Origin of the sequence: Alicyclobacillus sp. ALC3, assembly GCF_028751195.1 — a bacterium.
In the GTDB taxonomy this organism is placed as follows: Bacteria; Bacillota; Bacilli; order Alicyclobacillales; family Alicyclobacillaceae; genus Alicyclobacillus_L.
Window position 1 is genome coordinate 2,763,980 of the sequence record NZ_CP066784.1, and the last position, 57,671, is coordinate 2,821,650.

At 55.8% G+C, this 57,671-nt stretch carries 46 protein-coding genes and 2 riboswitches (1 of these 48 cut by a window edge); of the genes, 34 read left to right on the forward strand and 12 right to left on the reverse strand.

The window, feature by feature from the left end; translation table 11 throughout:
• From JC200_RS12855 to tnpC, 5 genes are all read left to right on the forward strand, one after another.
• Window positions 1-1,135, forward strand: the final stretch of a protein-coding gene (locus tag JC200_RS12855; RefSeq protein WP_274432096.1) for a beta strand repeat-containing protein. 2,612 nt of this gene lie to the left of the window's left edge; the window shows 1,135 of its 3,747 coding nt (coding positions 2,613-3,747); the start codon falls outside the window, past its left edge; the stop codon is at window positions 1,133-1,135.
• A gap of 240 nt (window positions 1,136-1,375) precedes the next feature.
• On the forward strand, window positions 1,376-1,942 hold the full coding sequence (locus JC200_RS12860; RefSeq protein WP_274432097.1) for a hypothetical protein: 567 nt from the start codon (window positions 1,376-1,378) through the stop codon (window positions 1,940-1,942).
• A gap of 108 nt (window positions 1,943-2,050) precedes the next feature.
• The gene (locus JC200_RS12865; RefSeq protein WP_274432098.1) at window positions 2,051-2,176 is read left to right on the forward strand and encodes a hypothetical protein; all 126 of its coding nucleotides are present in this window, start codon (window positions 2,051-2,053) and stop codon (window positions 2,174-2,176) included.
• A gap of 680 nt (window positions 2,177-2,856) precedes the next feature.
• A complete protein-coding gene (locus tag JC200_RS12870) occupies window positions 2,857-3,720 on the forward strand; it encodes a Druantia anti-phage system protein DruA (protein ID WP_274432013.1) in 864 nt (287 codons plus the stop codon).
• Window positions 3,710-5,188, forward strand: coding sequence for an IS66 family transposase (tnpC, locus tag JC200_RS12875; RefSeq protein ID WP_274432014.1), 1,479 nt, complete (start codon window positions 3,710-3,712; stop codon window positions 5,186-5,188). Before JC200_RS12870 ends, tnpC begins: the two co-directional genes overlap by 11 nt.
• Window positions 5,189-5,452: 264 nt before the next feature.
• Here the strand turns inward: tnpC and JC200_RS12880 are convergent, their stop codons facing one another.
• Both JC200_RS12880 and JC200_RS12885 read right to left on the reverse strand, forming a co-directional pair.
• Window positions 5,453-6,907, reverse strand: coding sequence for a TPR domain-containing glycosyltransferase (locus JC200_RS12880; protein ID WP_274432099.1), 1,455 nt, complete (start codon window positions 6,905-6,907; stop codon window positions 5,453-5,455).
• Between the two features lie 239 nt (window positions 6,908-7,146).
• The gene (locus tag JC200_RS12885; RefSeq protein WP_274432100.1) at window positions 7,147-7,917 is read right to left on the reverse strand and encodes an alpha/beta hydrolase; all 771 of its coding nucleotides are present in this window, start codon (window positions 7,915-7,917) and stop codon (window positions 7,147-7,149) included.
• 1,677 nt (window positions 7,918-9,594) lie between these two features.
• Between JC200_RS12885 and JC200_RS12890 the strand changes: the two genes are divergently transcribed.
• On the forward strand, window positions 9,595-10,788 hold the full coding sequence (locus JC200_RS12890; protein WP_274432102.1) for a D-alanyl-D-alanine carboxypeptidase family protein: 1,194 nt from the start codon (window positions 9,595-9,597) through the stop codon (window positions 10,786-10,788).
• A gap of 425 nt (window positions 10,789-11,213) precedes the next feature.
• Here JC200_RS12890 and JC200_RS12895 read toward each other — a convergent pair whose 3' ends face one another.
• Together JC200_RS12895 and JC200_RS12900 are read right to left on the reverse strand one after the other, a co-directional pair.
• Window positions 11,214-11,591 (reverse strand): response regulator, encoded by a 378-nt coding sequence (locus tag JC200_RS12895; protein WP_274432103.1) that lies wholly within the window; start codon window positions 11,589-11,591, stop codon window positions 11,214-11,216.
• 72 nt (window positions 11,592-11,663) lie between these two features.
• Window positions 11,664-11,751: riboswitch (cyclic di-GMP riboswitch) on the reverse strand.
• Window positions 11,752-11,891: 140 nt separating this feature from the next.
• Window positions 11,892-13,529, reverse strand: a complete 1,638-nt coding sequence (locus tag JC200_RS12900; protein ID WP_274432104.1) for a pilus assembly protein TadG-related protein — start codon at window positions 13,527-13,529, stop codon at window positions 11,892-11,894.
• A 225-nt stretch (window positions 13,530-13,754) separates the two neighbouring features.
• Here JC200_RS12900 and JC200_RS12905 point away from each other — a divergent pair, with 225 nt between their 5' ends.
• The 10 genes from JC200_RS12905 to JC200_RS12950 all read left to right on the forward strand — a co-directional run bounded on the left by JC200_RS12905 (window position 13,755) and on the right by JC200_RS12950 (window position 23,661).
• The gene (locus tag JC200_RS12905) at window positions 13,755-14,333 is read left to right on the forward strand and encodes a TadE/TadG family type IV pilus assembly protein (RefSeq protein WP_274432105.1); all 579 of its coding nucleotides are present in this window, start codon (window positions 13,755-13,757) and stop codon (window positions 14,331-14,333) included.
• Between the two features lie 308 nt (window positions 14,334-14,641).
• Window positions 14,642-14,836, forward strand: coding sequence for a Flp family type IVb pilin (locus JC200_RS12910; RefSeq protein WP_274432106.1), 195 nt, complete (start codon window positions 14,642-14,644; stop codon window positions 14,834-14,836).
• 236 nt (window positions 14,837-15,072) lie between these two features.
• Window positions 15,073-15,762, forward strand: a complete 690-nt coding sequence (cpaB, locus tag JC200_RS12915) for a Flp pilus assembly protein CpaB (RefSeq protein ID WP_274432107.1) — start codon at window positions 15,073-15,075, stop codon at window positions 15,760-15,762.
• Between the two features lie 56 nt (window positions 15,763-15,818).
• Window positions 15,819-17,030, forward strand: a complete 1,212-nt coding sequence (locus JC200_RS12920; RefSeq protein WP_274432108.1) for a CpaE/TadZ family protein — start codon at window positions 15,819-15,821, stop codon at window positions 17,028-17,030.
• Between the two features lie 18 nt (window positions 17,031-17,048).
• The gene (locus JC200_RS12925; RefSeq protein ID WP_274432109.1) at window positions 17,049-18,446 is read left to right on the forward strand and encodes a TadA family conjugal transfer-associated ATPase; all 1,398 of its coding nucleotides are present in this window, start codon (window positions 17,049-17,051) and stop codon (window positions 18,444-18,446) included.
• The gene (locus JC200_RS12930) at window positions 18,437-19,372 is read left to right on the forward strand and encodes a type II secretion system F family protein (RefSeq protein WP_274432110.1); all 936 of its coding nucleotides are present in this window, start codon (window positions 18,437-18,439) and stop codon (window positions 19,370-19,372) included. Before JC200_RS12925 ends, JC200_RS12930 begins: the two co-directional genes overlap by 10 nt.
• Before the next feature lie 30 nt (window positions 19,373-19,402).
• A complete protein-coding gene (locus JC200_RS12935) occupies window positions 19,403-20,311 on the forward strand; it encodes a type II secretion system F family protein (RefSeq protein WP_274432111.1) in 909 nt (302 codons plus the stop codon).
• Between the two features lie 49 nt (window positions 20,312-20,360).
• Window positions 20,361-21,563, forward strand: coding sequence for a CpaE/TadZ family protein (locus JC200_RS12940; protein ID WP_274432112.1), 1,203 nt, complete (start codon window positions 20,361-20,363; stop codon window positions 21,561-21,563).
• Window positions 21,560-21,775, forward strand: coding sequence for a hypothetical protein (locus JC200_RS12945; RefSeq protein WP_274432113.1), 216 nt, complete (start codon window positions 21,560-21,562; stop codon window positions 21,773-21,775). The genes JC200_RS12940 and JC200_RS12945 overlap by 4 nt, the downstream gene beginning before the upstream one ends.
• The gene (locus JC200_RS12950) at window positions 21,772-23,661 is read left to right on the forward strand and encodes a hypothetical protein (RefSeq protein ID WP_274432114.1); all 1,890 of its coding nucleotides are present in this window, start codon (window positions 21,772-21,774) and stop codon (window positions 23,659-23,661) included. The genes JC200_RS12945 and JC200_RS12950 overlap by 4 nt, the downstream gene beginning before the upstream one ends.
• 317 nt (window positions 23,662-23,978) lie before the next feature.
• On the opposite strand, the gene JC200_RS12955 is transcribed toward JC200_RS12950, so the two are convergent.
• The gene (locus tag JC200_RS12955; protein WP_274432115.1) at window positions 23,979-24,329 is read right to left on the reverse strand and encodes a hypothetical protein; all 351 of its coding nucleotides are present in this window, start codon (window positions 24,327-24,329) and stop codon (window positions 23,979-23,981) included.
• 854 nt (window positions 24,330-25,183) lie between these two features.
• Between JC200_RS12955 and JC200_RS12960 the strand changes: the two genes are divergently transcribed.
• The 6 genes from JC200_RS12960 to JC200_RS12985 all read left to right on the forward strand — a co-directional run bounded on the left by JC200_RS12960 (window position 25,184) and on the right by JC200_RS12985 (window position 30,919).
• On the forward strand, window positions 25,184-26,356 hold the full coding sequence (locus JC200_RS12960) for an acyltransferase family protein (RefSeq protein WP_274432116.1): 1,173 nt from the start codon (window positions 25,184-25,186) through the stop codon (window positions 26,354-26,356).
• 147 nt (window positions 26,357-26,503) lie between these two features.
• Window positions 26,504-27,637, forward strand: a complete 1,134-nt coding sequence (locus tag JC200_RS12965; RefSeq protein ID WP_274432117.1) for an aminotransferase class V-fold PLP-dependent enzyme — start codon at window positions 26,504-26,506, stop codon at window positions 27,635-27,637.
• 73 nt (window positions 27,638-27,710) lie between these two features.
• Window positions 27,711-29,582: an SWIM zinc finger family protein gene (locus tag JC200_RS12970; protein WP_274432118.1), complete on the forward strand. Its 1,872-nt coding sequence runs from the start codon at window positions 27,711-27,713 to the stop codon at window positions 29,580-29,582.
• A 41-nt stretch (window positions 29,583-29,623) separates the two neighbouring features.
• Complete coding sequence (locus JC200_RS12975; protein ID WP_274432119.1) at window positions 29,624-30,040, forward strand: hypothetical protein; 417 nt, start codon at window positions 29,624-29,626, stop codon at window positions 30,038-30,040.
• A 149-nt stretch (window positions 30,041-30,189) separates the two neighbouring features.
• Window positions 30,190-30,555, forward strand: coding sequence for a nucleotidyltransferase domain-containing protein (locus JC200_RS12980; protein WP_274432120.1), 366 nt, complete (start codon window positions 30,190-30,192; stop codon window positions 30,553-30,555).
• Entirely contained in the window at window positions 30,527-30,919 is a 393-nt protein-coding gene (locus tag JC200_RS12985; protein ID WP_274432121.1) for an HI0074 family nucleotidyltransferase substrate-binding subunit, read from the forward strand. The genes JC200_RS12980 and JC200_RS12985 overlap by 29 nt, the downstream gene beginning before the upstream one ends.
• A 133-nt stretch (window positions 30,920-31,052) precedes the next feature.
• Here the strand turns inward: JC200_RS12985 and JC200_RS12990 are convergent, their stop codons facing one another.
• The 5 genes from JC200_RS12990 to JC200_RS13010 form a co-directional block, all read right to left on the reverse strand.
• The gene (locus JC200_RS12990) at window positions 31,053-32,498 is read right to left on the reverse strand and encodes a purine-cytosine permease family protein (protein WP_274432122.1); all 1,446 of its coding nucleotides are present in this window, start codon (window positions 32,496-32,498) and stop codon (window positions 31,053-31,055) included.
• A 107-nt stretch (window positions 32,499-32,605) separates the two neighbouring features.
• A riboswitch (cyclic di-AMP (ydaO/yuaA leader) is annotated at window positions 32,606-32,741 on the reverse strand.
• A 377-nt stretch (window positions 32,742-33,118) separates the two neighbouring features.
• Window positions 33,119-34,744 carry an MFS transporter gene (locus JC200_RS12995; protein ID WP_274432123.1) on the reverse strand — a complete coding sequence of 542 codons (1,626 nt, stop codon included), beginning with the start codon at window positions 34,742-34,744 and terminating at the stop codon, window positions 33,119-33,121.
• A 14-nt stretch (window positions 34,745-34,758) separates the two neighbouring features.
• Entirely contained in the window at window positions 34,759-35,292 is a 534-nt protein-coding gene (locus tag JC200_RS13000; RefSeq protein ID WP_274432124.1) for a PadR family transcriptional regulator, read from the reverse strand.
• Between the two features lie 634 nt (window positions 35,293-35,926).
• A complete protein-coding gene (locus JC200_RS13005) occupies window positions 35,927-36,412 on the reverse strand; it encodes a hypothetical protein (RefSeq protein WP_274432125.1) in 486 nt (161 codons plus the stop codon).
• Between the two features lie 322 nt (window positions 36,413-36,734).
• Window positions 36,735-38,516, reverse strand: coding sequence for a hypothetical protein (locus JC200_RS13010; protein ID WP_274432126.1), 1,782 nt, complete (start codon window positions 38,514-38,516; stop codon window positions 36,735-36,737).
• Window positions 38,517-38,897: 381 nt separating this feature from the next.
• Here JC200_RS13010 and JC200_RS13015 point away from each other — a divergent pair, with 381 nt between their 5' ends.
• From JC200_RS13015 to JC200_RS13025, 3 genes are all read left to right on the forward strand, one after another.
• Entirely contained in the window at window positions 38,898-39,674 is a 777-nt protein-coding gene (locus tag JC200_RS13015; protein WP_274432127.1) for a hypothetical protein, read from the forward strand.
• Between the two features lie 62 nt (window positions 39,675-39,736).
• The gene (locus JC200_RS13020; protein WP_274432128.1) at window positions 39,737-40,117 is read left to right on the forward strand and encodes a SatD family protein; all 381 of its coding nucleotides are present in this window, start codon (window positions 39,737-39,739) and stop codon (window positions 40,115-40,117) included.
• Window positions 40,118-40,132: 15 nt separating this feature from the next.
• Window positions 40,133-41,071, forward strand: coding sequence for a DUF3307 domain-containing protein (locus JC200_RS13025; RefSeq protein ID WP_274432129.1), 939 nt, complete (start codon window positions 40,133-40,135; stop codon window positions 41,069-41,071).
• 94 nt (window positions 41,072-41,165) lie between these two features.
• Here the strand turns inward: JC200_RS13025 and JC200_RS13030 are convergent, their stop codons facing one another.
• Window positions 41,166-42,188: an aromatic ring-hydroxylating dioxygenase subunit alpha gene (locus JC200_RS13030; protein ID WP_443111911.1), complete on the reverse strand. Its 1,023-nt coding sequence runs from the start codon at window positions 42,186-42,188 to the stop codon at window positions 41,166-41,168.
• A gap of 393 nt (window positions 42,189-42,581) precedes the next feature.
• Here JC200_RS13030 and JC200_RS13035 point away from each other — a divergent pair, with 393 nt between their 5' ends.
• The 9 genes from JC200_RS13035 (at window position 42,582) to JC200_RS13075 (ending at window position 51,878) form a co-directional block, all read left to right on the forward strand.
• Entirely contained in the window at window positions 42,582-44,168 is a 1,587-nt protein-coding gene (locus JC200_RS13035; RefSeq protein ID WP_274432131.1) for an APC family permease, read from the forward strand.
• A gap of 45 nt (window positions 44,169-44,213) precedes the next feature.
• Window positions 44,214-44,960: a hypothetical protein gene (locus JC200_RS13040; RefSeq protein ID WP_274432132.1), complete on the forward strand. Its 747-nt coding sequence runs from the start codon at window positions 44,214-44,216 to the stop codon at window positions 44,958-44,960.
• Window positions 44,961-44,964: 4 nt separating this feature from the next.
• Window positions 44,965-45,918 (forward strand): metallophosphoesterase family protein, encoded by a 954-nt coding sequence (locus JC200_RS13045; protein WP_274432133.1) that lies wholly within the window; start codon window positions 44,965-44,967, stop codon window positions 45,916-45,918.
• A gap of 26 nt (window positions 45,919-45,944) precedes the next feature.
• Complete coding sequence (locus tag JC200_RS13050; protein WP_274432134.1) at window positions 45,945-46,724, forward strand: SDR family NAD(P)-dependent oxidoreductase; 780 nt, start codon at window positions 45,945-45,947, stop codon at window positions 46,722-46,724.
• 15 nt (window positions 46,725-46,739) lie between these two features.
• Window positions 46,740-47,480 (forward strand): HAD family hydrolase, encoded by a 741-nt coding sequence (locus JC200_RS13055; protein ID WP_274432135.1) that lies wholly within the window; start codon window positions 46,740-46,742, stop codon window positions 47,478-47,480.
• 36 nt (window positions 47,481-47,516) lie between these two features.
• The gene (locus tag JC200_RS13060; protein ID WP_274432136.1) at window positions 47,517-48,284 is read left to right on the forward strand and encodes a DeoR/GlpR family DNA-binding transcription regulator; all 768 of its coding nucleotides are present in this window, start codon (window positions 47,517-47,519) and stop codon (window positions 48,282-48,284) included.
• A gap of 7 nt (window positions 48,285-48,291) precedes the next feature.
• Entirely contained in the window at window positions 48,292-49,923 is a 1,632-nt protein-coding gene (locus JC200_RS13065; protein WP_274432137.1) for an FGGY-family carbohydrate kinase, read from the forward strand.
• A 6-nt stretch (window positions 49,924-49,929) separates the two neighbouring features.
• Complete coding sequence (locus tag JC200_RS13070) at window positions 49,930-50,739, forward strand: BtpA/SgcQ family protein (RefSeq protein WP_274432138.1); 810 nt, start codon at window positions 49,930-49,932, stop codon at window positions 50,737-50,739.
• A gap of 503 nt (window positions 50,740-51,242) precedes the next feature.
• Window positions 51,243-51,878, forward strand: a complete 636-nt coding sequence (locus JC200_RS13075) for an RQC-minor-1 family DNA-binding protein (protein WP_274432139.1) — start codon at window positions 51,243-51,245, stop codon at window positions 51,876-51,878.
• A gap of 1,595 nt (window positions 51,879-53,473) precedes the next feature.
• On the opposite strand, the gene JC200_RS13080 is transcribed toward JC200_RS13075, so the two are convergent.
• Complete coding sequence (locus JC200_RS13080; protein WP_274432140.1) at window positions 53,474-56,899, reverse strand: DEAD/DEAH box helicase; 3,426 nt, start codon at window positions 56,897-56,899, stop codon at window positions 53,474-53,476.
• Window positions 56,900-57,671 lie beyond the last annotated feature (772 nt).

Here is a 57,671-nt window from a genome sequence, read left to right on the forward strand (position 1 = left end):
CTATACGCTCACATCGGGCGGTGTCCTCTCGGGCCAGTCGAATCGGGTGGGGACGTATGCGTTTACTGTGCGGGTGACTGACTCGCTTGGTGCGACGCGGCTGGAGTCTGCGACGTGGGTGATTGAGCAGGCGGTATCGCCGCTGACCGTGCAGAGCATCACGCTCGGTGCCGCGACGGAGGGCTCGCTGTACGAACAGACGCTGATTGCCAACGGTGGCAAGCCGGCCTACACGTGGTCGCTTGTCGGCGGATCGCTGCCTGCGGGGGTGGTGCTGAACTCGGACGGCGTCGTGCAAGGTACGCCGACGGCAAGCGGGACATACACGTTTACGGTGGAAGTGAGAGATACTGCGGGCCACACGGCCACAGCGACCGACACGCTGACGGTCGAGGCCGGCGTGACGCCGGTAACGCCACCCGTGACACCGCCTACGCCTGTTCAGAACCCGCCGCTGGTGATCGGCGCTGGCTCGCTGCCCGGCGCCACGGCAGGCACGGCCTACTCTGGAAGCTTGGCGGCTTCGGGCGGCGATGGCACGTACCAGTGGTCGCTGGCGTCGGGCACGCTACCGCGGGGTCTTATGATTGCGGTGAACGGTACGCTCTTTGGCACACCGCAGACGATGGGGATGTCCACATTCACACTGCGGGTGACGGATAAGAGCGGCGACGTGGCGACGAAGACTTTCCACTTGTTCGTGATGCCGCAGCTGCTGCCTGCGTACGACCGGGTGATTGAAGTGAATGGTCAAGTGTTCAGCCTTTCTCCGTCGATGGCCTACAACCAGACGACGTATATGCCGATTTGGTACGTGGAGAACGTGCTGAAGTCGGCAGGCGTGAACGCGGTGTGGAATGGGAACTTGAACCGCTGGGACTTGACGGTGAACACGAGCAGCGGAGCGTTCGCTGGGGTGAAGCCGCACCTGCTATTCAACAACCACGGCACACCGGTGTATGTGAACGGAGTGCTGGTGCTGCATGCGCCGACGGTGGCGCATCGTGATCCGACGGATGGTGTGATGACGACGTACATGGGGATTTGGTATGTGCAGCAGGTGCTGAAGGAGCTCGGAATTGTGACGACGTGGAACGGGCACGTCTGGAACTTCTTGCTGCCGGGCGTGCAGTGAGGGGCGGGACGGATGCGCCGCGGGCGAGTGAGGGATGTGCGGCCCGGGCGCGAACGAAGGACAGAACTCGTGTTGTCCGAAGACCACATGAGGGCGACTGAAGACGGGATCTCGAGTCATTTTAGGATAACTAAAGACAGGACTAGATGGGTGGGGCCACTACGGTGGCCCCATTTCGAGCGGTGAGGCTGTTTTGCCGCGAGAGTTGCGGGAGTAGCGGGGGCGCTGCGGCTCGGCTATGTGATCGAAATCGACACATGGCGGGCGCTGCGGCTCGGCTATGTGATCGAAATCGACACATGGCGGGCGCTGCGGTTCGGCTATGTGATCGAAACCGACACATGGCGGGCGCTGCGGCTCAGCTATGTGATCGAAATCGACACATGGGGGGCGCTGTGGCTCGGCTATGTGATCGAAATCGACACATGGCGGGCCGCGGGACTCGGCTATGTGATCGAAATCGACACATGGCTGGCGCTGCGGCTCGGCTATGTGATCGAAACCGACACATGGCGGGCCGCGGGACTCGGCTATGTGATCGAAATCGACACATGGCTGGCGCTGCGGCTCGGCTATGTGAGCGGAACCGACACATGGGGGGCGCTGTGGCTCGGCTATGTGATCGAAACCAACACATGGCGGGCCGCGGGACTCGGCTATGTGATCGAAACCGACATATGGCGGGCGCTACGGCCCGGCTATGTGATCGAAACCGACACATGGCTGGCGCTGCGGCTCGGCTATGTGATCGAAACCGACACATGGCTGGCGCTGCGGCTCGGCTATGTGATCGAAACCGACACATAGCTGGCGGCAGGGCTCGGCTATGTGATATCGCCGTCTGCGATTTCCATCATACGACCGTGATCCCGGTGCGGCCCGACCGAGTCCCGGCGAGTCGAGGCCTCAACCGAGGTGCAAAGCCTCACCCAGTTTGATTTGGAGGGGATTTGGTACGTGCAACGAGTACTACAATCGTTTGGAATTGTGACGACGTGGAACGGGCACGTTTGGAACTTCCTGCTGCCGGGCGCGGAGTGAGGGCGGCAATGATACGACTAGGGCGACACGGCTCGTGGCCCCAGGATATAAAGTGAGGGCGACTCGGGGCAACCGGGCCGCGCGGAGATGAACTAACGACAGGACTAGAAGGGTGGGGCCACTGCAGTGGCCCCATTTTGACTGTTTGGGCCGGTTGCGGCGAGGGCTGCCAGGCTAGCGGAGCTGGTGTGAGGGCTGCCTCGGACTAACGACACTGGCGTCGCTATCGGGGCTGTCGAGAGGGGCCCCATGCCGCCCGCGAATGGAAAAAATGTCGCTGCACGGCGCTCGGACGGCGAATAGCGACAAAACCGACACTACCGCCGGTGCTGCAGACCGTCTGGAGAGCGATTAACGACACTGGCGTCGCTATCGGGGCTGTCGAGAGGGGCCCCATGCCGCCCGCGAATGGAAAAAATGTCGCTAGACGGCGCTCGGACGGCGAATAGCGACAAAAACGACACTACCGCCGGTGCTGCAGACCGTCTGGAGAGCGATTAACGACACAGGCGTCGCTATCGGGGTTGGCGAGGGGCCACATGCCGCCCGCGAATGGAAAAAATGTCGCTAGGCGGCGCTCGGACGGCGAATAGCGACAAAAACGGTTACTACTCAGGTACCCGCTGAGTCCAGGCTAGAAATAGCTGGACTCAGCGGTCTTTTGTTTGTAGAATGGTGGTATGCAGATACAAGGACGCCACCTTACCGAACAAGATATTGCATGGATACGTGAACTCATCCATTGTCACCCTGACTGGAATCGCACTCGGTTATCGCGCGAACTGTGTGCGACTTGGAACTGGACAAACGGCAATGGCCAGCTAAAAGACATGGCCTGTCGTACCATGTTGCTCAAACTTGAGCGACTGAAATACATTCGACTTCCAGCCCCTCGCGCCGTCGGCGTTGGAAACGCGACAAGAATCGTTCGTTCCGTTGCCCATGACACTACCCCCGTTTCGGGTCCCTTGCGAGATCTGTTGCCGCTGCGAATCGAGATTGTAAAGACATCCGCATCATCAGTTTTGTTCCGACATTTGCTCGCCGCATATCATTACCTGGGATTCTGCGGCGCGGTCGGTGAAAACATGAAGTATCTTGTCTACGACCGGTACGGACGCCCATTAGCGTGCCTGCTCTTTGGGTCTGCTGCTTGGAAAGTTGCGCCACGCGACGCGTGGATTCGCTGGACACCGGGTGTTCGTCGGAATTCCTTATCCCTTGTGACAAACAACATGCGCTTTCTCATCCTCCCTTGGGTCACCGTTCCCAATCTGGCTAGTCATCTCCTCAGCCGCATCGCCAGTCGCATCTGCCGAGACTGGATGGACAAGTATGGTCATCCGGTGCACCTGCTGGAGACGTTTGTCGAACAGCAACGATTCCGTGGCACGTGCTACCGGGCTGCTAACTGGATTCAAGTCGGCCAGACGCAAGGGAGAAGCCGCAATGACACGCACCATACCTTGAGCGTTACACGCAAGGATGTTTATGTGTATGCCCTGGTGCCCAATGCAAGGGAGGTACTTTCGAATGGAATTTGAACTGGAATTTAAAGCAATGGAACGTGAATGCATTTTGCAAGTATATGAACAGGGACCTGATGCGGTTGTTGATTTGGTACGAGGACTCGTAGCTATCGTTGAGCAACAGGCGGCTGAAATCCGCGAGTTAAAAGAGCGTGTAAGGGTCCTCGAGAGCCAAGTGAACCAGAACAGCCGCAATTCCAGTAAGCCTCCATCTAGTGATGGATTTCGTAAACCAACGAATTCACGCCAGCCGGGTGGTAAGAGAGGCGGCCCCAAAGGGCATAGCGGGCACACTCTGCTCATGAGCAAGACCCCCGATGAGGTCATCGTCCACAAGCTTAACGCCTGTCCCAACTGTGCCGCATCGTTGGAAACGGTAGCCACGAAGGGCCTCGTGAAACGTCAGGTATTCGACTTGCCCGCACCTCGTCTCGTTGTGACAGAGCACCAAGCCGAGGAAAAGCGCTGTCCCTGCTGCAATACATTGCAACGTGCCAGCTTCCCGGATGGCGTCAAAGCTCCAGTGCAGTATGGGGATGGATTTGCAGCATGGACCACATATTTAAATGCCTATCATATGCTCCCTTTAGACCGAATCGGACAGTTCTATGCCGACCTAACTGGACAACGGCCCAGTGAAGCGACCCTGTTGAGCCAATTAGAGAGCATGGCGGGTGCCGTGGAGTTAAGCGCCATCCCCGTCATTCGGGAGAACTTGTGCAATGCGCCGCTGCTCCATACCGACGAAACGGGTGTACGTATCGTCAACAAACAACATTGGTTGCATGTCGTGTCCAATCCAGAATGGACGCTCATGGACACTTATCCACAGCGTGGTACCGGCGCGATTGAAGGCATGGGGATACTGGACACCTTTAAGGGCGTCGTCGTTCATGACTGCCTCTCGGCCTACTTCCGACCCATCTACTCATTTGAGCATGCGCTATGCAATGCTCACCTCCTGCGCGAATGTCAAGGTATCCTGGACAATGATGGACATCAGTGGGCTAAGCAGATGAAGGAATTGCTCCGAGGCGCTTGGAAGCTCACTAGGGACGCCCGGGAGAAGGGTCTCCCGCTCGCTGATGAAACCATTGCCGAGATTGAGACGGCTTACGATGCCATTCTTGAGCTAGGCAAAACTGAATGGGCGCTGGATCCTGTGCCGACGAAAACAGGACCACGTGGACGAAAGTGCAAAAGCAAAGCCGCTAATTTAGGACAGCGATTTGAGTCGCACAAGGAGTCCATCCTTCGCTTCCTTTGGGATGCGAACGTGCCCTTTGACAACAACCAGGCGGAACGGGACATTCGGATGACCAAGGTGAAACAGAAGGTCTCCGGGCTCTTTCGTACACAGGAGGGCGGTAAGACCTTCTCCGTACTCCGCAGCCTTATCTCTAGCCTGTTAAAACAGAACCTTCCTCTACTTCCTTCCCTGGTTTCGGTCCTTCGTGGCCAGCCGGTCTTCGCAGGGACCTGACAAAAGTAGCCCAAAAAGTCTGTCGCAAGGGGTGTCCTCAACACCCCCTTTTGGGGTGCCTTGCGACGGGGTACCTGAGTAGTAACCAAAAACGACACTAACGCCGGCGCTGCAGACCGTCTGGAGAGCGATTAACGACACTGGCGTCGCTACCGGGGCTGACGAGGAGTCCGCCGCCACGCCGCCTGCACGCCGCCGCCCGCATTCCGCCGCCCGGTCTCCGCCCGCCGTGCCCGGCCCTATGCCCGCCGCCCTGCTCCGGCCTTAGCTTCCCGCCAGTAGCCGCGCCTGCTCGTCGATGAACTGCAGCTGCTGCTCGAGCGCCGGGTTGCCGGGGGAGGCGACTAGCGCCTGGCGGTAGAGTTGCCGGGCCTCGACGAGGTTGCCTTTCGTCTTCGCGATGTCGCCGAGGGTCGCCAATGCGCGCCACGTCGTGATGCTGCTGTCGTACGAGACAATCCCGCGGTACGCCGGTGCACGCGTCAACGCCTCGCGTACCGCCTCCTGAGCTTGGCTCAGATTGTTCAGCGCGAACTGCGTTTGGGCACGCCCTTTCGCATACCACGTCGCGGGAAAGTCCGGGCGGGACTCAACCGCGCGTTTGGCGACCGTGATCGCCTCATCGAATCGGCCCTGCGCAGCGAGGGCATCGATCAGAAACATCCAGACTTCCGGCATGCGGCCAAACTGTGGGATGTCAGGAGCGAGTCGGTCGGCTTCGTACAGCGCGCGCACGCCTTCCTCGACCTCGCCCGAGAACAGGAGTTCGCGCCCGAGGAACGCCCACGACGCGATGTCGCGCGGGTCGTCTTCCACATTTTTGCGCAGCAGGCTGATGTTGCGTTTGAAGCGGTCCTTTTGGACCGTCATATCTGGCTCATAGCCGTCGTGGTAGAGGCGGATGCGGGCAGACGGGCGGTAGTAAGCTGTGCCGGACAGGATGCCCTCCGGTCCCGCCACCTGCTCGTGCACCCGCCCCCAAAAACGCAGTCCAATCCGCGCCGGGAACAGCCGTGTCACATCGTAATTCGGTTCGACGCGGCCAGCGGCTTGGTTCATGATCCCGATTCGCACCAGCGCTGCGGGCTCCACCCCGTCGAACAGCCCTGCGACGGTGCGCACCTGGGCCACGTCCTCCGGGAACAACAGCTCGTCCGCGTCGACGCAGAACACCCAGTCGGTCGTGACGTGACTGAGCGCGAAGTTGCGCGCCGCGGAAAAGTCGTCCACCCACGCGAAGTGCAGCGGTTCGACGCCTTGATTCCGAATGATCTCGACCGTATTGTCGGTGCTGCCAGTGTCCACGACGACGATTTGGTCGACGGCGGGCCGCAGCCGATCGATGGTCTCGCCGATGGTGCGCTCTTCGTCACGCACGATGATCGCGGCCGCCACCGTCACCGGCTTCACGGCCAGCAACTGGGCCATCCACGGCGGCGTGACGGCTTGCCGAAACTGCGCGAGCCGCTGCTCCACCCGTGCCACCCAGGTGGCTTGCGGGTCGAGGAGACAGGCGCGATCATAAGCTTTCCACGCCCCGGCTTTATCCCCGAGGTGCTCGAGTGCCTCGCCGAGCCACACCCACATCTGCGCGACGAGCTTCTCCTCCTGCAAGAAGGCTATCGTCGCGTCTTTCGCTTCTTGGTAGCGACCGTTTGTCAGCAACTCTTGCACATCACGAATCGCCTTCTCCGCACGGTCCCTCTCGATGATTTGCAAACCGGTACACCTCTCTGTCCGTCTCAGCCTATCTCTGTCCATCGTTCAGATGGGCTGGGCTGCGCTGCGCCACGCCACGCCACGCTCTGATGCGGACAACAGCGCAACCCTTGTTTGCGACATTGTACCGCACAATTCGGCTGGTCTTGATAATTTTCGCATGGCAACGGGGCCTTTCTAGTAGATCATCTAGTGGCTCATCTAGTGGCTCCATTTGCAGGTCTACTAGGATGAGTGGACTATTGGTTCGGAATCACCTGTCGATGCCGTGCGAAGTTGCCAATCACCGATGTGAGGAACCCGGTGAAGTTTCCATCGCTGAAGGAGTGGTTTGCACCTTCAAGTTCCAGGTGGATGCCTGGCTCGGATACATACTTCTGTGCGAATGCTCGGTACACGTCTTTCGGCACCATGCTGTCAGCCGTCCCGTTCAGCATGAGAATGGGTGCCCGGATGTGTTGAAAGCCCTCTGTGGGGTCAGATTTTGCATATGCCTCCGCACCATCGCGAGTACCAATATTACCGGCAAAGTTGACGGTCTGCGCGCCTTCCGGGAGCTGTTTCAGCATGTCTTGACTCAGCTGTGCGACATTGAGGGCTGGACTCATCATGATGATCCCGGTCACCAAGTCCGCCCTGGACGCCGCGGCTTTCGCTGCGACAATTCCGCCGAGGCTAAATCCGAGCGTCATGACCTCTAAGCCACTCAATTGTTCGCTGTCTTCAATATATCGGAAGATTGATTGGACGTCCTCCTCCCACAACTCGCTCGAGATTTCGTGAAATTCTCCGTCGCTTTCGCCTTGCCCGGTGAGATCAAAACGTACCGAGGCTACGCCAACAGCCTCTAGCGCGTTGGAAATTTGGACAAGGAGTCTGTGAGGCCCGACCTTCGTGCCGCCGAGGCCCGGATAAATGCAGACCACTGCCTTGATAGTTTCGGCATCGGGGGTGTGTACGATGCCGCGTAATGTGCGAGAGCCACTCGGAATGCTGACCTGAACCTTCATTCTTCGATCGCCCTTTCCCCTACCTGGCAATCTATTTTATCCTATTATAAAGAAATCTTGGTGTTTGGTCATCTGTTTGCCTTCGCTACGAGGATGTAACTGCGCTGCGGGCTACGGGTTCGGGCTACGGGTTCGGGCTACGGGTTCGGGCTACGGGTTCGGGGTACGGCCATCGTGATCTCGTTCGGATAGCGTCATACTGGGTATTGGGTGCATAGCGCCATACTGGCGCTAATGACCATCGTGATCTTGTTCAGATAGCACCATTCCGACCTAGAATCTCCACTAGTAGACACCTAAAGCGAATGGAGTCCGCAAATAAGTGTCATTCTGACACCTACAGCCCTCCTCAGCAAAGTGGGGCACCAGCTAGGTGTCAATTTGACACTTACGTGCAAGGACCAAATGGTGTAGGTGTCATTTTGATACCTACAGCGAAGGGAGTCCGCAAGTAGGTGTCAATTTGACACCTACAGCCCTCCTGCAGCGAAGTGGGGCACCCGCTAAGTGTCAATTTGACACTTACGTGCAAGGACGAAATGGTGTAGGTGGCATTTTGACACCTACAGCGAAGGGAGTCCGCAAATAGATGTCAATTTGACACCTACAGCCCTCCTGCAGCGAAGTGGGGCACCCGCTAAGTGTCAATTTGACACTTACGTGCAAGGACGAAATGGTGTAGGTGTCATTTTGACACCTACGGCGAACGGAGTCCGCAAATAGATGTCAATTTGACACTTACAGTCCCCCCGAGCCCACTGGTGCACCATCTAAGTGTCAATTTGACACTTGCGTGCAAGGACGAAATGGTGTAGGTGTCATTTTGACACCTACGGCGAAGGGAGTCCGCAAATAGATGTCAATTTGACACTTACAGCCCTCCCTGAACCCTGGGGCACCATCTAAGTGTCAATTTGACACTTACGTGCAAGGACGAAATGGTGTAGGTGTCATTTTGACACCAACAGCGAACGGAGTCGGCAAATAGGTGTCATTCTGACACCTACAGCCCTCCCTGACCCCCTGGGGTACCAGCTAAGTGTCAATTTGACACTTACGTGCAAGGACGAAATGGTGTAGGTGTCATTTTGACACCTACGGCGAAGGGAGTCCGCAAATAGATGTCAATTTGACACTTACGGCCCACCCCGAGCCCACTGCTGCACTGGCTAAGTGTCAATTTGACACTTACGTGCAAGGACGAAATGGTGTAGGTGTCATTTTGACACCTACAGCGAAGGGAGTCCGCAAATAGATGTCATTTTGACACCTACAGCTCACCCCGAGCTGACATGCACCCAAGGTTGGCAACGCCGTGATGGTCGTAGCCCAGCCCGGCCCACCCCGAGCCCGCTGGTGCCACAGCCAGGCGAAGTAGATTGCCAGTCCCCAGTTGCCAGTCCCCAGTCCCCAGCCCCCCCAATCCCCAGTCACTCAGAGCAGCAGTCTACGAAACAATGCAGGGGTTGCAGACGTCTATTCGTCGACACTGTTCGACGCACTTTTAACCACTTTTCCAAATTTCGACCCACCCATGAACCATATGACCGTGGTAAGCTGTCCATAGTATAGTCACCCTAGCAAATTGTGAGCCTAGCAAATTGTCACCGTAGCAAATTGTCACCGTAGCAAATTGTCACCCCAGCATCCCCTAGATTCCAGGAGGTACTTGACTGCATGAGAAGATCCGCTGTCGCCACACTCGTTTTGGTCGTCCTCGTTATTGCCGCCGCAGCTTACCAATACTTCCGGCCGCTGCCCAGTCTGCAGATGAAAACCCTGCAACCCACGTCGTACAAGGTGCCGGGGAAGCTGAAGATCAACTGGCCAAGCCAGGGGTCTGCTGCGGTCGCCGTACAAGGCGTTGGCGTGATGGGTTCGTCAAACGGCAACCAAGTGATGCCGCTCGCGAGCGTCGCCAAGATGATGACGGCGTATCTGACGCTGAAAAATCACCCCTTGGGAATCGGCGCGACTGGTCCGACGATTACCATTACGGCTGCCGACGTCGCAACTTATAACTCAGACAACGCGCAGGGAGACTCGGTCGCACCTGTGGCTCTCGGCGAGAAGATAACCGAGCGCCAGCTGCTCGAAGCGCTGCTGTTGCCCTCGGGCGACAACATCGCGACACTGCTCGCGCAGTGGAACGCTGGCAGCGTGTCGAAGTTTGTGGCTGAGATGAACCAGACAGCGAAGCAACTCGGCATGAACCGCACGCACTATGCCGATCCCGCTGGTGTCAACACAGCCACCGTCGGGTCCGCGCTCGACCAAATCAAGCTGGCGGAGATCGACATGACCAACCCGGCATTTGCGAGCATCGTTAGTAAGCCGCAGGTGACACTGCCGTACGGTCCAACCCAGTACAACACAGATTACGTGCTGGGGCACTCCGGGATCATCGGGATCAAAACGGGAAGCATGCCGCAAGCCGGCGGCAACTTCGTGTTCGCCACACAGCCGAAAATCAACGGCAAACCAGTGCTCATCATCGGCGCCGTGCTTGGTCAACAAGGTCTGTCCATCCTGACCGACGCACTCAACGCAGGCGTCTCGGTGGCACAGCAGGCGCAAGCGAATCTGCAACAAGTGTCGGTGCTTCAGAGCGGGGCGAAGGCCGCCGCCATCACGGCGCCTTGGGGACAGAACGCCGACGTGATGACCACGAAGGGCGTGTCCTTCATCGGCTGGCCAGGTATGGTCGTCAAGGAGACCGTGAAGGCAACCGCGCCAAAGGGACCCACACTCGCAGCCAACACGGCGGTGGGGCACTTGGTGGTCTCAGCAGGGTCGCAAACTGCGGATGTGCCACTACGCAGTGCGGGCGTCATTAAGACACCGACGTGGAAGTGGAAGTTGCAGAGGTAGAACTGTTTGGTCACAACAAGCCAACATGAATAAAATCAAGGCACCTCGGGTCGGTGGAATTCCACTGGGCGGAGGTGCCTTTACTGTACCAACGCAATGCTTTGGAAGGGCGTTGCGTTCACAGCAGACTGATCATACGTGACGTTGTTGTTGCCGCTCATCGTGATGTTCGATGCGCCGTTGCCTCGTTCAACGACAATATTGCCGTTGATTGCACAGTTTCCGGTTATGTTGGGGTTGCCCCCACCGATGACGTACAGATTGCGTTGCTTGCGTTACCGCCCTTGCTGGCGAATTGTGCCCCTGCGAGGGCCGCTGCATCGACTGCACTCGGACTAGTGCCTGACCGTCCTCGTGATGTCGAAAACCACGACCGCACGACACGCGGCACCGAATGGTTGGCGCGGGCAGGACGGGACGTTGCTTCATGGACGTGCACCAGAACGCAGCCGATAGATGCTGACGTAATCCCTGATGTCAGCGTCCGACACGGGTTTTGCCAGGAAGTGTTGGGCACCGCAAGATTCTGCGATGGTACGGTTCTCCCTGGAGTCGTCCGAGGAGCAGATGGTTGCAAATAGATGAGGTTTGGTGCGGTGGACGAAACGGCATAAATCCAGTCCACCTAGAGGGTCTGCGTCCATGTCTATGACCACTGCGTCAATTAGTTCTGTTTCGAGAGCCTGAAATGCGTTGAACACTTCGCCGACAGCGGCGACGACTTCGATGCCGCGCTGGACGTGCCAGACGGACGTGGCAGCATCGGTTGAACTCGTTTCACCGCCTACTACAAGAACGCGCACCCGAATACCCCTTTCTCAACTTGACGAGATCGGCCTCCAGGTGCGCATCCACATGTCTAGTATGTACGCGGTCGTGGCAACCTGGCGGTCATAGGCTGATGTGCCCGTAGACCCATGGCTTTGCGTCCCCGGCTTTCGCACGGGTATGCCTTGATCACATTGTCGATTGGTGGAATTATATGTCGTATTCTGTAATTTAGCAAGAGGGTGGAGAGATCAAAGCCCTGTCGCAGAAGAGAACAGCCCACCCGCGAAATGCGCGATTGGGCTGTTCACTGGACATTTCCTGGGGTGGTTCTCCTACTGAATGAGAGAAATCGTCTGGAACGGTACCTTGTCCACGACGGCAGCGTCGTACGTTACGTTCGTCCAGCCAAGTGACAAAGACTGACCGACGACAGAACCGATCACTTGATTGCTGCCCAGGCTTATCGAGCCATTTGGTGCGTATAGGACGCCAGTGAACGTGCCGCCGCCGCCAATGGTGATTCCCGCCCCGCCTTCCTCGGTTCCCTGGTGATTGTATGGGAAATCCGCTACGGTCAGACCCGGCTGAGCGCCGGACGTCGTGCTGCCGCCTAAGCTGATTGAGCCCCCTTGGTCGATGACGTACCCTGTTACGCTTCCGCCACCGCCGTAGGTGATACCAGAACTGGATGACCCGTTTCCTTCGGTTGCCAAGATGTTGCCATTGACATTGATACCACCAGAAATGTCAATATGACTCCCGACATCAATGACATCGCCAGCGATGTCAACATTATTGCTCGAGCCAGCCACGGTGATGGAAGCATTGGTCACGCCGTAGCCGCCGTCGTTAAATATCCCGACCGGATTGTGGCCTGGAAAAGCCGAACTCGGCAAGGCTCCGACACTGTCTCCACCGCCGACGGAAATGGAACCGCCACCGCTCACGTAGATACCTCCGCTTACGTTGACGTCTCCCTGAAGTGTGACGCTTCCTCCACCAGTCACATAGATACTCCCGTTTACCGGAATTCCGCCGCCGATGTTGACGCTCCCGCCGCCGCTTACAACAATGTCTCCGTTAATAGCTGCTCTGATGGAATTTGTTCCACCGCCGCTATCCGTCAAGCTGCCCCCTCCACTTATGTAGACACCGCCTTGAGAGACCTCGCTGTTGGATATTCTCACGCTGGCGCCGCTTGTGGCATAAACCGCGTTAACGGCTGTGTTCGTCACAGTAACCGTTGTACTGCTCGGTGCAACGCCGCTCGGCGGGGCGGGGATGGCCGCAATTGTGGGTGGACTCGGTACGTTCCACTGCGGCATCGGCAAGGACGGTTGGTGCGGACTCAGCTTGAACTGCGGAGCCTCATAACTCGGGACATTGATGGCGCCTGTCGCGTTGACATCTCCGGTAATCGTTGTGCCGCCTGAGATAGATATCGTGTCGTTCGAATGCACACTTCCTTTGACTGTGCCACCAATTTGGAGGTTTGAAGTAGGCGAACCGGAGAACAGAGCGTAATTAAACGCCTCACCTGGTCCATACGAAGCGACAGCCCTGGCGCTGACCGAAAACTTCGGAAAGCCAAACAAGGCCGCGAAACCGCCCGACACAGTCTGAGTCGCGGTTGCTACGACTTCTGACGGATTCGTGGTGTTAAGCGACACGGTTCCGCTCGCTCCAGGGGCGTTATTCAAAATAAGGCTTTGCGAACTGCTTGCGCTGCCCCCTTTGCTTGCCGTTTGCGCGCCAGCCAGGGCTGCTGCGTCGACAGCGCTCTGCAGTTGGCCTTTTTTGTAGTACACGACGCCGAGGTTGACGCCAAGTCCCGCTATGCCTAAAACGACAAGCGAAACAAGCGCCCAAAGCACCAGCACTTGTCCATCGTCGCGATGCAAGTGGAGTCGACGCCAAAATGCTCCGACTTTGCGGCTCGAAAGAACCGCAGGTAGAAAACGTCTTTTCATTCATCCACCCTTCTTTCGCGAAAGCAAACCCCCGAAACCCGATATTATACCCCTACCCATAGCATAAACTGAATGATAGATTTTGTCAGTGTTTTTCTCCGTAATCTTCTACAAAAGTGAGCTTCGCAACCAAATCTATTGCAAAATCGACGCAGTGAGACATAATGACAGCAGGTAAAAAGATTCCGACTGGCACGGTTGTTGCCTGAGCAAGGTGGTTTATCGATGGTGCACTGGTTCCGAGGGCTTCGTCGTTTGACTTCGCAGCAACATGGACAGGCTCTGCTTGAGTTTGCACTCGTGCTGCCTATCCTGTTGCTACTCGTGTTGGGTATCGTCAGCTTCGGCCTGTATATTAATGCTGACGTGACGATTCAACAGGCAGCTCGCATCGGCGCGCGGGCCGCGTCAATTGGGGCGACACTCGGTTGCCCAGGAGACAGTGCCAAAGCGCAGATTCAAAGCGGGTCCAGCGCGACAGTCTATGGCGTGGTCGATGATCAAATCAACCAGGGCGTAGGCCTCTCAACCGGTTCAGGGTCGAGTGCCAAGCAGGTCTTGACGCCGACGCCGACCATCGTTACGAATCCCAATGGGACTGCAGGGGCAAACAGCATTGTGACGGTCACCGTAGCGATGACATACAACCCAATTGTCCCAATCCCAGGTCTCTTGCCACCTTCCATGACGATCAAGCAAGCGTACTCAATGTTAGTAGAGGACCCACAGCCGTCTAATGCGACGAGACCAACAGACGAGTCTGCCAACACGGTGAAAATGGTGTCGACCACGACATGTCCGTAAGGCAACCGAACTGCGACCAAACAACACCCAGAACAACCCACCTAACTAAATTTGTAGAATGTTTAATCATTGTGCCTACTTGACGAAGTTGCCGTCGATTATATAATAGAGTCGAAACTTGGTAGTTTTATAGTTATGGCCATCATACATAGACGACCGCGAAACAGCGGATAAAGGTCACTCGGCACAGTCTCCGCTTGCAAGCACCATCGTCCGGGTGAAGGGTATGTGGTCGACGGTTTCTGTTGTCAGAGGTCTTATGTATCTCTGTGTTCTCCAACAGAAAGTAGAAAGCAGGAGGGGTTACGGTGAAAAAATTCATGTGGAAAAGCTGGTTCTGGATGCAATCGCTGAAGAACCGCGAAGAAGGCCAGGGTATGGTCGAGTACGGTCTCATCATCGCTCTTATCGCGGTCGTTGTGATCGGCGCACTGATATTTCTCGGTGGCGGCATCGGCAAGATCTTTGGCAACGTCGCGAACACAGTCAATAACGTGGCGTAAGTGTAGGACCGCGTCCTGCTCGCCTGTCACGGGCGGGCGGGACGCCTTTCATTTATTCCGTACATTGAAACACCCCATCTGGTCCGCGGCACCTTATCTCGTGCCTAGGGATGGGGCATTGTCATATACGCACTGTTCGGTGTTTTCACCGTCCGTTGTTCGTGCGACCGCCGACCGCAGAAACATCAGTAAAGCGGTCGCTTCGCGCGTAATGAGACGGCGTGAAGGAGGCAACTATGGCTAAGCGCAGCAACCTCATCCTGTTGCTTGTGTCGCTCGTGCTGGCGCTCATTGCGACACTTGTAATCATTAAAACTCTGCCCAAGGCAGGTGGCAGCAATATCGCCGCACCCGTGACTGCAACCACCTCACCAGTCGTCGTTGTCACTCAGAATATACCGGCGTTGACAGTCATCACCTCGGCAGACGTGCAGGTGCAACAGGTGCCTGCTGGGTCAGTTGAGCACGGAGCGTTGACCGACCCAAGCCAGGTGATTGGGCAGTATGCATCGACTGGTTGGGTTACAGGCCAACAAGTCATCCAAGGGATGTACGAGACGGCTGCACAGGCGAACATTGCGAACACCGTCCCTGTCGGAGACGTGACCTTCACGATTCCGAACTCGGCCCTTGCCGGTTCGGACTATCTAGTATTGCCGGGTGACAAGATTGACTTGTTGTTCTACGGTCAGCCGAGCGCAACGGCGTCGACCGTGATGTCCAATTTAAAAGTGTTGTACGTCGATCACGTTCAGGCGGCGGCGGGTGCTGATACACAGCCGGCGGGTTCGTCCGGCGCTGACTCCCTTACGGTCATTGTGACGCCGCAACAGGCACAGCAGCTTGCCAAACTGGTCTCGACGGCGATAGTCGGAAACGGGACTTCCCCGGGTAACCTGCACGTCCTGATCCAAGGTACGAAGTAGTTCTCACGGATCAAGCTGTGCGGGTCTAAAGGCGGAATAACAGGGGGTGCCGGCCAATGGCTGAGACCATTGAAGTTCTACTGATTGACGAATCATACGACGAACGGCAAAAGACCAAAAGTCTAATCGGCACTTCGCACGGCGTCGAGGTCATTGGCGAAGCGCGCAACGGCCGCGAAGCGCTGCAGCGACTGGAGGTCATTTCGCCAGACATCATCGTCATGGCGGTGCCAGAGGAAATCACGGACAACGTCCGGGATTTGGAGCAAATCACGCTACAACACCCGCAGGTCGGAATCATTGTCATGTCGGAACACCGCGACTGGCACTATGTGCGTCAGTACATGCGCGCGGGTGCTCGCGACTACCTCTATATGCCTGTGACGGGCGACATGCTGTTGAAGACGATCGAAGACGTGTATCGACTCGACCGGGCCATGCACCAAAGGGCCTCGGAAGCAATTTTGACCGATCAGTATACGCATGAAGTTAAGATTCTTTCGCTTGTCAGCAGCAAGGGTGGTGTGGGCAAATCCACGATTGCAGTGAATGCCGCGGTGGGCTTGGCTCAACGAGGAAAGGAAACCGTTCTCGTCGACTTGGACTTACAGTCGGGCATTGACCACATGTTGCTGAACATCAATCCGAACCGCACCATCGCCGATTTGACGAACGATATGAATGAGATTGACCCGGAGGTTATGGAGCGGTACCTGGTCAAGCATGATTCCGGCTTGAAAGTGCTATGTGCGCCGCGACTGCCGGAAGAGATGGAACTCGTTCAACCTGCCGACCTGCGCGTCATTTTCCAGTCACTGCAGAAGCGCTATGACTACATCATCGTCGACACGGCCCCAACCGTAAACGACATTTTGCTCACCACGCTGGAACTCTCGGACCAGATACTGATGGTGGATACCTTGAATGTGGCTGTGCTAAAAAGCAACAAGGCATTGGCTCGATTGTTCACAGACCTCGGGTACGACGCCGCGAAAGTGAAGCACATCGTCAATCGCGGCAATGTGAAAAATGGTGTCACGATTCAAGATGTTAAGCAGACGTACGACGAAGACGTGTTCTGGGAGATGGATGACGATTACCGTTTTGTGGAGACTGCGAGCAATGAAGGGGTGCCGTTCGTGATCGGGTCGAAGATGAGCAAGTTGTCCAGGCAAGTACTCACTTTGGTCCAGAAGATTGTCGGCGATGACGCGAAACCAGTGACCAAACTCCCTGGCCTCAGGCGCAAAACGCTCAAACGCGGGTAGTAAGGGGGAGTCGCAACCATGTCCTTGCTTGACCGATTGGAGAAGGAAAAGGCGAAGCGCCAAGGCTCGTTTGACGGCCGTGGCACTGTGCCAGTCGAGACGTTCGATCAGGAGGATGAAGCGCGGGAGCGACCGACAAAACCGTCGGCGCCTTCTGCACCGGACATCTTTGAAGAGTGGAAGATCCGCCTGCACCAGCAACTCGTCGAAGTGATTCTAGACAGTCCAGGCAATGAAGAGGACCTCGACACATCCGTGCAGCGCATTATCGAAGAAGCCGACCCGCCACTGTCCCGCAGCGCGCGCGAGCGCATGGCTGTCGAGTTAAAGGCAGAAGCGCTCGGGTACGGTCCAATCGATGGCCTGCTTAATGACGACGGCATTAGCGAAGTCATGGTCAACGGGCCAAAGAAAGTGTACGTGGAGCGAAGCGGCAAGCTTGAATTAACCAACATTACGTTTTTGAATGACGCTCACGTGATGCGGATTATCGAAAAAATCGTGGCTCCGCTCGGGCGGCGCATCGACGAGTCGTCACCGATGGTGGACGCTCGCCTCGCCGACGGTTCACGCGTGAACGCCATTATTCCACCGCTAGCACTCTCCGGCCCGACGATTACCATTCGAAAATTCGCGAAGGATCCGTACCAAGCGAAAGACTTGATTCGCTTTGGCACCCTGACTGCGCAGATGAGCGAGTTTCTGGAAGCTTGCGTCTCCGCGCGCCTGAATGTGCTTGTGTCGGGCGGTACAGGCTCTGGTAAAACGACGACCTTGAACGTGATTTCGTCGTTCATTCCACACTACGAGCGTGTTGTTACGATTGAAGATGCGGCTGAACTCCAACTCCATCAGGATCACGTTGTGACACTCGAGACGCGGCCGCCCAACATTGAAGGCAGAGGCGCCATCACAATTCGCGATTTGGTCAAAAATAGTTTGCGTATGCGCCCTGACCGCATTGTCGTCGGCGAGGTCCGGTCGGGTGAGGCGCTCGACATGCTGCAAGCAATGAATACCGGTCACGACGGCTCGCTGACCACAGTCCACGCCAATACGCCGCGTGACTCGCTGCGGCGTCTGGAAGTGATGGTGTTGATGGCCGGGATCGAAATGCCGGTACGCGCCATTCGCGAGCAAATCGCTTCCGCAATTGACGTGGTCGTACAGCAGGCACGTCTGCGTGACGGCGCTCGCAAAATTATCAAGGTGTCCGAGGTCATCGGCATGGAGGGCGAAAACATCGTACTGCAGGACATCTACAGCTTCGATGAGTACGGCCGAGACGAGAACGGCAAGGTGCAGGGGAAGCATGTGCCGACGGGCATCGTGCCGAGTTTCATCGAACGCCTGCGCGACCAAGGCTACGCAATCGATTTCGAGTGGTTTCAAAGGAGCGAAGAATCGTGGCGCTAGCGTACGTTCTCGTGTTCCTTGCGGTGTTTTTGTTCGTCTACGCGCTGTCGACATTGTTGACGGCTACGCGCCGCCGGGTCGCTCTGAGGATTGAAGCGCTTGACCCGAAAGAGAGGACTGTCAAAGCAACTAGGCGCAGACAGCGGCCGGAACGGCCCGGGAACCGTCTCCAGGTCAAGGTCAACTTCATGACGAATCTCGAAACGGCTCTGATTCAGGGCGAGTTTGACATCGCGCCGCGTGACTTTCTGGTCCGTTGGCTGCTGATCACGCTTTGCATTGCCATCTTGGCTTTTTTGTTCAAGGGGATTGTCGGCGCCCTGCTCGTGTTCCTCGTGTCCATTGTCATTACCCTGTTCTACGTCCGTGCCCGAGGTAGCCGCCGCAAGCGGCGCTTTGAAGAAGGTCTGCACGATATGCTGACGATTGCGGCGAACTCGCTTCGGTCGGGATACTCGTTCCTCCAGGCGGTGCAAGTCATCACGGAGGACATGCATGGGCCAATACAGGAAGAGTTCAAGCGGGTGCTCAACGAGATGAACGTCGGCGTCCCGCTCGATACGGCTTTAAAGTCGGCAGCGATGCGGATTCAAAGCGAAGACTTTGGCCTTATCGTCACGGCCATCCTGATTCAGCGTCAGGTCGGCGGTAACCTGGCAGAGGTGCTCGACCAGATTTCCATCACAATCCGTGAACGCGTCCGGTTGAAGGCCGAAGTGAAGACGCTGACGGCTCAAGGGCGCATGTCTGGCATCATCTTCATGGCTATGCCAGTTGGCGTGGGTACGTTTGTCTATGTCATCGACCCCACTTACATTGGCATCTTATTTCAGTCTCTAATCGGCATCGCTATGTTGATAGGCGCAGGAATAATGCAAATTGTCGGATACTTCATCATCCGCAAGATTGTTAACATCGAAACCTGACGTTGACCGCTCGGGGAGGGGGGATAGGGAATGAAGTGGCTCATCTTCGCGACGCTCGCGATTTGGTTTTACCTCTTGTTCTCGTTCCTGACAGTACGACGACGGCGCGTGCGGGACAGGCTTGTGGAGTACGTTTTTGAGGGAGCCGACCTGCGCAAACGGCCTGAATCCGCCCAACCGCGGGTGGCTATCTGGCATCGCATTCTCGGTTCCTTCACGCAGTCGTGGATCCGGCGGTGGCCGCGCAAGCGTCTGGAGCGGATTCAAACGCGACTGCTCCGCGCGCACAGTTCGCTGACAGTCGGCGAATGGATCTCACTGCAACTGTTTACAGTCATCGGCGGTGTCGTACTTGGTATCGTCGTTTTCATTACGAGCGGGCACCAGCCGAAGGCGCTATTCATCTGTCTGGCCGTGATTATCCTGGCTTGGATTATGCCGGATTTCATGCTTTCGCGCCGTATCACACAGCGCCAGAATACTCTGCGCAAACAACTGCCGAGCACGCTAGATTTGCTCACTGTCAGCGTGGAGGCGGGCCTTGGTTTCGACCAGGCGATGAGTAAAGTGGCAGAAGAGGCAAAAGGTCCAATGGCGGAGGAGTCGAAGCGTATCCTGCACGAGATGCAGCTTGGCACCCCCAGGTTGCAGGCACTGCAGCGCTTCGCGGAACGCACAGGTGTGGATGTGATTGAACTGTTTGTGTCCGCCGTGGTACAAGCAGACAAACTTGGCATCGGTCTCACAAAGGTGTTGCGCATTCAGGCCGAGGACGTTCGCCGCAAGCAACGCGAGGCGGCTCAGGAACAGGCCGCCAAAGCGCCGCTCAAAATCCTGTTCCCGCTCATTATGTTCATCTTCCCGGCGTTGTTTGTCGTCATCCTCGGGCCGGCTGTCCTCCATATCGTGCAGCTATTCAAACATACGGGTGGACTTTAACGATGGCTGACCGGAACGAGCGACTTCCTGAGAGGGGGCGAATGCGTAGATGGACCTAATGCAGGTGTATGTCGTAAACGAGGCGAAGAACCTTCCTTTCAAGGAACTCCTCGAATCGTGTGCGGGCATGGATGTGACCGGACTGACTACGAGCTTTACAGTTGCCCGCCAACAGTTGAGCCTCGCCACGCCGGACATCATTTTGTACAACCCGAAGGAAACTGGGAGTGAATTCGCCCGCATTCATGAAATCCGCGAGCTTTGTCCGCCAGCGATGTTGGTGATTCTCGCCGCGCCGCGCGACCCGGACTACGTCCGCAATTGCTTGCGGGCTGGAGCGAACGACTTTTTGGCCACCCCAATTGAACCTGCAGTGTTGCAGGCGGAACTGGAGAAAATCCACGACCGCAGCCAGCGGCGGCAAAAGCGTGAAACCTTGTCCGTGCTGATGGACCATTTTACGAATAAGCCGCGCATTGCGAGCTTTATCAGCGGCAAAGGCGGAGTCGGCAAGACAACAATCGCCGTGAACACGGCAGTCACGCTCGCCCAAATGGGGAAGCACGTGGTTTTGGTCGATCTCGACGCGGACCTAGCGGGCACGGAATTGTTTCTTGGCCTTGAACCGCAGCACACACTGTCTGACTTGGCTGAGGTACCGGTTGAGGACATCCCGGCGCGGATTATGGAGTTTGTTGAATGGCACTCGTCCGGACTCGCCGTGCTCTGTGCGCCAAAGTTCAGCACGAGCATTGGGGAACTCAGCGTTCCACTGGTTCGCGTTGTGTTGCAGGCTCTCCAACGCTGCTTTCAGATTGTGGTCGTCGACCTGCCACCGGTCGTGGACACATACAGCCTCGCAGTGCTCGAGATGTCTCATATGTCCTATATGGTGAGTACACCAAACCTCTCCACGCTCTCCACCAACAACAAGCTACGCGAGTTGTTCGTTCGTCTTGGCTACGACGTGAGCAAGGTGACACACATTCTCAACTGCGTTGGTGTGCGGCACGGTGTGCGCATGCAGGACTGCGGCCGCCTCTTACACAGCCCGATTGAGTTGACGCTTCCGTACGATTTTCGCCGCACCGAACAAGCAACGAATCGAGGAACTCCACTCGCGCTTGAATCTCGGTCGGCGTTAGCGAAGTCATTTAGAGCCATCGCGGAGTCCATCGCAGGCACTCGGCGCGGAAACGCGCAGACAGAGGTCGCAGTTGCAGCAGAGTCCGACGAGACCAAAGTCAAATGACCGTCGATATCCAGGCGCATGTACACCCTGGCCTCGATGACACACCGCGTGCCTGTGGGGCGGGAGGCACACTTCCGCGCGCATTCAGAGAAGCGGGGACGGACGTCGTCTGCAAGCCGCACTACCTACATCTCCAAGTCGGCCTCGACCTAGTCCACGAACTCGTGGTGCATGGGACTGAACCTGGCACGGAAGGATGCACAAGGGCTTGATCAAATCGCAGCCAACACTGGCCGACACCGCATCGAGTCACAAGCAATTGACGCGTAAAGTCTTAATTGTGATGTCAGCCCTACAGTTACTCATTCTTGCTTTTGAGATTGCTGGCGCTTCTGCTCTTATGACCGCGTTCAGTCTTGTGTTAATTTCCGCTATCCTGCTAAGCATCACGTATGCACTGGCCACGCGCCTCGGTGACGGAGTGTTCCGACACCTAGAGTGGGTTCTACTTGCCTTGTTCTCCATCGCGCTGCTCCTGTTTGCCCACGCGCAAATCACGGTCTCTCCGCAGTACAGCACGGACGAGATGTCGTTTGATCAGTATGCGGCTTACCTGCTTTTCCACGGCTACAACCCGTATACAACTACACTTGCGCCAAGCCTCTCCATGTACCACGTGCCGCAGATACACTGGACGTACACTCTGGACAACCGACAATTGACGAATTTATCGTACCCCGCGTTATCGTTTCTCCTGTACGCACCATTCGTCGGCTTAACATCCTTTTCCGGCGTGTACGTCAATGCCGTCTGTTGGCTAATCGGCGCGTGGATTCTCTATTTCGCGCTTCCATCACCGTACAAATCACTATCGCTCTGGCTCGGGGCGTTCTGGTACTTTTTTCAGATACTCATCTTTAGCTTTTCTGATTGCCTGCTAATGCCGCCGCTCATCTTTCTAGCCTGGCAGTGGCGACTGTCCTTTGAACGTAGCGGGTGGCGTTCGCTTCTGCCACCTATCGCACTCGGTCTGGCAATGTCAATTAAGCAAACTGCATGGTTCTTGTTCCCCGTCATGCTGATCGCCGTGTACCGCGAGACGAAGTCAGTTCGGCAAACGCTGAAGTTTGCAGTCGCCGCCACAGCAGCATTCATCATCCCCAACATTGTCTTCATCATCTGGAGTCCCGTCGCGTGGCTAAAGGACATACTTGCACCGATAACATCAGGTTTGCTGCCAGGTGGTGTAGGACTTATACAACTTCCGCTCCACCTCCACCTAGGTGGTGCATACCTGTCGCTCTACACTCTAGCCGGCCTGCTGCTGTGGTGCGGATTCCTAGCGGACGAGTTGCTCAACTACGACATCGTCAAGCGGTTTCTGTTTATCATCCCGGCACTTGTGTTGTTCCTGCCTACGCGGTCCTTCCCCATCTACCTGATGGATGTTTTTCCGGTACTCTTCATCACGATGTTCCAGCGTGCGAACACCACGCCGGCCACAGAACCGCGTAAGCGCTGGTCGACGTTGGTCTACGTGCCCACTCTGCTCACGCTTGTCGTCGCGATTGCGCTGCCAGCCCCACTTACTGTCATACGAGCGCAGTTAGACTATTCGAATGCGCTGCACGGAGTTGACCAAATTGCGATCACGGTGCGTAACCGCACGGATCGCCCGATCTCGCCAAACGTCTCGGTGTTCGACAATACGCTAGACCCGCTTTGGACCCGGATAGAGGGGCCTCGTGAGATTCCAGCGGGATCGACAGCGACTGTCACTGTGCAGTCATCGAGTCTGAGCTACGCTCTCTCGTTAAACAGTGCGTTTACAGTGAACCTGTACGCCAAACACCCACCGATGGTCACTGTCAGTAAGCCTTTCAGTCCCATGCAGTGGCGTTTGTCGATTGCCCGATCTGGAAACCAAATTGAGGCGGCCGTCATCGAACAAGGTGGGAACGCTGTCCACATCAAAGACTACCCGGTGGGGATTGAAGCGGTGAACGCGACGTCGCGTAAAGTGGAGCGGACATATATGCTGCACACGGACGCGAACGGGGTGGTGAAGCTGAACAGTGCACCTAATCCCGGTGTGTATTACCAAGCTTACCTGGCTGGGCCTACAAGATCGGGAACGGCAAGTGGGTTTGTGCACTGAAACGCAAAGTGGGAAGTGCACGACCTGTTACTACAGACCCTTAGAAGCGATGCTCATTAACATAGGTTATAGGTTAGACCAGGCACGAGTTATGAGGCCTGCGACGGTACGAGTGGTGATTACCGGCTGACTGGCTTGTGTCAAAGGAAGATCATCGAGACTGAGCTTGCTTGTGTCGAACAGCTGTAAATTGTGTGGGATTTTTTTCATCACTAAATTTGAGCAGCCAGTAAAATTCCCTGTCTCGTGGGAGACAGGGAACTGTTTTCCGTAAAACACTATGGTTTTTTAAGTAATTACGGATGGATTCTCCGGATTCAAAAGTTGTCCAATCGGGAATTACGACGCAACGCCCCATCCGCCAGCAGGCCGATGGAACAAAGCAAATACCAAGTGCTTACCCAGAGCTCACGCGCATCTCCACCAATAGTCACCATCATGATGGCAAACACGACGACTGCGACGAGGACGATTAAGTGGATGAGAGACGCGTCTCCACCGTACGTCAGAACTCGGGTGAGGAGCTGCAACCCGAAAACGAGCGTGACAAGGCCGAGCACAAGTCCTGGGTGGGTGGCTGTCCCGCCTAACAGGATGGTAATGATAAGGGCAATTGCCATGACATATACGACATTAAACACTCTGTAGGAAAGGATCCGCTTGGTCACGGTTGTCCGCCTCCTTTGGCTACTACTCTCTTTTCATTTTACGACATATTAGGCCCGTACAGGAACCGCTGTTGTCGAATGTTCGTGCAGCACGACCTAGGACTTCAGGAACTTGGGATGGGAGGTTTGTACGTATCAGAAAGAGCAAACTACAGTCTTCCGGAAAATGTGATCGATGGCATTGTTCACTGTTGTCCACACCCATCGTCGTGACCATCGCGAACAACCTGATTGTGCGGTACCATAGCCGGAACTTCACCAAGCATATGGTGTTGTTAGGGTATACAGTTGTGCATTTGTTTAAGCCCACTTTGTCAGGTCAGGGCGACGATGCCTGCTTGGCCGACTACCGGGACACAGTGTTCACAAGACACCAGTGTTTGAAAAAACGCTCTATTACTCTGCCACGACAAAGGACAAGGAGCGGCGTCGCAGAAACGCGATCGTGCCTTGGCGGGCCGACATGAGCTCTATGCCGCACAGATAATTCATCTCACGAGACATATACGAGTTTTAACCATGAAGGAGAGCGTGCCAAAACCAGCCGAGAAACCACATGAATTGAAAACTGTCGCCAGAGTCACCCATACGCTCTGTGGCTAGGTGTCAGAGCATCGCTACTCTATTTGCCCGTTATTGGACCTACTTAAGTCGAGTAAAAATGCCATCGAATTATGCGAACAAATGTCATCATGCACCGACAGGAAGTTCCTTCAGTTGTCGGCCGGCTTTGAACAAACTTGTTATATTGCGGAGAGGTAGCGCCCTGCAAACTTTCTGTGCGAATTTTTCTGCGTTCTGTATGATGGGCCCAGCACGGGGCTTCCTATGACAAGCTATGGAAGGTGAAGGGTTTGCTCGAATCTAGGCCCAGGCTTGAAGAATTGGACTCGATACGCGGGATTGCTGCCTTGACAGTTGTGTTCTATCACTGCGCCACGGTCGTTGGCGGAGGTGCCTTGGGAGTTTATCTGTTAAGGTCGCCCTTTGCCATACTAATAGCTGGTCGCTCTGCAGTCATCATGTTCTTCATGTTAAGTGGTTTTGTACTATCGCTGCCCTACCACAGGGCTACCAAGGTTAGTTACTCGCGCCTTATGATAAAGCGTATCTTTCGGCTGTACGTGCCTTACCTCGCGGCAATCCTGACGGCCTTATTGGTGCGATCTCTGTTCAAACACCCGCAGGTGCTGTCTTTCTGGATTCAACCAATTACGCCGAAAGCATTGTGGCAAGACTTACTTATGATTGGTCAAAACAACCAAATGTACCTTGACCCAGTTACTTGGTCACTCACGCAAGAAATGCGGATCTCGATACTCTTTCCGATTTTGATGTTTATTGTTTTGAGATTCCGCTGGGAGAAAACATTGCTCATCGGTTTTTTGCTGTCTTGTACTGGAATTGTGTATCATCTCATCTGGCAAAACTCCGTGGACCTGTACACGAATTATTTTGATACGCTCCATTACATCATGATGTTTATGGTTGGTGCTTTGATAGCGCGGAATAGATCAAACCTTGGGAGGTTGTTCACGCATATAGCTACACCCACGAAAGTGGTTGTGGGGATATTTGGATTGATTTGTTATTCGGTCCACGACTACTTGAGCTGGAAACTGCAAGAGTACGGCTACGGTACACTTGGTCCATTCCTTCTGACCGACTGGGTAGTTGTCATCGGGGCAGCTATTCTCATCGTTACGGCCATCACGAACAAGAATGTGTCGAGGACGCTTCTGTTTCCTCCGTTTAAGTTTCTGGGTAAGATTTCGTACAGCCTTTACTTGTTCCACTTCATTGTCATTTTGACGCTGATGAAAATTTTCCCGCATGCCCCATTCTACATAATTGACCCATGCGTTGTTTCAATATCCATTTTAATCGGATCCATTGCGCATTATCTCATCGAGTCCCCAAGTATGAAACTCGGTAAACTCTTGACCGCTAAGCACTATTCCACTGGGAAAGGTAGCCTCGAGTTGTCGGTCTCCATTAAATTATATGGAGAGAGCGAACGCAGATAAGAACGCATTCCATATACGCAGTCAATCATCCGTTCGTTAATCAGAGCGTTACAGGTGGGAGTGAGTCTGGCGCGCCAGCTGCAGCGATTTTGTGAGTCTGCTATTTTATCATTGAACGAAGGGCAAACAAGGAGGAACAGAACATCCATGAACCTGTCCAAATATAGAGATGAATTCCCGTTGTTAAAGGACAAAATCCACTTGGGAAACTGCTCGCAATCGCCTCAAGCGAAGCGGGTTCTCGCCGCGATGAACGAATACCTGGATAACTGGAGATACGTCGGTATGGATTGGGACTTTTGGGTGGCGGGGGTCGAACAGGCCAAAGCTTCGTTTGCCCGGCTGATCAATGCGGATGTCGATGAGGTCGCTGTCTTGAGTTCTGTGTCGGATTGTGTCTCGATGATTGCCTCATGTTTTCCACTCGAAGGGAAACGTCACGTCGTGACGACGGTGGATGAATTCCCAACCGTCGGTCACGTTTGGCGGGCCAATCAAAGCACGGGTGAACTGACGGTTGACTTCGTTGCGTCTGAAGACCACTTTTACGGAGAAAACCTTGCGCCCTATTTTAAGAACGACACGGCTCTCCTGTCCATTCACCACGTCGCCTATAATTTCGGTGCCAAACAGGACATTGCCGCTCTTGCGAAACTGGCGCATGCGCACAACGCCTACATCTTCGTGGATGCCTATCAAGCCGCTGGCACGACACCAATTGATGTGAAAGAAATGGACATCGACATGCTTGCTTCTGGAAACTTGAAGTACCTTCTCGGCATCCCGGGCATCGCGTTTCTGTACGTTCGCCGCGAAGTGGCCGAGAAGATGTTCCCTCGAAACACCGGCTGGTTTGGTCGGGTGAACCCCTTCTACTTCAATGCCAATCACATCGATTACGCGGAGGGCGCAAAGCGCTTTAATACCGGTACGGGTCCCATCCTCGCGGCATTTGCTGCGCGCGGGGGCATGGACTTCATTCTCGAGGTCGGTGTAGACGCCATCGAGCAGCGGATTGAGGAACTCTCCGCGTTCACAATGGACGCGGCGCACGCTCGTGGATTACAGGTCATGAGTCCGCGTGATCCAAAGAAAAAAGGAGCCAGTACAGCCATTTGGGTCGGCGATTCTCACGCCGTGGAACAGCACTTGATGGAGCAAAACATCATCGCTTCCGCGCGCGGAGATGTGATTCGGATTGCGCCCCATTTCTTCACGTTGGAGACCGAAATTGACCAAGCCGTGGCTGCCGTTGCGCAGTGGGTCGACGAGCAACCATGAACCAAGGAAGAAAGGGGAAACCAAGGAAGGGCCGAAAGCATAGGTGAGAGTAGGATGGCTGGAGGCTTGCGGAGTGAAACAAGATGATGAACCGCGTCGGCTGAAACTTCTATTGCACTGCCTTGCTGAATGGGTCGAACCACACATTATCGAGGGAGGTCGGGATTACTACGAGTTTGACTATGTTCTGAGACTGGAAGTTGAGGGAGACGCCATTCATGCATTGGTTCGAGGCAGTCAGGGGCCGTATAACACGACCGTAAACCTCGCTGATTTTAGCAAGAGTGAGTGTGACTGCCCGTATGAGGACTACTGCAAACATATGGTTGCGGTGGTCTATGCTGCTGCCCAGCATGACAAGGACATTGTTACCGACGAAAAGTCCGTGCCTACGGTGGATAGTGTGATGACGTTGTTGGCCACACTTCTTCATCGGGATCTCCTGGAAGTCATCAGTTTGGCGCTAGAAGATAAGCCGAAACTCGCAGCACATATCTCGCTGTGGTTTGACCGCTTTACGACCAGACAGGATATGAAACGAGTACTCGTAGGGATGAACACGCTCGAAGCCGTCCAGTATTTCGATAGTCGCGTCGCAAATGTGGTGATGGAAGCAGAGCGGATGTTTGAATCCCATCTCTCGAACGATGAAACGGAAGAATACGACAGTTGGGGCGACTCGGTGTATTCGATGGACATCTGGCACTGCCAGGAAGGTGTTTCCCACGTTCGCAACTGGTGTGACGCACTGCTTGAAGCCTTGACAGATGAGACGGTGATTTCTGTTGTGGTAGGCCTTGCACTTACAGTTTCGCGTGTGTCGAGGTGGCCCAAGCTGTATCCAGAGGAAGCACAACGCGAACTGTCCGACGCATTGTCTGGGTGCAGGAATGTGCTCGACGAAGCTGTTGGTCGACTGCAGTTTGTGATGGAACGAAACCTTCATCTTTGGCAACAGTATGTCGCGTTTACCGATTGGATGACCGACGGGTGCAAAAATATGGGGTATTTGGTGGATTGGACAGAAGCTTTGTCATCCTGCGTCTTGGATGGGCCACATCTGATGCGGGTGTATGATCGGTTACTCACAAACAACCCAGCGTTTCTCCTGAGTGATGAATTGCTCGATGAGACTGGCAGTTCATCGAAGGAGTACAACGGATACGGACGCTACCTGGTTGATTGGTGGTGTCGGATGTGTTTGTTGCACGGAAAAGTCGAAGAAGCTGAAAAGGCGTTGCTGCCGTCCTTTACAGAGGCGGGACCTATCGCTGACATTGCAACCATACAAATGCTTGCAAACTACTTTGTCAGTCACGGGCAGAGACGTAAGGCCGCTCATTACACGGGCCTGGCTGTTCGACTGAATCCACATGCAAGTGCCCAGGACTACGAATGGGTAGCGGAGATGTATCAGTCCATCCAGATGATGCCTGAATCGGTGCGGGCCAGAGAACAGGCATTCCTCTCGTGGCCAACCTGGGAGCGCTTCGAACAATGGATTCATGCGGTTCCATCTATCGAAGACCGACAAGGGAAGGTCAAAGAGCGGGTGGGTATGTTCGTCAATCAAGGACAAATTGGACTTGCGTGTCGCATGCTCTGGACTGTCGGCCTAATCGACGAGGCCTGGAGTGTCATCAGTGGGCAGAGAATCAAGATGCATCTCATTGACGACAACCTTGCGGAATTCCTAAAACACCTTGAGACCTACAATGTGGAGCAAGCAGTCACGGTCTACGAAGAGATTGCGCTCGTTTTCATTAGGGACGGTCACATCAGGTCTGCTTATCGAGAGGGTGCAGCTTGGCTACAGGCCATGCACGATGCGTGGGTTGGTGCGAATCAACAGGACACCTGGAGGCATTTTATTCAGGCGTTCCACAGAGAGTACCAGCGCCTACCTGCGTTACAGGACGAACTGCGAAAAGCAGGACTCGTATAAAGTATCATGGCGGATATCACCACAATCTATAGGGGGAACCGATGAATCTTCGGGCGTTGCGCAGCCGATTGAAGGCTCTGGAGAAGACCGAGTTGCTGGAGACCATTGTTCAGATCTACAAAGTTTTGCCGAAGGAACTGATTGAAGAGGAACTCATTGATGACATAATTGCAGACCGAAGCGGGTACTTGGAACTGCGCCAACGCGAGAAGGAGGAGGAGAAGCGATATAGGCAAGCATACCAGGCAGAGAACGTAACTCATTTGGCCGCCCTTCAGAAATGGAAGACCATTCCTGAGCACGCTCGCGAGTTGCTGTTGAACAATGTATGGTGTTCCCGGTGTGGCGAGACCCGGTTAAAAGACTATACCGTGGAACATGCTGGACCCAACATTGTTCTTCGTGGTAGGTGTACAGCCTGCCATCATGATGTTGCTCGGCATGTCGAGATTGAATAGCTCACGGGATACGGTCATTTTACCCAGCAACTTTTGGACAGGCAATTACGTCAGCTTTCGGCGTTCATCTGTCGATTGGGTAAAGTGAACACAAGCACGACATCATCTCGGTGCTAGTCCGTGCTACACTCTTATCAGAGGTGGATGTTATGCCGGAACGGTCTGAGGAAACCAATGTTCAAGACTCACGAATGAGCCCGGATGAACAGTTTTCGGAGTGCGTGGTCGAACTGTTGCCGCTGTTTCAGAATCATCCGAATGTAAACCGGGTGATTCTATTCGGGTCCCGTGCACGCAGAGATCATGAGGAGCGTTCAGACATTGACTTAGCTGTAGACGCTCCTAAGATGGACATCCTCGCGTGGGACAGGTTGTGCTTTGCCGTGGCCGAAAATACAACAACCCTGTTGCCAGTTGACTTGATTTGGCTGCAGCAAGCTTCCGCGGGCCTTGCACAACGAATCCGAGATGAGGGTGTGGTCCTGTTTGAACGAAAAGACGAGTCAGTCAATTGAGAACTTAAAACGGGCACTGTCGAGACTCGAAGAAGCCATAAACTCTTCTGCTGTGGAACACGGTAGTCTGTTAGTTGATGGAACAATTCAGCGGTTTGAATTCTGCATTGAATTGCTTTGGAAAGTGTTGAAAAGAGCACTGTTGGAAAATGGAGTTGAAACTGGTACTCCCCGCGAGGCGATCCAAAAGGCTTATCAGGCAAAATGGCTACAGGATGAAAAAGTCTGGATTCAGATGTTGCAGGACCGCAACCGAACAAGTCACGTATATGAGGAAGAAATCGCCCGGGAGATCTTTTTAAGAATTCCTGATTACTACAAAACCATGCGAGAGACCGTATCAGTAATTGAAGGTAAGGTGTGACGCTAATATGACCAGCATCGAATGATGGGAGCATAGTACGACTGTCTACCGCGTGACGAAGCCTCACAGTCGCGTAGTAGAAAATCGGTCCAAAAGGAGAGCGGAGTGCCCGGTTGTACGGGCACCCATAAGCTTAAGACCTGGGGACGGAAACATGGCCAACCTGTGAGCCTCGTGTTGCCTTGTGCTTCGCAGTGACGTCCAATTTTCTTTTGCTAAAAATCAAATACAACGAACCGGCCACGACAAGCCCAATGATCCAGGAAACATCACCGTTATGGAGCCACTTGGCAACAATACCTTCATACAATGACGTGTTCATGAATGGTAGTTCCATAATCAATCCCGCGACGTAAGAGGACAGGGCAATCAGATTGATTTTTCCGTATTGGCCATCAGGCGTGTAGATGTCGGAAATATTGTAGTTCCCTTTACGCAAGAAGTAGTAATCTCCTAGGTTGATTGCTGTCCATGGTACGAGGAAGTCAATCAACAATCCTAAGAACGACTCGAAGCTGTTGAGCAGATTCCCCTTTTCCAAGAACGCAAGATACGTACCGAGAATCGCAATCGGAACGATGAACCAAATACGAAGCCCTAGGTTAGCTTTTAATTTGCGGAAGAATGTCGTACCGATCGTTAAGCTTGACATAAACCCACCGTAAATGTTCAAGGCATTGATGCTGACAATACCGAGTGCGGCCGCCAAAAGAACAAGTACACGGAACCACGGCCCCAAATGAGCCGCGAGCATAGCAAAGCCGGCTACCGGATTGCCATTGGGAGCTTTCGATTGAATGAGTGCACCGAGAATCATCATCCACATGTTCGAAAAGGCGATGCCGATATAGGTGTACCAAAACGTCGACGCAATGGAGGTTTTCTGTGGCAGATACCGTGAATAGTCAGCAACGTAAGGGGCGTATCCGAGTGTGTTAATGACTGCCAAAGAGATGCTTAAAAGAAATGGACCGATTAAGAATCCACCATGCGAAACGTGCGTGATAACAGACGCATGAGCGTGGCCAATCGGTACACCGGTTAAGAGCATAATGGTGAGTACACCAAAAATCCCGGTAAAGAAATATGACATCCAACGATTAAAACGATGGATAATGTTGTATCCCGCCAACACCAATAGGAGAACTGCAATCGAGCTAATCAGAATGCTCATGCCTACTGAAATGTGAAACAGCATCGCTAATGCTTCCGCGCCAATGACGGCTCCCGAAGCGTAGAAGCCTAAATACATCAATACCACCATGATGAGTGGAATGACGGCTCCGTAGTAACCAAACTGTGCGCGACTCTGAATCATTTGCGGGATGCCGAGATGGGGACCTTGTGCCGAGTGGTATGCCATAAATACTGTACCAATCAACGTGCCAAGGATGATACCCAGCACTGCCCATCCAAAACTAAAGCCTGGGGTAATTGCCATTAGTCCAGTAGCGACGACAGCCATTTGCGCATTCGCACCGAACCAAAGAAAAATCAGATCTGAGGCCTTTCCGTGTCTCAAGTTGTGGGGAATGAAATCAATGCTGTGTCGTTCGATCAGAAAATTACTCTTTGACATCCGTTACCCTCCTTGGATTGCTCGCAAGGAGAAGCGGAGAAACCAACTTAGCGACATGCTATACGGTGTGTGAAGTTGATAGACCCAGTACCAACATACGCAAAACCGAAAATTCTTCTTAACGCTTGCGAAGTTAGCTGACGGGTTCGGGTAGAAGTTCCCTACAAGACCAGATGGCCTCGATTCACCCCAAAGGTTGGTTCCTCCGCTTCTTCCTAACGAAGAACTCAGCGTATTGCTCATGTGATTAAGTCTAACATGAAATGTTTGTTCGTGAAACATCCATCTACACATGTGCAAAAAAGTAAAACATGACCAAACGGAACAAGTCTGCTCGCGCGGAGCTTAAATACCACCATGCCAACGGATGTTGGATACCGAACTCGATTTTGAACTTGCGCTTGCTCCGAAGGGCCAAGGAACACCTTCATGGGTTCGTGGCGTCTTGTTCTTCGGCATTTTGCGGTGCATACACACTCAACTTAGCCCAGGCATTCCGATTAAGATGGTGAGAACTGATAACCATTTGTCCTATTGGCATAAAAGGTTGTTATAGGGCGACGGATTTGACTTTCCCGTCACCCTCAACGCGCTAAGTAAATTGCTTCGTAGGAACTCGCTTATTGAGGTCTTTCTTGAGACACGTGGAACATGTCTTTTTGACGAATCAGAAATAGTGCACATAAGAATCCGACTGCGAGAAAACACCCGGCGATGATCAATATATGAGTGGTTGCGTCTACAAATGATGTCCGGGCAATGTGTGCAACGGCAGGAAAAAACGCTTGATGTTGATAGCGGCTTGGCGCACTTTTCAGACCGAGGCTACCGGCGATCGGGCCGGCTTTTTCAATCCCATGAATCATGCCATGTCTTGCGCTGGCAGACAGTTCAAGTGCGTTGAGTTGGGAGATTTTATCATGTACCAGCGCGTTGTACCGATTCGAAAGCATTGCACCAAAGAACGCAATCCCAAATGAAATACCCACTTGCCGACTGACGTTGCTGACACCTGAAGCCATGCCGATTTTCGATGGATGGACCGTCCCCATTGCGAGTGATGACAAAGGAGGATTTGCCATTCCATTAGCGATTCCGGCGATGATAAATGCTGGGAGTAAAACAATCCAGTCCGTTGGCTTGTCAGTGGGCGAGATGCGTGTCATCAGAAATACCGCGATCGACATCAAGCCCAAGGAAGTGACTAGCAACCATTTCGGGCCGAATCTGTCGGATATCCTTCCTGATAGAGGTGCTCCAACCAACACCAATGCACTCATGGGCAAAAACCGTAACCCGGCTTGAAGTGGATCGAAACCAAGGAAGTTCTGCAAAAATAACGTCAGATAGAAAAGTAACGAGTATAAACCTGCACTTAGACAGAATGCTGCAATGGCAGATGCAGTGAAACTGGGATTCTTGAATAGACGCGGATCAATCATGGGGTTCTTGATTCTCAGTTCGCCAAGAATGAAGACGACTAGCGCGACTGCCGCGACAATGAACAAAGTGAGAATGTATGCAGAGGTCCAGCCCTTGTTGTTCGCTTGCATTAGAGCCAAAACGAGACAGAACATACCCCCGGAAAATGTAATCAAACCGAATATATCGATGAAGTGCGAGGTGTGTTCGTTTTTGGATTCACGGATAGCCCATGCAGACAACACAATGCCGATAATGCCAATTGGCACGTTGATGTAGAAAATAGACTCCCAATTGACCTTTGCAACCAACAGTCCACCTACCAACGGCCCGATTGCGGTAGCCAGCCCTGCAACGCCGCCCCAAATTCCGAAGGCTGCTCCGCGCTCCTTGCCATGAAACTCCGTTGAGATGATGGACAGAGAGAGCGGCATCATCGCGGAAGCGCCGATTCCTTGAATTGCACGTGAAATATTTAGGACGTCGATGTGATGTAGACCGCTAATAGTAAAATCACCTGACAGGGCACAAAGAAGTGAACCCGCGCTGAAGACGGTCAGTCCCGTAATGAAGATTTTCTTCCGCCCCAAAATGTCACCGAGTCGGGATGAGGTGACAAGGACGACTGCAAGCGCGATGGCATAGGCGTCAATCACCCACTGTAGGGCCGAGAATTGTGCGTTTAAACTCCGCTGAATCGTCGGCAAAGCCACGTTGACGATGGTGACGTCGAGAAGTGCCATGAACAGTCCGAAACATACTGCTGTAAGCGTCCACCACTTGTGAGAAGGACGCCCCTGTGCTTCCACAGCATATTCTTTCATCTAAAATCGCTCCTTTAGTTAATCTTTTCCCACATACGATGTGCCCACTCCATCTCGAGTTCCCACTGCATTTTCATGTGTTCCATAATGTTGAGTGAATTGGACATGTCAGATGGGATGGTGGATTCGCGTTGTTTCAAATCCTCAATTTCATGTTCGATGTGGTACACGTGCGTTTGACATACGTGAATGAAGTGCTCTATCAAGTGCATCTGTTCATCGGTGGTCAGAAAATCCAAAAAGGCAAACTTGAACCCAAAGATTCTTCGATAGTCTCCAAGGTTTGATGTCGTATCCATCATCAGTTTATAGAACCGCTGCCTTCCCAACTCCGTAATTTGGAAGGTCTTGTGTCGCTGTATCCTTTCTTGGGACGGACCTTCCACCGCTTCGATAAATCCCTTTTGTTCCAACTTGTCGAAGAGCGGATACAACCTGCCGCTGCTGATTTTTGCATAAGGACCAATCATATCGTTGATGATTTTCGCAATGCGATAGCCGTGCGACAACGAGCGCATGAGAAAGCCGAGAATAATCAGTTCATACATAGATTCACCCCCTGATGTTTGTCGTTCAATGATATTATACAAAGATATATCACAGTGTTATAACATACGCAAATGTCTTCGTCTTGGCGAATCGTGTTACGCACGAGGCCGGCATAATCAATAAATTATCGAACAGCGCACTCTCTACCTGGCGAAATGCAAAAAACCCACACTTCACACCTCGCAGTTCTCCACCTAGATTCGTCTAATCCGCGTTGTATCAGCGCTTTTGGCTGTCCACGTGTTGCCAAGCGCAACGGACAAACTGCCCGAGAGTGGTTAGAGACACATTGTGCTGAAATGGCCTACGTGGTCATGTGCACCTTCCGCAAATGACCGACTACCTTGTCATCTGCAGAAAGTCTGCATCTTACAAGCTGCAAATGACCAGGTGCATTTTTGAGAATCCTTGCGTAGCAAGGGGTGAAGTGGTCAAAGTGGAGCCGCTTTTGCGCGAATTTTCGATATGAAAACACACGAAAGGGGGACAACGTCCGAAGACGTTGCTGTGAGCTATAAAGAGGTCGGGGACTTACAAATTGTATGCAATCACAACGGAGCCCTTGGTGAGGGCGACCCGTTAGGGTCGGACTTGCCAAGGGCGGACTATCGGTAGGCGCAAAACCAACGCGGTCTAGTGCAACAGACTCTGCGCCGTATAAAGCAAATCGAACTTATCGGAGCACTCATGTATCACTACGGACTCCTTGCTTTTGAAAATCTGAACGTGCAAGGAATGTTGAGAAATCACCACCTTGCCAAAAGCATTGTTGATGCGTCTTGGAATCAACTCGTACACTACACCACGCACAAAGCGGAAGAAGCTGGTCGTCGTGTCGTACTGGTCGATCCCAAAACACGAGTCAACAATGTTCGAATTGCGGTGAAATAGACCCCAAGAAACTGTCTGAGCGTATACACAGGTGCGAGCATTGTGGCTATAGAAGTGAATCGGCAGCGTTTGACCAGGGTACACGTCGTGGAGCAAGACCCCGAACAGTGGCTGGATTCCACCGGAGACGTGTACTTGGTGTCCGCCTTGCCACACTGTGGTCTGAATCGCTGTGGGGCTCCCATGAGCGAGGTAGGCCGACCATGTGTTGGTGCCGGTGTTTGTCATGACCACGGTGCCGGGGTAGGTCATCCCTGGGGCAATGGTACTGACGGGCGTCGGTGTCGAGTATGGGCTGGCTGTGGTGTAGAGACCGACGGCATCAAACCGCGCCTGTGCGCCACGTCGTAGGACGGCGAAGAGGAGGAGGCAAATGGCTTTCTTCGCAGCCGAGCCGGTCGCATGGCTTCACCGTTTGGTATTGTTTGTCCCGCCACAACTCCCCGACCCCTTACCTTCATGTGACACCTCTATCTGTACTCTAGCATTCAGTTGCCGTTCAATGATGGACTACGTACACTTTATCACCATTTCTGTCGAAATCAGAGACTTATTGTCGTGATGCGGACACCACGTCCGGCCGATGTACGGTCCAAAGTTTTGAACCGTCTGCAGTGACCATGGGTATGCCGCAGGATTGAGACAGGGCGTATTCCAGCGACGGTGGCAGTGGCCGAGTGTACCCGGTTAGCCACAAGATGTAGGAAGGGTGGCGTACTCGCAAAAACGCCCTCAGTTTCGCCAACGCTTGTGCATCGGTAAGGGTATTGAAGTCGGGCGAATACAGGAATCTATTTGGGAAAGACGTTTCCAGGGTCCCCCAACTGGCTGCAGAGGTGTACGGGAACCCGTATACATTGGTCACAGGGAAGGGGTATCCGGCGGTTGCCAAAGCGGACATTACGCTCCCGAATTGCAAATACGCATCCATAATAACTGTTGTCGGACGGCTACCAATCGTAGCCCTAACAACTCCAGGCTCTGTTAGGAGGCGGGAGGATGGCGGGGCCGCAAGGCTGGGGAAGCTTAGCGTTGGCATCCACAGCACAATGCTGGCGATGACGATGGCCAACGAAGTTATTTGTGGCATGAGGCGGCCCCTGCTATTGTTGGTCCAGTGGTCGAGGCCTAGAACGACGAGAGCGACAAGTGCAATGTCTTCGTACATTGAGAACCGGCCAGCAGTTGCTTGTCCGAGGAGCGGGATTCGGTCAACCACCGACCACGGCAGTTGGACGTTTGTGACGACTCCATCCACGTGCAAGTAGGGTCCCATCGACAGCACGCTCGCAAACACACCCATGAACAGCAAGAGCCATGTCCACCGCTTCTTCCGCGCCGTAAAGAGGGCGAGAGTCGCACCGACAAGCATCGCGACACTGAGATATGCCCCCATCTCAGACACGCCACCCGTGAAATGGTTGACGATGTGAGTGGACAGGGGCGTGTGGACCCATTGGGCTGGAGTCGGGATTAGGAAGCTGAGGATGTCGGAGACCCATGTATTCGGTGGCATGATGTGCGCATAGGGTCCGTGCGGTGCCTGCAGGAATGTCAGCACGCCGGGAGAAGCGAACACGAGGATGGTGATGGCGGCTATGACCAACACGCGAGTGTACGGACGTAGATGAGTGCGAAACTCCTTCCAATAGGTCGGCAACGAAATGACGAGAAGGACGCCGCCCATGAATACAAACGTGGCGAACACCTCTAGGGATGTGTAGAACAGGGCAGTGAACAGGAGACCCATTATCACCCCGTCCCACACAGATTGCCTGTGAGCACGCACGTAGCGAACTGTCATCCACGCAATGGAAAGTACAATGGTACAGGACATTGAGAAGTTGATGTGGCCGTCCACCAACTGGTTGACGGAAAACGGGTTGACCTCTAACAAAAGCCCTCCAAGGAACGCTAGCCAAGGACTCACGCCGATGGCTCTGAACAGCAGGAATCCCAGTACTCCCGCCAAGAAGAGGGAGGTGGCTACCACAACATTGAAGGTAAATACAGGGTTGGCGATATACACGAGTGGGCCAAACAGGACCGATTCCGTCAACACCGAGGTGTTCGTCATCAGATTGAGTCCGGAGGGATAGTTCAACAGATTGGTCGTCAAGGGATTTTGCCTATGTACGACTGCGTGCCAGAACCACCCCAAATACCACATGAACTGTCCGGAATCCTGATTGTCACCCACATAGAATGTCAATGGATGATGTATCGGGGAGCGTTCGATCATCAGGACAGGAATCAGATAGGCGCACACGAGAAACGCACCAAAATAGATTCGAAAGCGAGTCGGTCGTGGAACTCGTTCTAGTAGCAGCAAGGGTGTCTCCTTTGCGCGTCAATAGTCTTCCCAGCACACTGTATCACTGTGCGTGGCGAAGTGTGAGACCTGTTATTGATTCATCCGAAATTATCTGTTCTATGACTGGATTTTTATTCCTGTCGCCGTCTCCCGTGCACTCGTGTCAGCAGGATGCAGGATGCAGGATGCAGGATGCAGGATGCGATGGTTCCGTAAACAATTCACTATCTTGTGCATGCGCCTGTTGTGTGGGGAAGTGTAGCTTGGCCCTGAGTGCACTTTGGCATACAACTTTAGGTCAATTGCATTCAGGAATACAACTTTGCTAGAATTGCATTGTAGGGTGCAACGGAAGACGCATCGCGGTCAGCCGATGGCAGAAACGTCGAGGTGGGCTGAATGGGAGTTTCCGGATCGGTCTTTATCATGGATGTTGCGCGGTCGAGTCGGATGAGCAATCCGACGGACCTCACGGACTTCTTGAAGTTTACAGTAGCTTGGGTGCGTGCTGTTGCTGCGCGCACCTCTGACTCAATTTCTCTCTCGCACCGCTTCGGAGATGAAATTCTCCTCGTGACGAGGGGGGCTGAGGGGGCCTATGTCCTCGCCTTCTACATCATGGCGACTTGGCCATTTCCAGAGCACTTGCCGTACTTCGGTGTCGGGTATGGTGACCTGCGGACGGAATTTCCGCGTGACGAAGACCTGGAGGTTTGGAACAGTCCTGTGGTGAAACAGGCCAGGACCGCCGCTGATATGTTGAAGCACGAGAAGCCTGCGAACCGCCCATGGCTGCTGTTTAGCACAGACGACCTCGCTACAGGAGACCTACTGAATGAATACGCGCTCATTCAGGACCGGTTTTTCCGCATGCAAACCCATGCCGACCACCTGGCTGCCGCGATTTACACGATACGAGATGTTCAGGCGTGGGTCGCGGAGAAGTTGGGGAAGAGTCGGTCCACCATCTCTCGACAGGTACGAAAGTCGAATGCAGATGTCATCATCGCAACGAAGAACCGCGTCGTCTCCGTTCTGCACGAACTAGGCCGGTTGAGTGAAGATAGCGCAGGTGCGCTGAATCCGAGAGTCCTGGAAAATCACATCCAGCACGAGCTGACGAGTCGCACGCAGGAAATTCTCCGCTCCTCACAGAGAGGGGCAAAAGACGGCTAGTCGTAGCGGGATCGAATAGGGCATATATCTCCGGGGAAAGATATCACCTTGGGGGTATCCGGATGGCGGAGTACTGCGCAATCGTGTTCGATCTGAAAAACTCGAGAGGCCTCGCCAATCGGTCGCAGGTGCAGGGAGTCCTCATCGAGTCCATGAAAAAATACAACGACCAGTTTGCAGACAGAATTGCAGCTCCTTTTCTTGTTATACTGGGAGATGAATGGCAGGGTCTCCTTCGACCGGACGCAGACTATCAACACACTATCGACTTTTTCCAGTCAGCACTGCAACTCCCGTTTTACGTAGGCGTAGGTGTCGGGGAATGTACGGTTTTCAGCGCGGAGTTGACGGTTAATCAACTCGACGGCCCCGCCTTTTACAAGGCTCGCCAGGCACTCAAGTTCGCCAAGCACCACGGTTACACGAAGGTCTATATTGAGTGAACGAGGCTGATTCACTTGCTCATCTCCCTCTACCTCTTGTCTCATTTAATTGGCGACTTCCCCTTGCAATCTGACCTTATGGTTGCTTTGAAAGCAAAGCGGCCGTGGTACGCGAGTTCGCTCGTGCCACACGCTGCTGTCCATTTCCTGCTTGCCGTGCTGTTCACTCTACCTTATCTCGTCGTCGCAAATCAGGGGTGGCGAATCCTTGGTGTGAGCGTAGTCAGCGCGGTGTTGCACCTGGTGATAGACTTTGGCAAGGTTCGAATAGATGGCCAGGTACAGGATTGCGGCGGGTTCAGCGCCTGGGTCAACAACGCAGTGTTACGACTCGTCCCGGCACTACACCCGGGCGAGTCGGCGACGAAACAAGAGGTCCAAGCTGCGTCAGTGTCAGCGAGGAAGCGCGAGGTCCGGACTGCGCCGCCGTCGAAGCACGAAGTCCGGTTTACCCGGCTGGGATTGTTCGTGCTGGACCAACTGGCTCACGTCGCAGCCATCGTCTTTGCCGTTTGGCTGTTCGAACCTAGCCTACTCGCGCGAACGATGCAGTACCCCTCCGCAGTCATCGCAGGTCAGCACCCGTTCTTATCCCCCGCGCAGAGCATGTTGGCCATCGTGATTGTCCTGTTGTACGCAACCACCGTGAGCGGCGTCATTGTTCAGACGCTCACCTCGCCTGCGCCATCGGCTGAGGCAACCTCCGCACAGGGGCAGGAACCGGAGGTTCCTCGAGGTAAGCTGATTGGGTACCTCGAACGTATTTTTGTCGTCTGTGCTCTCTGTATGGGGGCATACACGATGATCCCCCTAGTTGTGGGCGCCAAATCTCTTGTCCGCTTCAAAAAATTCGATAGCCCAGGGTGGGCTGAGTACTTCCTGGTCGGAACGCTCGGTTCGATTCTCTGCGGCACCCTGTCCGGGCTGGCTCTGAGGTTTCTGCTGCACCTGTGATGGGTGGACAAGCGGGTTGGACGCCACGGATGGGATAGGCATGTCGTGACACCTGTCCCTCGTCTCGCATGTCCACTGCGAAAACATATGCTGCTCACATCAGCACCTTCGGTTCATCCCCGGTCAAAAAGTCAAACCAGCGCTGGCGGAAGCGCACCTGCGGCGCGTCCGCCGGGACGTGGGCTTCCATGCGGAGTGCCTCCGGGATGGGACGAGGGTGTTGGCTCTCCACCACTGCCTGGTCTTCGCGCAAAATCTTGCGGCTGTAGTTGGAGAAGATGCGGCTCATCCCCGGGACGTGCTTGGCGAACGTCCGGCCGGCAAACCCGAATATCCTCGTGTGGTTGCTGTCGATCGGCGAGAACACTACGTAGTTGATGAACTGGGCGTTAGTCGAGCTGTCCGGGCGCAACATCCACTGCTGCGGGAACCGGTACTCGAGCAGTCCGCCGCCGTTGTGGATGGAGATGACGTCAGGGGACCCCGCAGCTTCGAACTGCATCTTCTTGATCTCGGCGGGAACGCGCCGGCCGATGGTCTTCTTGTGCACGAATGCAAGGTGTGCCACGTCGAGCACGCTCTCCACGACGCGTGTGAGGTGCGCCCGCCACTCCTCGTCGTACGGAGCGAGGACAAAGCGCGGGTCGTTCAGCTCGGGAAAGACATTCAGAGCGGGCGCTTTGTCTTTGTCGCATGGGGCGTCACCTCCTGCGTCGCTCGGATACACCCAGATGAGTTGAGCCTCTTCTCGCACAGGATAGGCTCTGACGCGGGCAAAGTCCGGGACTGGCCTGTTCGGGTGGGCGGGGATGTGTTCACACATGCCCGATTCGGCAAACTCCCAGCCGTGATACGCGCACTGCAGGCGTCCGTTGACGCACTTCCCCAGTGATAAATCTGCCCCACGATGCGCACAGTAAGCTTCGAGGCAGCGAACCTGTCCCCTTCTGTCTCTATACAGCACGAAGTCACGGCCGACGAGGCGGCGCTTGATTGGCTTGCCTTTGAGTTCCTTCGACCACGCCACCGGATACCACGCTACAGGGAACACCCTCTCGTCGCTCGGCAGCTTCTCTATGGGGGTTGCACGCTTGGGGGCGACAACCGACTCCGTCATCACCATGGCGATTCCTCCTGTGCTCAGGGAGATTAATTAACCGTATAGTATAATATTGTGCCGCAGGTTGCAAATAGAACTTCCGGTCTGGGCGGTGGAGGTGGTAAAGGACACGCGTGAGTATGGCGCGTCCTGGTTGCACGGAGCGGGTGGGCGCGTCAGAATGATTGAAACCATCTATATATTGATTGAAAATGATTGGTATTTGAATGTAGTTGACTGAATAAGTTTAAATGATCTAATATACAGTCAATACGGATGACTGAATTATGCGCGGACAAGATTCTTCACTCACAGCAGGTGCGCACGGCACAACGGTCGTCTAGCTGAGAAAGGAGGTTCCCGGAAGGTTTATGGGTAGGAGTGAAAACCATATGAAGTGGAGTGAAAAGGATGGCGCAAAACGGACAACAGGAGATGTTTGTTCGTAATGCGACGGGGCTGGTCCGGGAGTTGAGCGCATTTGACGCGTTTAACCTGGTGTTCTCGGCAGTGTTAATCCCTGTTGGCATTTCTCAGACGCTTGGCTTTGCCCCTGCGGCGTTTCAGGGCAGCAACGTCATGGTCGCGTATGTGCTTGCTGCAATCGTCATGTTTTTCTTTGGTTGGGTGTACCTCAGTTTGACCGTTGCGATGCCTCGCTCAGGTGGCGACTATGTGTGGGTGAGCCGCATGCTGCATCCGTCCGTCGGGTTCGTCACGAACGTATCCCTAACGTTTGTGTTCCTCACTTGGATATCTTTCAACTTTACGACGATGCTTAGTTACTTTGCTCCGGCAGCGTTTTATGTCTGGGGCGCATCCTCATCGACGGTCGCAGCGATTTCCAGCCCGACCTCGCAGATTATCGTCTCGACCGTTCTGACCATCCTGTTCGCCTTTTTGATGTCGATGGGTACGCGCAGGGTCGCGGTTTACATGCGTGTTCTCTTCTGGATTGTCTGGATTGGCATGGGCATCTGGATTGTCGGCCTGCTCATCACAGGCCACGGTGCATTCGCGACACACTTCCAGCAGACGACTGGTGTGTCTGCTACACAAATCATGACCATCGCGCAACAAAATGGCTACCATGCGACGTCCGGAATTAACTGGGGGATGACATTCCTCGCGATGATTTACGCGTTCCAGACTCTCACCGGGTTCCAGTGGACGGGTTACTTCGCTGGGGAAATTCGCAACGTCCGCCGCACGGCGACCACCTCAATTCTCGGCGGCCTCGTCGCAGCCGCACTGCTCTACATCATCGGCAGTGGTCTTGTCTACAAGGCGGTCGGGTACAACTTTTTCAACGCGCTGACGTACATGGGCTTTCACGATGCGTCCAAGTTACCGGCGTCAGTCCAGTACGTGTTGCCGGCGATGACCAAGTATCTCGTGCTGCCAGCCCTGCTCAAGGCGTACGTGGCGTTGTCGTTCCTGCTGGCGATTCTGTGGTGGACGCCGACGGGCTTCATGCTGGGCACGCGCAACCTGTTTGCGTGGGCGTTTGACCGGATGATGCCACAGTCCCTCGCAGACGTCAGTGAGAGGTTCCACACGCCGGTCAAGGCGATCTTCACGATTGCGGTCGTGGTCGAGATCATCAACTTCCTCAACGTCTACGCGGGGCTGTCTTCTTTCCTCGTGAATATCATTGCCGTCATGTCGCTCGCGTTTATCTTTGTGAGTTTGGCAGCGACAGTATTCCCGTATACGCGCAAGGACCTGTTTGACAGCGCGCCGAGCCTGGTCCGGTGGAAACTCGCTGGCATTCCGTTTGTGAGCATCGCGGGCGTGATTGGCATCCTGACTTGGGTGTTCGTGCTGGTCGTCGCGTTTAAAGCCAGCCAATTCGGCTTGCAGGTGACGACGAAAGCGATGGTCGAGGCGTTTGCTGTGCCTGTGCTGGCGATTATCTACTACGTCATCATGGCAGCGGTGCGTAAGTCGCAGCACATCGACATGTCCGCGACCTTCCGGGCGTTGCCGCCGGAATAAGTCGAGCCAAACAAGTCGAGTTCAGATTCGAAAGAGGGTGGCGCCATGAAGTCCAACGAGGAACTACAACGTCATGCGTCAGACATTCTGGCCCGGGCACAGTCGAAGGACTCGAGTCTACGCCTCTTGGGTGGAGTGGCCATCCGACGTCTGTTTCCAGAACCCGCAGAATTCCCGCCACTGCAGCGGACCTGCAAAGACCTCGACTTTGGGGTTGGGCGCAAAGACGCGAAAGGCCTCGCGGAAATCTTCGCGAGCTGCGGATTTGAAGCGGATCGACAGTTTAACGCCCTGCACGGAGCGACCCGGCTGATGTTTATGGCCGGGGACCTCCAGGCGGACGTGTTCGTCCGGGAGTTCGCGCAGTGCCACACGCTAGACCTCGAGCCGCGTCTGCGTCTGATTGACGCGGCTCTGCCGCCAGCGGACCTGCTGCTGATGAAGCTGCAAGTCGTCGAGACGAACGAAAAGGACTTCCAGGACATGTGCGTGATTCTGCTCGGCGCAGAAATCGGGTCGACGGATGCGCCGCGCGTCATCAACGCAGAGTACATCGCTGACCTGACTGCGCAGGACTGGGGTTGGTACACAACCTGTGCGGATACGATGGACAAACTTTCGGCCTACGTCGATGCAAACCTACCCCAGGCGGAGCAGACGGTCGTCTTGTCCAGGCTGAAGCAGCTGCGGCAGAAGATGGACGATCGGCCGAAGTCGATGAAGTGGAAGATGAGAAACGCCGTGGGGCGGAAGGTCATTTGGTACCAACTGCCGGAAGAAGCGAGGAGGTGACAGCTTGAGACGGGATGTAAAGGTGTTCTTCGCGACAGACATTCACGGTTCCGAGCGGTGTTACCGCAAGTTCCTGAACGCCGGAAAGGTGTACGGCGTCGACGTGTTGGTACTGGGCGGCGATGTGACAGGGAAGGCGTTGGTGCCAATCACCAAGCTGTCAGATGGAACGTACCGTGGACGTGTGGAAGGCAAGGAACAGACCATTTACGAAGACGGGATTGCCGACGTGATTGCGACCATCCGCAACGCCGGGTTGTACCCGTTTATTGCGACACCTGACGAAATTGACCACCTGTCACAGAACAAGGACGCCCTGCGTGAAAAGTTTGAAGTCGTCGTGCGCAAGAGCCTTGTCGACTGGGTTGAGCTCGCTCACGACCGGGCCAAGCCAAACGGCATTGACGTGTACATCCAGCCGGGCAACGACGACGAGCCGGCGGTGCTCGACGGCATGTCGAGCGACTTCGTGGTGAACCCGGAAGGGAAAGTGTTGTACCTCAAAGACACCGTCCCGATGATGTCGTACGGCTACAGCAACCACACGCCGTGGGACAGTCCGCGTGAGCTCGATGAAGCGGACTTGGAGGCGGCGTATGAGCGGATGGCTGCGCAAATCAGCGACATGAGCTGCGCGGTCTTCAACCTTCACGTCCCGCCCAAAGACGCGACGATTGACCGCTGCCCGATGCTCGATGACGACCTGAAGCCAATCGTCCGGGCTGGAGAAATTCAGACCTTTGGCGCAGGGAGTACTGCTGTGCGCGGCGTCATTCAGAAGTACCAGCCAATCGTCAGCCTACACGGGCACATCCACGAATCGGGCGGCATGGCGAAAATCGGCCGCACTGTCTCCATCAATCCAGGCAGCGAGTACAGCGATGGAATTCTCCGTGGGGCGCTGGTAACGGTCGACGCCAAGAAGAAGAAGGTTCACTACCAACTGACATCAGGTTGACCCACGATATAGATGAGGTGACAGACATGGGATTGTTGGATGGGAAGATCGCGGTTGTGACTGGTGCCGCATCAGGCATTGGCCGCAGTATCGCCACTCACTACGCCGGGGAAGGCGCGACTGTCGTGGTTGCAGATTTGAATGTGGAAGCGGCAGAGGGCGTGGCTGCACAGCTCCGTCAAACGGCGCCGGAGAGCATGGCGGTTCAGGTGAACGTCACGTCCAAGGTGAGCTGCCAGGCGCTGTACGAGACAGTCTATCAGCGCTACGGCAGAATCGACATCGTCGGCAACAACGCAGGGGTTTCGACGATGAACCGGATCGTCGACCTGACCGAAGAAGAGTGGGACTTCAACATGAACGTCAACGCCAAGGGTGTGTTCCTGTGCACGCAGGCGGCGCTGCCCTACCTGATTGAGCAGGGCGGAGGCCGAATCATCAACACGGCGTCGATGGCAGGCAAGCGCGGCACGCCACTCTTGGCGCACTACGCGGCCTCGAAGTGGGCTGTGATTGGGTTCACCAAGAGCACCGCGCTCGAAGTTGCAGAGCACGGCATCACCGTCAACTGCGTTTGCCCGGGGTTTGTAAAGACGAGTATGCAGGACCGGGAAATCGTCTGGGAAGGCCAACTCCGCGGTATGGACCCGGCTGATGTGTACGACGAGTACATCCGGCTGACGCCGATGAAGCGGATCCAGACGCCGGATGACGTCGCGAGAATTTACGTGTTCCTCGCGTCACACCTGGCAGACTTCGTCACTGGCGAAGCGGTGGATGTGACGGGCGGAGCAGACCTGGTCTGATGAAGGGGTGGCGTGATGGGCATCGTCCGAGCGGCGGGGCGGGAGATGCAGTGCGAGGTTCTCTGCCTCGACAAAGACGGACTGATGTTCGAGCGGGGCGTGTTCTGGCGCACACTGTGGCGCGCGCGGGAAAGGGCGCTGTCCGACATGGCAAGTGAGGTGGCGCTGCAGGAACTACGGTCTCTACTCGGTGTGAGTTCAGAGATTGAGGCGGACGCAAACGGCCCGTTTGCCCTGATGTCACCGGGCGAAGAAGCTGTGGTTGTCGCCGCGCTCCTGTACCGGGATAGTGGACTTCCGTGGGACACAGCGCTCGAAACGGCGAAACAGCGCCTCAAGCAGTCGGACGATGACCTCGACCTCCGACAAGCGCTGGTCCCACGTCCGGGGTTCCCGGACATCCTGCACCGGGCGAAGGCAGCTGGCATGAAGGTCGCAGTCGTGACGGCAGACGACGAGTCCCGCGCGCGCGAGTCACTGGCATTGTTTGGAGTGCGAGATTTGGTAGACTTGGTCTGTACACCCGCCCAAGTCAAGAATAGTAAACCGTACCCTGACATGCTGAGGTACGTAGAAAGGGAGCTCGGCGTTCATGCTGCCAAGCTCGTCATGGTGGGCGATTCCCTGGTCGACGTGCAAATGGCCGCGGCGGCGGGGGCGAGTGGGATTGGAGTACCGTATCCGGAAAATCTCAGCCGATTTGACAGCCACCTGACTGTCGACACGCTGGATGACATTGAACTAGTCAGAGGCTGATCAGTACTAGTCAGTACAAGGTATGGGGGCGCACGTATGGTCTTGTCGATTCGTCAACGCAAAATTCTAGATATCGTAGAGGAAAACCAACAAGCGACAGTTGATGACCTCTGCGCGGCACTTTCGGTGTCTGAAGCTACGGTTCGGCGGGACCTCGCCACGCTGGAGGCGAACGGGCTGGTCAACCGGACACGGGGTGGCGCACTGCCCGCGAGCAGTGTCGGCTATTCGCCGTTTGTCAGCGAACGGGCTCAGTACAACCTCCGCGAGAAACAGGAAATTGCTCGCGCGGCTGTGGAGATGATTGACGAAGGTGACGTCATTGCGATTGATGTCGGCACGACGTGCTTGGAACTCGCCAAGTTGCTTGGGCGTTTTCAGCGGCTGACGGTGTTTACGAACAGTATGCTGACAGCGCAGGCCTTGGGCAACTCTAACTTCACCTTGCACCTCATTGGCGGTCGGTTTCAGCGAGACGAGATGTCGATGGTCGGAAACATCGCTCGCGATACAATCCTGAGGTTCAACTTCGACAAGTTTTTTCTGGCGGCTTCCGGGTTTGATCCCGAAACCGGCCCCACCGACTTTAACCTCGACGACGTCGAGGTTAAGCAGTGTTACATCCAACGCGCGCGGCAGACGATTGCGCTCGTTGACCACATGAAATTCGGGCAGGTGTCTCTTGCCTCAATCTGTTCGACCGAAGACTTGTCTTACGTCGTAACGGACTCGGGCACACCCGAGGAAGACGTGGAGAGCATCCGGGCAAAAGGAACCAAGGTCATCCTCGGGTCACCGGAGTAGCGGTATGATGGACAATCTCAGAGCCTTGGTCATTCCATCCATAGCGAGTTGGTGCAGAGTGAAAGAATACGTGATTGGAATTGACATCGGGACCACTGCAATTAAGCTAATCGCGCTCGACGAAACGCACCGGGTCGTCTACGAGCAGAGCCGTTCGCACCCGCTTTACACGGACCATGTGAACTGGGCAGAAGAGGACGCAGAGCTCTGGTGGCATCACACGCGTGACTTGCTCCAAGGGGCAACTGAGGCCCTGCGCGAATTGCCTGGAGAGAACCCGCGAATTCGGGCGATTGGGGTGAGCGGCATGGTGCCGGCCATCGTTCTCCTAGACGAGAATGGAAGGCCGCTTCGCCGCAGCATTCAACAGAACGACGCCCGGTGTACGGAACAAATCAGTGAGTTGCAGGTGGCTTTGGAGCAAGACACCTTGTATGAACGAACCGGTGGATATACGAACCAGCAGCATGTGCTGCCAAGGCTACTGTGGGTGAAGAAACACGAGCCTGAGGTGTGGAAGCAAGTTCGCACAGTTGTAGGTTCATACGACTGGATTGTCCACTGCCTGACGGGAGAGTGGTCGCTCGAAGAGAACTGGGCGGCCGAGAGCGGACTGTTTGACATCCGCAAGCGCGAGTTCATCCCGGAATACCTCGTCCCATTCGGTGTGTCGCAGGACTGGTTCCCACAGGTCAGGCAACCGCTGGACATCGTGGGAACTGTGCAACCGAGCGTCGCGGAGGAACTGGGCCTGGACTTGGGAGCTGGTGTTGCGCCGGGGGCTGGATTCGGACTTGGCGAAGGGGTCAGCGTGATCGCTGGGACAGCGGACCACATTGCGTCCGCCCTGTCGGCTGGCGTAGTGGAAGAAGGCGATTTGCTGATCAAATTTGGCGGCGCCGGTGACATCCTCTTTTGCTCGGATGAACTGGTCACGCACGACAAGCTGTTTTTCGACTACCACGACATCCCTGGCAAGTACCTGCTGAACGGCTGCATGGCGTCGAGCGGGTCGTTGGTGCGCTGGTTCGTCGAACAGTTTGTCCCGTTTGATCCGCAGTCGGGTGATGGGAACGTGTTTCACGCCCTTGATGACCAGGCCGAGGGAATCGGGCCGGGGTCAGACGGGCTGGTCATCCTTCCGTATCTGCTCGGAGAGAAGACGCCCATTTTCGACCCGAAGGCTCGCGGCGTGTTTTTCGGATTGTCGCTGCACCACACGCCAGCGCATGTCTTTCGCGCGATTCTAGAGTCGGTCATCTACGGATTCCGGCACCACATCGATGTGTTGGCGCAACGCGATCTGCATCCGAAGCGAGTGTTTGCCACCAACGGCGGCGCCAAGAGCCGGCTGTGGCTGCAAATTGCCAGTGACATCCTGGGGTTGCCACTGACATCCTTCCGCAACCACCCTGGGTCGTCTCTGGGGGCGGCGTTCCTCGCCGGCAAGGCGGTCGGCATGTACCGCGACTGGAGTGAGGTGCTCGACTGCCTGTCCGAGCAGCAACACTTTGCGCCCAATGCGGACGCACATGCGACCTACAACGTGACATACGGTGTCTATCGACGCTTGTACGAGGTCTTGAAAGATGACTTTCACGAGGTCAGCGACTACTTTCAACAACTACCCACGAGGTGATGCGCCGTGACATGGCTGAAAGAGGTTATCGGAACAGAAAAGGCAATTATCGCTATGTGTCACTTTCTGCCGCTGCCGGGCGATCCTCTCTATGACAGAACGAAGGGCATGGAGTATGTCGTCGACATGGCGCGCAAGGACTTAATCGCGTTGCAGGATGGCGGCGTGGACGCTGTCATGTTCTCGAACGAGTTTAGCCTGCCATACTTGACCGACGTGAAGACGGAGACGGTAGCGGCAATGGCCCGCATTATCGGGGAGTTGATCCCGGCCATCACCGTCCCGTTTGGCGTGAACGTGCTATGGGATGCGAAGAAGTCCCTCGACTTGGCGGCGGCTACGGGCGCACGGTTTGTCCGTGAGATCTTCACCGGTGCGTACGCCAGCGACTTTGGTGTGTGGAATACCAACGTCGGCGAAACGGTGCGCCACCAACACAGGTTGGGCGCGAGCGACGTGAAACTGCTATTCAACATCGTGCCGGAGGCTGCGAAGTACCTGGCCGATCGCGATGTCGAAAGCATCGCAAGGTCTACCGTCTTTAACAACTGTCCGGACGCGCTGTGTGTTTCGGGACTGACGGCAGGGGTGGAGACTGATGCGCAGACCTTGCTGAAGGTGAAGCGGGCGGTGCCAGACACGGTCGTCCTTGCGAACACAGGCGTGCGCCTGGAAAACTTGGCCGAGCAACTCTCGGTCGCCGACGGCGCCGTGGTAGGCACCACGTTTAAGCGCGACGCCGTGTTCGAGAACCACGTGGACGTCGAGCGCGTCAAGCGGTTCATGGACGGGGTCAGGGGATTTCGCGGGGAGTAGGGCATTGAGTTTTCCGGCAAGCGGCGTTGTGTAAGTCGATTGGATGCGGTGTGGTGGGGACGGCTGAGGCGAACATGCGGGGCCCGATGCGCGATGCGCGATGCCTGATGGGCGGGGACCGATGCCTATAACAGCACACAGCCGCTAATGGGCTTGCATGACGGCTATCACGTCACATTTAGGCGGCCGTCAGCAGCTTATCGGAGATTTTGAGACCAAAATTTGATGATCACGGCCGTGTAAGCGGCCGTGAACCGCTTATTGGGATGCATAAGGCTACAAATACGCCAGATAGGCAGTTCTGTGCGGTTATCTGTGTGCCCGCATCGCATCGCATCGCATCGCAACGCAACGCAACGCAACGCAACGCAACGCAGGTAGACGCTGCCGTCCCCGTACGCCCCGCCGTTGGAAATGCCGCGCCTCGCGCCGGACAGTGCTACAATGGGAGGACCAACAGGAAAACTCGACCAAACGTGTGGACAAGCTGGGGGTGACGGCTCATGAGCAACCACCCGACGGGCGAATCGCGACAACGTGGGCAGAGTTCGGGCGGCGCAGGTAGGCGCGTGCAGCAAGGCGGGAACAAACTCGGTAAACCATCCGACGAGGAAATCATGCGGATTCTCCGTGGTGCGGATTCCGTGATCGGCACAGCGGGGCGAACGATGCTCGCGAAAATCCTCAAGGGCTCGAAGGACAAGAAGGTTCTGCAGTTTTCACAGGACATGGAGCTGCGGCAAAATCCGGCGTACGGCAGTTTGTCGCACTACACTCTCGTCGAGATCACCGAAAAGATTGACTGGATGATTCGGCACGACTACTTGGCGCTGGAGTATAACTGGAAGCTCCCGGTAATTGTCTTCACGGAGATGGGCTGGGAGGTTGAGCGCGAAGAGCGGGCAAACGAGTTTCTGCGCGAGTGGGACGCGTGGATTGAGAACGGGACGCCCGTGGTCAGCATGGAGTACCTCAAGGGGCGTAATCGCGGCATGATCACGCTGTTTCTACAAAAGGTCATGGCGACGAACGATGCCAAGTACCTGCCCCTGCTGCGCCAGTGGGAGCCGGTCGACTTCCAGAAGGTCCGCGCGATGATTCGCGAGGTGATAGCGCACCTGGAGAAGTCCGGGAGGTAGGGGTAGGGCGGCTGGCCCGCCGGCTGGCGGGCTGTGGCGCCGGGGTGGGCCGACAGGGTAGACCGCTGAGCCGCCGGGGTGGCACCGGAGGCCCCCGGCTCCCACCCGCATCCGAGGGGCGCCCGGCTGGACCGCCAGAGTGGACCACCATAACCGCACATAGCAGCTTATCGGCGGATTCTACGTGCCCAAAGTGGATGATAAGCGGCCCAGGGCCGCTTATCCCCTAAAAATGGGTGGCAAATCGGCGGTTTTCGGGCAAGTAAGCCGCGGCGGACCGCCTATTCGACGCCGCGAGGCAGCCAAAACACGGAATAGGCTGTTATCCGCGGCTATCGGCGCCCGCGGCCCGCGAGGTTCGTGGCTCGCACCGGCCAACCGAGGGTCGCCGGGCCGGGTCTCTGGCTGCGGCACTAGGGTGGGCGGCAGAGTGGGCCGCCATAACCGCACATAGCAGCTTATTGGCGGATTTTACGTGCCCAAAGTGGATGATAAGCGGCCCAAGGCCGCTTATCCCCTAAAAATGGGTGGCAAATCGGCGCTTTTCGGGCAAGTAAGCCGCGACGGACCGCCTATTCGACGCCGCGAGGCAGCCAAAACACGGAATAGGCTGTTATCCGCGGCTATCGGCGCCGGCGGCCCGAGAGGCCCACGAGGCCCGCGGGGTTCGTGGCTCGCACCGGCCAACCGAGGGTCGCCGGGCTGGGGCGCTGGCTGAGGCGCCGGGGTGGACCACCATAACCGCACGTAGCAGCTTATTGGCGGATTTTACGTGCCCAAAGTGGATGATAAGCGGCCCAGGGCCGCTTATCCCCTAAAAATGGGTGGCAAATCGGCCGTTTAAGGCCCAGTAAGCGGCTGCGGACCGCCTATTCGACGCCGCGAGGCAGCCAAATCGCGGAATAGGCTGTTATCCGCGGCTATCGGCCCGCGGGGTTCGCGGCTCGCAGTGGCAACAGAGGCGCGGGGCTGGGTCGCTGGCTGAGGCGCCGGGGTGGGTGCCGGGGTGGACCACCATAACCGCACGTAGCAGCTTATTGGCGGATTTTACGTGCCCAAAGTGGATGATAAGCGGCCCAGGGCCGCTTATCCCCTAAAAATGGGTGGCAAATCGGCGGTTTTCGGGCAAGTAAGCGGCTGCGGACCGCCTATTCGACGCCGCGAGGCAGCCAAAACACGGAATAGGCTGTTATCCGCGGCTATCGGCCCGCGGGGTTCGCGGCTCGCAGTGGCAACAGAGGCGCGGGGCTGGGTCGCTGGCTGAGTCGCCGGGGTGGGAGCCGGGGTGGACCACCATAACCGCACGTAGCAGCTTATTGGCGGATTTTACGTGCCCAAAGTGGATGATAAGCGGCCCAGGGCCGCTTATCCCCTAAAAATGGGTGGCAAATCGGCGGTTTTCGGGCAAGTAAGCCGCGGCGGACCGCCTATTCGACGCCGCGAGGCAGCCAAAACACGGAATAGGCTGTTATCCGCGGCTATCTGAGGCAAGGCCCGGCTCTGGCGCCCCCGCGCCCCCGGCGGCAAAGCCCCGGCTCCCCGGCGGCAAGGCCCGGCTCCGCCGCCCCCGGTGCTCCCCCGCGCGCCCCCCGCTCCTACAGCCCGAGCACGGCGCGAATGTCCGCTTCCGTCAGCGCACCTAAGCCGCCAGCGTCGCCGTCTGGCCGATTGGAGCCGACGACCTGGTCAATCAAGTCTCGCTTTTGCTCCTGCAACTGGTGCATCTTCTCCTCAATCGTGCCCGCGGTCACCATGCGGATGACCTGTACGGTTTTCTTCTGGCCGATGCGGTGCGCGCGGTCGGCTGCCTGCTCTTCGACGGCGGGGTTCCACCACAGGTCGTAGAGGATGACCGTGTCGGCGCCGGTCAGGTTGAGTCCCGTTCCCCCTGCCTTGAGTGAGATGAGGAAGACGGGGGTATCGCCCTCATTGAAGCGCTGGCACAGTGCGAGTCGCTCCTTGGCGGGCGTGGTGCCGTCCAGGTAGAAGTACGGCACGCTTTGCGCGGTGAGTGCGGTTTGAATGATGCCGAGCATCGACGTGAACTGCGAGAAGATGAGCATGCGCTGACCGGCGGCGATGTACTCGTCGACAAGTTCCAGTAGCTGTTCGAGCTTACCCGACGTGCCGCTGTAGTTCTCCACGCATAGCCCAGGGTGACAGCAGACCTGGCGCAGGCGTGTCAGCCCCGCGAGGATTTGAAAACGACCCTTCTGAAACCCTTCGCCGGCCAGCCGTTCTGCCGTCTCCGCCTGAATCTGCGCGAGGTAGGCGAGGTAAATCTTTTTCTGATCCCGGCTCATGTCCGCGGTCTGCAGGGTCTCGATTTTGTCCGGCAACTCCATCAACACATCTTTTTTCAGCCGCCGCAACAAAAAGGGGTGGGCCCGCTTGGCCACAGCTTGTGCACCCAACCGCGCAAACGATTCGCGGCTGCCGAACAGGTCCTTGAAGACTGCGTGAAAGATGGACCACAAATCCTCGAGCGCATTCTCGACGGGCGTTCCGGTGAGGGCAAACCGGCGTGGGCTCGCAATGGCGGCGACCGCTTGTGCGGTCTGCGTTGTGTGGTTTTTGATGGCTTGCGCCTCGTCCAAAATCAGCGCGTCAAACGCGTGCGCTTCGTACATCTGCACATCACGCCACAGCAGCGGGTAGGAAGTAATCAACACATCGACTGCATGGCCGGACTCGACAATCTGAGCGCGCTCAGGCGCATCACCGGTCACGACGACTACCTTGAGCTGTGGCGCAAACCGCTCGAATTCGCTTTTCCAGTTGAACGTGAGCGACGCCGGACAGACGATGAGCGCCGGCGCTTCCGGGTTGCGTGACGTTCGCTCGGAAAGTAGGTAGGCAATCGTCTGTAGCGTCTTGCCAAGGCCCATGTCGTCTGCGAGGATGCCGCCAAAGCCAAAGTGGGACAAGGTCTTCAGCCACTGAAATCCGTATGTCTGGTAGTCGCGTAAGGTTGCGTTCAGGGAAGCAGGCAGCGAAAATTCGAGGCTGTCCGGGTTGCGCAAGGCGTCGAGCCATGCACGCAGTGACTTGCCAAGGTGGACCTGTCCACTTCGACTCGGCGCGCTGTCGACCATCGACAGCGCGCGCAGTGTTGGCAACCGCAGGTGGCCACTTTGCAAGTTCGCGCCGCGCAGGTCGGACGCTCCCACACCCAGTGCCTCTACGAGCTGCGAGAGCGCAGCAAATCCTTCGTCATCGAGGCGAACCATCGAACCGTCCCGCAAGCGGTGGTAGCGCTTCTTTTCGACCAGTGAGCGGAGGACCGCGCGGATATCGTGATCGGACAAACCATCCAGATCAAATGACACATCCAGCCAGTCCGTGGACGAACTGATGTCCACTTTGCTCTTCGGTCGCACGGTGCGCAGGGTCGTCAGGCGGTCCACGGCAGCCGTGCAGTAGACGTCGGCCTTAGTCTGCAGGATGGGCAGGACATCGAACAAAAAGTCGTACACCGCCGCTTCTCCTTCGAGGTACAGCGCAGCCTCGGCGGTGGTGAAGCCTGCCTGTGCCAGATCCCGTAGGATGCCCACCTCCGCCGCGGTGTCGCGCACCACCACCAAATCGGTAGCGCGATGTGTAGCCGCAGTGGTCGAGTGGGCATCGAACACGACGTCGCCGTAGGCGTATGACACGCGGGCAGAGAGCGTTTCAGCTGCGTGATCTAGGTAGATTCGCTTGACCAGCGGTTGCTCAACGAACCGCTCTTGGATGCGGGCGCTCACCTTGACCTGGGCCATCTGCCGCAGCTTCGGCAGTACATCGCTCGCAAACGGGGCCAAGTCAGCCGCGACCATGGGAATGTGCAAGGATTTTGTCTTTCTGCGCGTTTCTCCCTTGTAGAGCTCCACCAAGCTCGCAAGCTGTTGTATTTGCGCCCCTGATGCCTGGTACAGCGTAGTGTCGACAACAACACAACCGTACTGCGGCAGTGGGGTGAGGGCGTCGAGGCCTGTCACAACGAGATCGAACTGGTCCATCTGTTCGGTGACCTTGATCTGCAGCGGGAGGGGGCCATCGACGACTTCCAAGGGACCGAGGCCTCCCTTGTGCTCCATGTACGACGTCGCGCTTTGCAACAGCGGTAACATCTGCTGCCACATGGACGGCGGAATGAGCAGGTCGCGTTCGTGGCCTGATGGCCCATCATACGACTCATAGCCGAGGATACTGACCCGGTAGGCTCGTTCCTCACGCAGAATTTGCAGCAACAGGTCGACGATGGGACGGTCGCTCTCAGAAAAGCGAAATTCTCGGGCGTCATAGGTGAATTTCGCTGAGAAAAAGTGTGTGGTCCCGCGCTCGACCGAACGCAGAAAGGCACGAATGTCCTTGATCACGTACGTACGCCTGGGCCCAACCTTCATCTCTACACGCATCCAGGTGCCCCGATGCGACGAACTGGGCTGGCAGAACCAATCGACGCACAGGTCGCGCCGAGCATCGAGCTCTCGATGCGGCGAACTGTTTTCGGCCTGCACTTGCAGCGTCTGTTCCCCGGTGTCCCGGAACAGCGCTAGCAGCCGGCGCGCTGCCGCGCTCGTCTGTGCGGAGGGTGCCGGTGGCTGTGCTGGCTGTGCTGGCTGTGCTGGCTGTGCTGGCTGTGCTGGCTGTGCTGGCTGTGCTGGCTGCGGGGGCTGCGGGGGCTGTGGCATCTGCGGTTGGTGCGCTGACCCGGCCTGTACCCGCGTTGCCACGTGGCGAGCCTGCCTCTGCTCTTGCTGCATCTGCTGAGAGATGGCATACAGAACGGCCGCGACGTGTTTACATTTCGATCTCGGTGTAAAGGCCGGGCATGTGCAGTCTGTGTCCCACGTGTCCCGCAGTGCGACGCGGACTTGGTATGTTATCGAACCGCGTACTTGAGCGTGCCAGGTGGCTGGGTTTTGCACGACCCGTTCCAGCGACTTGACCCGCCCTTGTTTGAGGTAGGAGGCGCCACGTGTGGCATAGGTCGAACCACACAACTGGCGAACCTGTTCGTTTGTCAGAGTGGTCATTCGACTGCCCCCTACGACACACCGCGCGGTGCAGTTTGCTAGTGTTCATGACACCTCGAAATGCAGTTTGCTCGTTTTCATTGTATGGCGTGTCTTAGCGTGGTCGCAAGCCCTCGGCTATCGACGCGCGGGGTGGGCCCTATCCGTCCACGGGGTTGGTAGCTGCTGGCGCCGGAGGCTCACGGCTCCCACCCGCAGCCGAGGTGCGCCGCCATAACCGCATGTAGCCGAGGGGCACCGCCATAGCCGCACGTAGCCGGGGGGCGCCAGGCATAACCGCATGTAGCAGCCTATTGGCGTATTTTGCTCGGTCAAAGTGGATGATAAGCGGCCCAAGGCCGCTTATCCCCTGAAAATAGGTGGAAAATCGGCCGTTTTCGGTCAAGTAAGCCGCAGCGCACCGCCTATTCGTGTCCCCGAGGGGGCCAAATCGCCGAATAGGCCGTTATCTGCGGCTATCGTCGCACGGGGTTCGCGCGGGGTAGGCGCTATCCGTCCGCGGGGTTGGTAATTTCCGGAATCGGAGGCCTGCGGCTCCCACCCGCAGCCGAGGGGCACCCCGCATAACCGCATGTAGCAGCTTATTGGCGTATTTTGCTCGATCAAAGTGGACGATAAGCGGCCCAAGGCCGCTTATCCCCTGAAAATGGGTCGAAAATCGGCGTTTTCGGTCAAGTAAGCCGCAGCGCACCGTTTATTCGCCGCCGCGAGGGGGCCAAATCGCCGAATAGGCCGCTATCTGCGGCTATCGGCCCGCGAGGCCCGCGGGGTT

Excerpts from the sequence above, each read along its gene's own strand:
- JC200_RS12870 (WP_274432013.1), top strand. The coding sequence starts at position 2,857 with ATGCAGATACAAGGACGCCACCTTACCGAACAAGATATTGCATGGATA.
- tnpC (WP_274432014.1), top strand. The coding sequence starts at position 3,710 with ATGGAATTTGAACTGGAATTTAAAGCAATGGAACGTGAATGCATTTTG.
- JC200_RS12885 (WP_274432100.1), bottom strand. The coding sequence starts at position 7,917 with ATGAAGGTTCAGGTCAGCATTCCGAGTGGCTCTCGCACATTACGCGGC.
- JC200_RS12890 (WP_274432102.1), top strand. The coding sequence starts at position 9,595 with ATGAGAAGATCCGCTGTCGCCACACTCGTTTTGGTCGTCCTCGTTATT.
- JC200_RS12900 (WP_274432104.1), bottom strand. The coding sequence starts at position 13,529 with ATGAAAAGACGTTTTCTACCTGCGGTTCTTTCGAGCCGCAAAGTCGGA.
- JC200_RS12905 (WP_274432105.1), top strand. The coding sequence starts at position 13,755 with ATGGTGCACTGGTTCCGAGGGCTTCGTCGTTTGACTTCGCAGCAACAT.
- cpaB (WP_274432107.1), top strand. The coding sequence starts at position 15,073 with ATGGCTAAGCGCAGCAACCTCATCCTGTTGCTTGTGTCGCTCGTGCTG.
- JC200_RS12920 (WP_274432108.1), top strand. The coding sequence starts at position 15,819 with ATGGCTGAGACCATTGAAGTTCTACTGATTGACGAATCATACGACGAA.
- JC200_RS12925 (WP_274432109.1), top strand. The coding sequence starts at position 17,049 with ATGTCCTTGCTTGACCGATTGGAGAAGGAAAAGGCGAAGCGCCAAGGC.
- JC200_RS12935 (WP_274432111.1), top strand. The coding sequence starts at position 19,403 with ATGAAGTGGCTCATCTTCGCGACGCTCGCGATTTGGTTTTACCTCTTG.
- JC200_RS12940 (WP_274432112.1), top strand. The coding sequence starts at position 20,361 with ATGGACCTAATGCAGGTGTATGTCGTAAACGAGGCGAAGAACCTTCCT.
- JC200_RS12945 (WP_274432113.1), top strand. The coding sequence starts at position 21,560 with ATGACCGTCGATATCCAGGCGCATGTACACCCTGGCCTCGATGACACA.
- JC200_RS12965 (WP_274432117.1), top strand. The coding sequence starts at position 26,504 with ATGAACCTGTCCAAATATAGAGATGAATTCCCGTTGTTAAAGGACAAA.
- JC200_RS12975 (WP_274432119.1), top strand. The coding sequence starts at position 29,624 with ATGAATCTTCGGGCGTTGCGCAGCCGATTGAAGGCTCTGGAGAAGACC.
- JC200_RS12980 (WP_274432120.1), top strand. The coding sequence starts at position 30,190 with ATGCCGGAACGGTCTGAGGAAACCAATGTTCAAGACTCACGAATGAGC.
- JC200_RS12990 (WP_274432122.1), bottom strand. The coding sequence starts at position 32,498 with ATGTCAAAGAGTAATTTTCTGATCGAACGACACAGCATTGATTTCATT.
- JC200_RS12995 (WP_274432123.1), bottom strand. The coding sequence starts at position 34,744 with ATGAAAGAATATGCTGTGGAAGCACAGGGGCGTCCTTCTCACAAGTGG.
- JC200_RS13000 (WP_274432124.1), bottom strand. The coding sequence starts at position 35,292 with ATGTATGAACTGATTATTCTCGGCTTTCTCATGCGCTCGTTGTCGCAC.
- JC200_RS13005 (WP_274432125.1), bottom strand. The coding sequence starts at position 36,412 with ATGACAAACACCGGCACCAACACATGGTCGGCCTACCTCGCTCATGGG.
- JC200_RS13015 (WP_274432127.1), top strand. The coding sequence starts at position 38,898 with ATGGGAGTTTCCGGATCGGTCTTTATCATGGATGTTGCGCGGTCGAGT.
- JC200_RS13020 (WP_274432128.1), top strand. The coding sequence starts at position 39,737 with ATGGCGGAGTACTGCGCAATCGTGTTCGATCTGAAAAACTCGAGAGGC.
- JC200_RS13030 (WP_443111911.1), bottom strand. The coding sequence starts at position 42,188 with ATGACGGAGTCGGTTGTCGCCCCCAAGCGTGCAACCCCCATAGAGAAG.
- JC200_RS13035 (WP_274432131.1), top strand. The coding sequence starts at position 42,582 with ATGGCGCAAAACGGACAACAGGAGATGTTTGTTCGTAATGCGACGGGG.
- JC200_RS13040 (WP_274432132.1), top strand. The coding sequence starts at position 44,214 with ATGAAGTCCAACGAGGAACTACAACGTCATGCGTCAGACATTCTGGCC.
- JC200_RS13050 (WP_274432134.1), top strand. The coding sequence starts at position 45,945 with ATGGGATTGTTGGATGGGAAGATCGCGGTTGTGACTGGTGCCGCATCA.
- JC200_RS13055 (WP_274432135.1), top strand. The coding sequence starts at position 46,740 with ATGGGCATCGTCCGAGCGGCGGGGCGGGAGATGCAGTGCGAGGTTCTC.
- JC200_RS13060 (WP_274432136.1), top strand. The coding sequence starts at position 47,517 with ATGGTCTTGTCGATTCGTCAACGCAAAATTCTAGATATCGTAGAGGAA.
- JC200_RS13065 (WP_274432137.1), top strand. The coding sequence starts at position 48,292 with ATGGACAATCTCAGAGCCTTGGTCATTCCATCCATAGCGAGTTGGTGC.
- JC200_RS13075 (WP_274432139.1), top strand. The coding sequence starts at position 51,243 with ATGAGCAACCACCCGACGGGCGAATCGCGACAACGTGGGCAGAGTTCG.
- JC200_RS13080 (WP_274432140.1), bottom strand. The coding sequence starts at position 56,899 with ATGACCACTCTGACAAACGAACAGGTTCGCCAGTTGTGTGGTTCGACC.